This is a genomic window from Rhodococcus sp. G6(2025) (assembly GCF_058628105.1).
Genome location: NZ_CP179750.1, coordinates 6,498,818 through 6,554,729, shown reverse-complemented (window position 1 = coordinate 6,554,729; position 55,912 = coordinate 6,498,818). Strand labels below are relative to the sequence as shown.

General features: G+C 68.2%; 59 protein-coding genes and 1 tRNA gene (2 of these 60 cut by a window edge). 36 read left to right on the top strand and 24 right to left on the bottom strand.

The window, feature by feature from the left end:
• From ACLIVD_RS30405 to ACLIVD_RS30355, 11 genes are all read left to right on the top strand, one after another.
• Positions 1-500: the 3' portion of a DUF2617 family protein gene (locus tag ACLIVD_RS30405; RefSeq protein ID WP_105423342.1), read on the top strand. 4 nt of this gene lie to the left of the window's left edge; 500 of the gene's 504 nt are visible here — the last part of the coding sequence; its start codon lies beyond the left edge, outside the window; its stop codon occupies positions 498-500.
• A complete protein-coding gene (locus ACLIVD_RS30400) occupies positions 488-910 on the top strand; it encodes a DUF4247 domain-containing protein (protein WP_105423344.1) in 423 nt (140 codons plus the stop codon). The genes ACLIVD_RS30405 and ACLIVD_RS30400 overlap by 13 nt, the downstream gene beginning before the upstream one ends.
• Before the next feature lie 28 nt (positions 911-938).
• The gene (locus ACLIVD_RS30395) at positions 939-1,409 is read left to right on the top strand and encodes a DUF350 domain-containing protein (RefSeq protein ID WP_005251488.1); all 471 of its coding nucleotides are present in this window, start codon (positions 939-941) and stop codon (positions 1,407-1,409) included.
• Positions 1,410-1,413: 4 nt separating this feature from the next.
• Entirely contained in the window at positions 1,414-2,985 is a 1,572-nt protein-coding gene (locus tag ACLIVD_RS30390) for a polyamine aminopropyltransferase (RefSeq protein WP_477954229.1), read from the top strand.
• 133 nt (positions 2,986-3,118) lie between these two features.
• Complete coding sequence (locus ACLIVD_RS30385; RefSeq protein WP_280780400.1) at positions 3,119-3,673, top strand: MarR family winged helix-turn-helix transcriptional regulator; 555 nt, start codon at positions 3,119-3,121, stop codon at positions 3,671-3,673.
• A gap of 99 nt (positions 3,674-3,772) precedes the next feature.
• Positions 3,773-4,972, top strand: a complete 1,200-nt coding sequence (locus ACLIVD_RS30380; RefSeq protein WP_491931121.1) for a homogentisate 1,2-dioxygenase — start codon at positions 3,773-3,775, stop codon at positions 4,970-4,972.
• Entirely contained in the window at positions 4,969-5,826 is an 858-nt protein-coding gene (locus ACLIVD_RS30375; RefSeq protein WP_283353310.1) for a hypothetical protein, read from the top strand. The genes ACLIVD_RS30380 and ACLIVD_RS30375 overlap by 4 nt, the downstream gene beginning before the upstream one ends.
• Positions 5,823-7,004 carry a fumarylacetoacetase gene (fahA, locus tag ACLIVD_RS30370; protein WP_280780398.1) on the top strand — a complete coding sequence of 394 codons (1,182 nt, stop codon included), beginning with the start codon at positions 5,823-5,825 and terminating at the stop codon, positions 7,002-7,004. The genes ACLIVD_RS30375 and fahA overlap by 4 nt, the downstream gene beginning before the upstream one ends.
• Positions 7,005-7,047: 43 nt before the next feature.
• Positions 7,048-7,830, top strand: a complete 783-nt coding sequence (locus ACLIVD_RS30365; protein ID WP_491931119.1) for an enoyl-CoA hydratase — start codon at positions 7,048-7,050, stop codon at positions 7,828-7,830.
• A gap of 162 nt (positions 7,831-7,992) precedes the next feature.
• Complete coding sequence (locus tag ACLIVD_RS30360; protein ID WP_005251516.1) at positions 7,993-8,601, top strand: hypothetical protein; 609 nt, start codon at positions 7,993-7,995, stop codon at positions 8,599-8,601.
• 45 nt (positions 8,602-8,646) lie between these two features.
• A complete protein-coding gene (locus ACLIVD_RS30355) occupies positions 8,647-10,170 on the top strand; it encodes an acyl-CoA synthetase (RefSeq protein ID WP_491931118.1) in 1,524 nt (507 codons plus the stop codon).
• Here ACLIVD_RS30355 and ACLIVD_RS30350 read toward each other — a convergent pair whose 3' ends face one another.
• Positions 10,171-11,205: a LacI family DNA-binding transcriptional regulator gene (locus ACLIVD_RS30350; RefSeq protein ID WP_283336287.1), complete on the bottom strand. Its 1,035-nt coding sequence runs from the start codon at positions 11,203-11,205 to the stop codon at positions 10,171-10,173. It abuts the gene before it with no gap.
• Between the two features lie 146 nt (positions 11,206-11,351).
• Between ACLIVD_RS30350 and ACLIVD_RS30345 the strand changes: the two genes are divergently transcribed.
• From ACLIVD_RS30345 to ACLIVD_RS30320, 6 genes are all read left to right on the top strand, one after another.
• The gene (locus tag ACLIVD_RS30345) at positions 11,352-12,524 is read left to right on the top strand and encodes an acyl-CoA dehydrogenase family protein (RefSeq protein ID WP_491931117.1); all 1,173 of its coding nucleotides are present in this window, start codon (positions 11,352-11,354) and stop codon (positions 12,522-12,524) included.
• Positions 12,521-13,654, top strand: a complete 1,134-nt coding sequence (locus tag ACLIVD_RS30340; protein WP_491931116.1) for a CaiB/BaiF CoA transferase family protein — start codon at positions 12,521-12,523, stop codon at positions 13,652-13,654. Before ACLIVD_RS30345 ends, ACLIVD_RS30340 begins: the two co-directional genes overlap by 4 nt.
• 138 nt (positions 13,655-13,792) lie before the next feature.
• Complete coding sequence (locus tag ACLIVD_RS30335; protein WP_283336290.1) at positions 13,793-15,160, top strand: MFS transporter; 1,368 nt, start codon at positions 13,793-13,795, stop codon at positions 15,158-15,160.
• A 15-nt stretch (positions 15,161-15,175) separates the two neighbouring features.
• On the top strand, positions 15,176-15,835 hold the full coding sequence (locus ACLIVD_RS30330; protein ID WP_491931115.1) for a response regulator transcription factor: 660 nt from the start codon (positions 15,176-15,178) through the stop codon (positions 15,833-15,835).
• Between the two features lies 1 nt (position 15,836).
• On the top strand, positions 15,837-17,252 hold the full coding sequence (locus ACLIVD_RS30325; RefSeq protein ID WP_283336292.1) for a sensor histidine kinase: 1,416 nt from the start codon (positions 15,837-15,839) through the stop codon (positions 17,250-17,252).
• Complete coding sequence (locus ACLIVD_RS30320; RefSeq protein ID WP_418339653.1) at positions 17,249-18,190, top strand: TAXI family TRAP transporter solute-binding subunit; 942 nt, start codon at positions 17,249-17,251, stop codon at positions 18,188-18,190. The genes ACLIVD_RS30325 and ACLIVD_RS30320 overlap by 4 nt, the downstream gene beginning before the upstream one ends.
• Before the next feature lie 9 nt (positions 18,191-18,199).
• Here ACLIVD_RS30320 and ACLIVD_RS30315 read toward each other — a convergent pair whose 3' ends face one another.
• Positions 18,200-18,964, bottom strand: a complete 765-nt coding sequence (locus ACLIVD_RS30315) for a trans-aconitate 2-methyltransferase (protein WP_491931114.1) — start codon at positions 18,962-18,964, stop codon at positions 18,200-18,202.
• A gap of 49 nt (positions 18,965-19,013) precedes the next feature.
• Positions 19,014-20,171: an acyl-CoA dehydrogenase family protein gene (locus ACLIVD_RS30310; protein ID WP_280780387.1), complete on the bottom strand. Its 1,158-nt coding sequence runs from the start codon at positions 20,169-20,171 to the stop codon at positions 19,014-19,016.
• 330 nt (positions 20,172-20,501) lie between these two features.
• Here ACLIVD_RS30310 and ACLIVD_RS30305 point away from each other — a divergent pair, with 330 nt between their 5' ends.
• From ACLIVD_RS30305 to ACLIVD_RS30280, 6 genes are all read left to right on the top strand, one after another.
• Positions 20,502-21,830 carry an MFS transporter gene (locus tag ACLIVD_RS30305; protein ID WP_283353260.1) on the top strand — a complete coding sequence of 443 codons (1,329 nt, stop codon included), beginning with the start codon at positions 20,502-20,504 and terminating at the stop codon, positions 21,828-21,830.
• Between the two features lie 84 nt (positions 21,831-21,914).
• Positions 21,915-23,048 (top strand): thiolase family protein, encoded by a 1,134-nt coding sequence (locus ACLIVD_RS30300; RefSeq protein WP_280780386.1) that lies wholly within the window; start codon positions 21,915-21,917, stop codon positions 23,046-23,048.
• A gap of 34 nt (positions 23,049-23,082) precedes the next feature.
• Positions 23,083-23,847 carry an SDR family NAD(P)-dependent oxidoreductase gene (locus ACLIVD_RS30295; protein WP_005261389.1) on the top strand — a complete coding sequence of 255 codons (765 nt, stop codon included), beginning with the start codon at positions 23,083-23,085 and terminating at the stop codon, positions 23,845-23,847.
• 17 nt (positions 23,848-23,864) lie between these two features.
• A complete protein-coding gene (locus tag ACLIVD_RS30290) occupies positions 23,865-25,514 on the top strand; it encodes a class I adenylate-forming enzyme family protein (RefSeq protein ID WP_491931113.1) in 1,650 nt (549 codons plus the stop codon).
• Between the two features lie 87 nt (positions 25,515-25,601).
• Positions 25,602-25,955, top strand: coding sequence for a hypothetical protein (locus ACLIVD_RS30285; protein WP_491931112.1), 354 nt, complete (start codon positions 25,602-25,604; stop codon positions 25,953-25,955).
• A 1-nt stretch (position 25,956) separates the two neighbouring features.
• The gene (locus ACLIVD_RS30280; protein ID WP_317568280.1) at positions 25,957-26,607 is read left to right on the top strand and encodes a Dabb family protein; all 651 of its coding nucleotides are present in this window, start codon (positions 25,957-25,959) and stop codon (positions 26,605-26,607) included.
• Here ACLIVD_RS30280 and ACLIVD_RS30275 read toward each other — a convergent pair.
• Positions 26,576-27,400, bottom strand: a complete 825-nt coding sequence (locus ACLIVD_RS30275) for an enoyl-CoA hydratase/isomerase family protein (RefSeq protein ID WP_491931111.1) — start codon at positions 27,398-27,400, stop codon at positions 26,576-26,578. The genes ACLIVD_RS30280 and ACLIVD_RS30275 overlap by 32 nt on opposite strands.
• 269 nt (positions 27,401-27,669) lie before the next feature.
• Between ACLIVD_RS30275 and ACLIVD_RS30270 the strand changes: the two genes are divergently transcribed.
• Positions 27,670-28,632 (top strand): NAD(P)H-dependent flavin oxidoreductase, encoded by a 963-nt coding sequence (locus ACLIVD_RS30270; protein WP_491931110.1) that lies wholly within the window; start codon positions 27,670-27,672, stop codon positions 28,630-28,632.
• Here ACLIVD_RS30270 and ACLIVD_RS30265 read toward each other — a convergent pair.
• From ACLIVD_RS30265 to ACLIVD_RS30245, 5 genes are read right to left on the bottom strand one after another with little or no spacing between them, the layout of a single operon-like run.
• The gene (locus tag ACLIVD_RS30265; RefSeq protein WP_491931109.1) at positions 28,614-29,498 is read right to left on the bottom strand and encodes a LysR family transcriptional regulator; all 885 of its coding nucleotides are present in this window, start codon (positions 29,496-29,498) and stop codon (positions 28,614-28,616) included. The two genes, ACLIVD_RS30270 and ACLIVD_RS30265, sit on opposite strands and share 19 nt — an antisense overlap.
• A gap of 12 nt (positions 29,499-29,510) precedes the next feature.
• Complete coding sequence (locus tag ACLIVD_RS30260; protein WP_283336300.1) at positions 29,511-30,389, bottom strand: LysR family transcriptional regulator; 879 nt, start codon at positions 30,387-30,389, stop codon at positions 29,511-29,513.
• A gap of 47 nt (positions 30,390-30,436) precedes the next feature.
• Complete coding sequence (locus ACLIVD_RS30255; RefSeq protein WP_280780378.1) at positions 30,437-31,198, bottom strand: crotonase/enoyl-CoA hydratase family protein; 762 nt, start codon at positions 31,196-31,198, stop codon at positions 30,437-30,439.
• 12 nt (positions 31,199-31,210) lie between these two features.
• Positions 31,211-32,254 carry an MBL fold metallo-hydrolase gene (locus ACLIVD_RS30250; protein ID WP_283336301.1) on the bottom strand — a complete coding sequence of 348 codons (1,044 nt, stop codon included), beginning with the start codon at positions 32,252-32,254 and terminating at the stop codon, positions 31,211-31,213.
• Positions 32,251-33,819 carry a long-chain-fatty-acid--CoA ligase gene (locus ACLIVD_RS30245; RefSeq protein WP_491931108.1) on the bottom strand — a complete coding sequence of 523 codons (1,569 nt, stop codon included), beginning with the start codon at positions 33,817-33,819 and terminating at the stop codon, positions 32,251-32,253. Before ACLIVD_RS30245 ends, ACLIVD_RS30250 begins: the two co-directional genes overlap by 4 nt.
• 168 nt (positions 33,820-33,987) lie before the next feature.
• Here ACLIVD_RS30245 and ACLIVD_RS30240 point away from each other — a divergent pair, with 168 nt between their 5' ends.
• Together ACLIVD_RS30240 and ACLIVD_RS30235 are read left to right on the top strand one after the other, a co-directional pair.
• The gene (locus ACLIVD_RS30240; protein ID WP_283336303.1) at positions 33,988-34,353 is read left to right on the top strand and encodes an ArsR/SmtB family transcription factor; all 366 of its coding nucleotides are present in this window, start codon (positions 33,988-33,990) and stop codon (positions 34,351-34,353) included.
• Between the two features lie 8 nt (positions 34,354-34,361).
• The gene (locus ACLIVD_RS30235; RefSeq protein WP_283336304.1) at positions 34,362-35,558 is read left to right on the top strand and encodes a CaiB/BaiF CoA transferase family protein; all 1,197 of its coding nucleotides are present in this window, start codon (positions 34,362-34,364) and stop codon (positions 35,556-35,558) included.
• Positions 35,559-35,612: 54 nt separating this feature from the next.
• Here the strand turns inward: ACLIVD_RS30235 and ACLIVD_RS30230 are convergent, their stop codons facing one another.
• The 8 genes from ACLIVD_RS30230 to ACLIVD_RS30195 form a co-directional block, all read right to left on the bottom strand.
• The gene (locus tag ACLIVD_RS30230) at positions 35,613-36,041 is read right to left on the bottom strand and encodes a hypothetical protein (protein WP_037231028.1); all 429 of its coding nucleotides are present in this window, start codon (positions 36,039-36,041) and stop codon (positions 35,613-35,615) included.
• Positions 36,042-36,232: 191 nt separating this feature from the next.
• Positions 36,233-36,835 (bottom strand): DUF8020 domain-containing protein, encoded by a 603-nt coding sequence (locus ACLIVD_RS30225; protein ID WP_317568287.1) that lies wholly within the window; start codon positions 36,833-36,835, stop codon positions 36,233-36,235.
• Positions 36,836-37,017: 182 nt separating this feature from the next.
• Positions 37,018-38,088 carry a class I SAM-dependent methyltransferase gene (locus ACLIVD_RS30220; protein WP_283336306.1) on the bottom strand — a complete coding sequence of 357 codons (1,071 nt, stop codon included), beginning with the start codon at positions 38,086-38,088 and terminating at the stop codon, positions 37,018-37,020.
• Positions 38,089-38,138: 50 nt separating this feature from the next.
• Positions 38,139-38,933 (bottom strand): energy-coupling factor ABC transporter ATP-binding protein, encoded by a 795-nt coding sequence (locus ACLIVD_RS30215; RefSeq protein ID WP_283336307.1) that lies wholly within the window; start codon positions 38,931-38,933, stop codon positions 38,139-38,141.
• Positions 38,930-39,694, bottom strand: coding sequence for a cobalt ECF transporter T component CbiQ (gene cbiQ / locus ACLIVD_RS30210; RefSeq protein WP_105415374.1), 765 nt, complete (start codon positions 39,692-39,694; stop codon positions 38,930-38,932). The genes ACLIVD_RS30215 and cbiQ overlap by 4 nt, the downstream gene beginning before the upstream one ends.
• A gap of 2 nt (positions 39,695-39,696) precedes the next feature.
• The gene (locus ACLIVD_RS30205; protein ID WP_105415372.1) at positions 39,697-40,059 is read right to left on the bottom strand and encodes a PDGLE domain-containing protein; all 363 of its coding nucleotides are present in this window, start codon (positions 40,057-40,059) and stop codon (positions 39,697-39,699) included.
• On the bottom strand, positions 40,056-40,751 hold the full coding sequence (locus tag ACLIVD_RS30200) for an energy-coupling factor ABC transporter permease (RefSeq protein WP_283336350.1): 696 nt from the start codon (positions 40,749-40,751) through the stop codon (positions 40,056-40,058). Before ACLIVD_RS30200 ends, ACLIVD_RS30205 begins: the two co-directional genes overlap by 4 nt.
• Before the next feature lie 128 nt (positions 40,752-40,879).
• Positions 40,880-41,806 carry a DNA-3-methyladenine glycosylase family protein gene (locus ACLIVD_RS30195; protein ID WP_283336308.1) on the bottom strand — a complete coding sequence of 309 codons (927 nt, stop codon included), beginning with the start codon at positions 41,804-41,806 and terminating at the stop codon, positions 40,880-40,882.
• A 72-nt stretch (positions 41,807-41,878) separates the two neighbouring features.
• Between ACLIVD_RS30195 and ACLIVD_RS30190 the strand changes: the two genes are divergently transcribed.
• Positions 41,879-42,412: a ribonuclease H family protein gene (locus tag ACLIVD_RS30190; protein ID WP_283336309.1), complete on the top strand. Its 534-nt coding sequence runs from the start codon at positions 41,879-41,881 to the stop codon at positions 42,410-42,412.
• Between the two features lie 59 nt (positions 42,413-42,471).
• Positions 42,472-43,347: an amidohydrolase family protein gene (locus tag ACLIVD_RS30185; protein ID WP_283336311.1), complete on the top strand. Its 876-nt coding sequence runs from the start codon at positions 42,472-42,474 to the stop codon at positions 43,345-43,347.
• Positions 43,348-43,389: 42 nt separating this feature from the next.
• Here the strand turns inward: ACLIVD_RS30185 and ACLIVD_RS30180 are convergent, their stop codons facing one another.
• Together ACLIVD_RS30180 and ACLIVD_RS30175 are read right to left on the bottom strand one after the other, a co-directional pair.
• On the bottom strand, positions 43,390-43,833 hold the full coding sequence (locus ACLIVD_RS30180) for a VOC family protein (RefSeq protein ID WP_283336313.1): 444 nt from the start codon (positions 43,831-43,833) through the stop codon (positions 43,390-43,392).
• A 410-nt stretch (positions 43,834-44,243) separates the two neighbouring features.
• A tRNA-Arg gene (locus tag ACLIVD_RS30175) sits at positions 44,244-44,316 on the bottom strand.
• Positions 44,317-44,387: 71 nt separating this feature from the next.
• On the opposite strand from ACLIVD_RS30175, the gene ACLIVD_RS30170 reads away from it, so the two are divergent.
• Positions 44,388-45,158 (top strand): dienelactone hydrolase family protein, encoded by a 771-nt coding sequence (locus tag ACLIVD_RS30170; RefSeq protein ID WP_283336315.1) that lies wholly within the window; start codon positions 44,388-44,390, stop codon positions 45,156-45,158.
• Here the strand turns inward: ACLIVD_RS30170 and ACLIVD_RS30165 are convergent, their stop codons facing one another.
• The gene (locus tag ACLIVD_RS30165; protein WP_105415257.1) at positions 45,159-45,416 is read right to left on the bottom strand and encodes a hypothetical protein; all 258 of its coding nucleotides are present in this window, start codon (positions 45,414-45,416) and stop codon (positions 45,159-45,161) included. It lies immediately after the preceding gene.
• 176 nt (positions 45,417-45,592) lie between these two features.
• Here ACLIVD_RS30165 and cycA point away from each other — a divergent pair, with 176 nt between their 5' ends.
• Both cycA and ACLIVD_RS30155 read left to right on the top strand, forming a co-directional pair.
• Positions 45,593-47,071, top strand: coding sequence for a D-serine/D-alanine/glycine transporter (gene cycA / locus ACLIVD_RS30160; RefSeq protein WP_283336318.1), 1,479 nt, complete (start codon positions 45,593-45,595; stop codon positions 47,069-47,071).
• A gap of 113 nt (positions 47,072-47,184) precedes the next feature.
• Positions 47,185-47,973, top strand: a complete 789-nt coding sequence (locus ACLIVD_RS30155; RefSeq protein WP_283336319.1) for a M23 family metallopeptidase — start codon at positions 47,185-47,187, stop codon at positions 47,971-47,973.
• 4 nt (positions 47,974-47,977) lie between these two features.
• On the opposite strand, the gene ACLIVD_RS30150 is transcribed toward ACLIVD_RS30155, so the two are convergent.
• On the bottom strand, positions 47,978-48,238 hold the full coding sequence (locus ACLIVD_RS30150) for a hypothetical protein (RefSeq protein ID WP_005251602.1): 261 nt from the start codon (positions 48,236-48,238) through the stop codon (positions 47,978-47,980).
• A 118-nt stretch (positions 48,239-48,356) separates the two neighbouring features.
• On the opposite strand from ACLIVD_RS30150, the gene ACLIVD_RS30145 reads away from it, so the two are divergent.
• On the top strand, positions 48,357-49,865 hold the full coding sequence (locus ACLIVD_RS30145) for a glutamate-cysteine ligase family protein (protein ID WP_005254223.1): 1,509 nt from the start codon (positions 48,357-48,359) through the stop codon (positions 49,863-49,865).
• Positions 49,866-49,883: 18 nt separating this feature from the next.
• Here the strand turns inward: ACLIVD_RS30145 and ACLIVD_RS30140 are convergent, their stop codons facing one another.
• Both ACLIVD_RS30140 and ACLIVD_RS30135 read right to left on the bottom strand, forming a co-directional pair.
• Positions 49,884-51,065, bottom strand: coding sequence for a globin domain-containing protein (locus ACLIVD_RS30140; protein WP_283336320.1), 1,182 nt, complete (start codon positions 51,063-51,065; stop codon positions 49,884-49,886).
• A gap of 1 nt (position 51,066) precedes the next feature.
• The gene (locus tag ACLIVD_RS30135) at positions 51,067-51,543 is read right to left on the bottom strand and encodes an RrF2 family transcriptional regulator (protein ID WP_280780360.1); all 477 of its coding nucleotides are present in this window, start codon (positions 51,541-51,543) and stop codon (positions 51,067-51,069) included.
• A 249-nt stretch (positions 51,544-51,792) separates the two neighbouring features.
• On the opposite strand from ACLIVD_RS30135, the gene ACLIVD_RS30130 reads away from it, so the two are divergent.
• From ACLIVD_RS30130 to ACLIVD_RS30115, 4 genes are all read left to right on the top strand, one after another.
• Entirely contained in the window at positions 51,793-52,677 is an 885-nt protein-coding gene (locus tag ACLIVD_RS30130) for a universal stress protein (protein ID WP_271212723.1), read from the top strand.
• Positions 52,678-52,749: 72 nt separating this feature from the next.
• Positions 52,750-53,790 carry an LLM class F420-dependent oxidoreductase gene (locus tag ACLIVD_RS30125; protein ID WP_491931107.1) on the top strand — a complete coding sequence of 347 codons (1,041 nt, stop codon included), beginning with the start codon at positions 52,750-52,752 and terminating at the stop codon, positions 53,788-53,790.
• A gap of 49 nt (positions 53,791-53,839) precedes the next feature.
• The gene (locus ACLIVD_RS30120; RefSeq protein WP_283336324.1) at positions 53,840-54,730 is read left to right on the top strand and encodes a universal stress protein; all 891 of its coding nucleotides are present in this window, start codon (positions 53,840-53,842) and stop codon (positions 54,728-54,730) included.
• Between the two features lie 59 nt (positions 54,731-54,789).
• On the top strand, positions 54,790-55,875 hold the full coding sequence (locus ACLIVD_RS30115; RefSeq protein ID WP_477951520.1) for an alpha/beta hydrolase family protein: 1,086 nt from the start codon (positions 54,790-54,792) through the stop codon (positions 55,873-55,875).
• Here the strand turns inward: ACLIVD_RS30115 and ACLIVD_RS30110 are convergent.
• On the bottom strand, positions 55,872-55,912 hold the 3' portion of the coding sequence (locus tag ACLIVD_RS30110; protein WP_283353282.1) for a nitroreductase family protein. 868 nt of this gene lie beyond the right edge of the window; the window shows 41 of its 909 coding nt (coding positions 869-909); its start codon lies off the right edge, out of view; the stop codon is at positions 55,872-55,874. The genes ACLIVD_RS30115 and ACLIVD_RS30110 overlap by 4 nt on opposite strands.

Genomic DNA, 55,912 nt, shown 5'->3' with positions numbered 1-55,912 from the left:
CACTGCACGTCCTCGACATCGAGTCGCGTGATGTGACGGCAGAGGCACTCGGTCTCGTCGTTAATGCCGAAACACCGCTTCCGCTGGCCGAACTCACCATCACGCACGGTGACGACCGAGTGACGCTCGCAGTTCTCGGGGCGTCGCACGCGGTGACGGCGTCCGCGGCGGGCAGCCGAATCACCGAACAGGTCTCGTGCGACGCGGTACAGGCAGGCGGCAGGCCGTTGCCCGTATCCGACAGCGCGAGCGGGTACCGGTTCGACTCGACCACCGACACCGTCGACCGCACCCACCTCGAGCAGACCGCCGACTGGCTGCGGCGCCAGGCCACCGAGGTGGACGGGTGGATCTGCGGGGCGTTCCCCGGTGACCACACCGCGCTGACCGCGCTCACGGCGGCCAAAGATTCGGGCGGATGGGTCTGGCAGACCTGGCATCTGTACCCAGGAGACAAAGGCGGGGTGATCGTGAAAACTCGAAGCAGGTGGCAGCCGTGAGCCGGTTCAGTGCGCGCGTGCGGCTCGTCCCGATGCTGCTCCTGGTGTTGGCCGCGACCGCGTGCGGCGGCGGCGTCCGCGACTACATCGCCGACACCTACGCCCTGCAGAACACCGCGGGCGACGCGAAGACGTACACGTCGAACGACCCCGTGGGGACGACCGTCTCGAACATCGTCGCCGAAGAGGACCCGGCGGCGCGGAAGGCCGACGGCGGCAGCGAATACCTGCGCTACGACGACGACATCGTCACGGTCAGCGCCGGACCGGGTGGCGGCAGCCTCGTCCGCGTCGAAGACATCGACGGCCGGTACAGGAGTGGCGGGTTCGCCTATCTGGGGCCCGGTTTCAACCCCGGTTCACCGGCAGGCGGCGCCAGCGGCAGCGGCGGATCCGGAAGCGCGAAATGACAGAGAACACTCGACTGGGGAGAAGCGCGTGAACACCACCTACACGGCGGCAGCAACGGAAATCGGCAGCGTCGACGTCGGGCTGCTCGCCGTCGGCATGCTCGGCACCCTGGCGTACTTCGTCATCGGCATCGCCGTCCTCGGAGTCGGCTTCGCGGTACTCGACCTCGCCACCCCCGGCAATCTCCGGCACCAGGTGTACGTCGACAAGAACCCCAACGCGGCAATCCTGCTGGCGTCGAACCATCTCGCCCTCGCCGTCGTCGTGGTCACGGCGATCCTCACCAGCTCCGACGGATTCGCGCAGGGACTCGCCGACTCCGCGGTCTACGGCCTCTTCGGTGTGCTGCTGCAGGTCATCGCGCTGCGCCTGATGAATCTGCTGCTGCCGGGACAACTCGTCGGTCTGGTCGGGAACCCGCAGATGTGCGGTGCCGCATGGGCGGTCGGTGCGAGCCTCTTCGCCATCGGCCTCGTGAACGCCGCCGCACTCACCTGATCTCGTGACGACCACCGCGGCAGAGCCGAATACCTCCACCACCCGCGCGCTCGGTGGGCGGGCCAGGGCGTTCCTGCTCGCCGCGGTGGCAGCCTGTGCGGCGTGCGGGCTGATCTACGAACTGGCACTGCTGACACTGTCGGTCAGTCTGACCGGCGGCGGGATCACCCAGACGTCGCTGATCGTTGCGGGTTTCGTGGCCGCACTCGGAGTGGGGGCCCTCGCCGCCAAGCCGCTGCTCTCCACCGCGGCCGCGTCGTTCGTGGTCGTCGAGATCGTCCTCGGACTCGTCGGCGGGTTCAGCGCGGTGACGCTGTACGTCACCTTTACGTTCTTCGGTTCCAGCGCAATCGTTCTGGTGCTCGCCACCGCACTGATCGGTGTGCTGGTGGGCGCCGAGGTGCCGCTGCTGATGACGCTGCTGCAGTCCGGGCGAAGCGACACCGACGCCGAGAGTACCGGAAAAGTGCTGGCAAACCTCAACGCCGCCGACTACGCAGGCGCCCTGGTCGGTGGCCTGCTCTGGCCGTTCGTCCTGCTGCCGACAGCCGGGATGATCCGCGGCGCCGCCATCACCGGCATCATCAACCTCGTTGCCGCCGCGGTGGTGGCGCTGATCCTGCTGCGGTGGCAGCTGAGCCTGCGCACCCGGTTGCTCGCCGTCGTGGCAATGCTCGTCGCCGCCGCATGCATCGCGGTGCTGCTGGTGCGCGCCGACGGCATCGAGACCACGTCGCGGCAACGGCTCTACACCGACCCGGTGGTCGCCGCGGAAAGGTCGCAGTACCAGGAGATCGTGGTCACCGAGCGCGGGGGAGACGTGCGCCTCTTCCTCGACGGCGACCTCCAGTTCTCCAGCATCGACGAACATCGGTACACCGAATCGCTGGTGTACCCCGCGATGGCCGCCGACCCGAAACGGGTGCTGATCCTCGGCGGGGGCGACGGCCTCGCCGCCCGGGAGGTTCTGCGACTGCCCGGGGTCGAGGAGATCGTGCAGGTGGAACTCGACCCTGCGGTCGTCGAACTCGCGAACACCCGGCTGTCCGGGCTGAATCAGGGAGCACTGCAGGACCCGCGCGTGCACGTCGTCCTCGACGACGCGTTCCGGTGGCTACGCGACGCACCCGATTCGGGTTTCGACGCCGTCATCGTGGACCTCCCTGACCCGGACACCCCGGCGCTCGGACGCCTGTATTCCACCGAGTTCTACGGTCTCGCCGCCGCCGCCCTGAATCCCGGCGGACTGATGGTGGTGCAGTCGGGAAGCCCCTATTCGACGCCGGACGCGTACTGGCGCACCACGTCGACGGTCGCGTCCGCGGGTCTGGCCGTCACGCCGTACCACGTGCTGGTGCCGAGTTTCGGGGACTGGGGTTACGTCCTCGCCCGGCGGGGACCCGAACCGCCGGCCCTGCGCCTACCCCGCGACGTCCCCGAACTGCGCTTCCTCGACGAGCCGACCCTCGCCGCGTCCGCGATCTTCCCGCGCGACCGTCCCCGCCGCGAACTCGAGCCCTCCACCCTCGACCGCCCGCGCATCGTCGACGACATGCGGAAGGGCTACGAGCGCTGACGCGCCCGTGAGTACTTATTAACCGCCGGGCGTTAATAAGTACTCACAGGCCGAAGGCATATAGTTCATAGATATACTAAATGCGGAGGTGGCGGGCACTGGGCCCGCCACCAGCTCGCGATAGGGTTCCCCCATGACCGATGACGCAGCGCCGGTGCCCGTCGAGGTACCGGACAGCCTCGACTTCTGGTCGTTCATCGAACTGGCGAACCGGCGCCTGAGCACGGAATACGGCTCGACGCACGAACTCGCCACCCAAGTCCTCCTGACGTTGAACCGCGCGTCGAACGTGGTGACGTACGACCTGGAGTCGTCGATTCACCGCCCGCGCGGCCTGTCATGGTCGGCGTTCCGGCTGATGTTCGTGACATGGCTGGCCGGACCCGTCGAGTCGAAGACGGCGGCCAAGCTCACCGGTATGAGTAGGGCTGCCGTCTCGAATCTGACGAAGACGCTGGTCGGTGGTGGTCTGATGGAACGGACCCCGGACGAGCGGGACGGCCGGTCCGTCCAGTTGTCGCTCACCGAGAAGGGCCGGAGCGAGATCGGTGAGATCTACCGTGAGCAGAACGAGCGGGAACACGCCTGGGCGAGTGTTCTCACCGAACCGGAGCAGCGCATTCTCGTCATGCTGCTGGACAAGCTGATCACCAACCGCAGCCAGTTCGACGTCCGCGGGCGTAACTGACCCCTGCTGTGCCTCCCGGGAAATCTGTGCTTGCCATCACGCCCGTAATTTAGTTAATGTGTTTACTACTACGGACACGCACTTCTAGGGAGGCCGGTCATGGCGTTCTATCGGCACGCGGGCAACATCCCGCCCAAGCGGCACACCCAGCACCGTGACGACAACGGTCAGCTCTACTTCGAGGAATTGATGGGAGAAGAGGGGTTCTCCTCCGACTCCTCACTGCTCTACCACCGCCACATCCCGTCGGCGATCGTCGATGCCACCGTGTGGGAGGTGCCCGACCAGAGCACGACACCCAATCATCCGCTCAAGCCGCGCCACCTCAAGTTGCACGACCTGTTCCCGGACACGGTCTGGGCCGACACCGACGTGGTCACCGGACGCCGGTTGATCCTCGGCAACGCGGACGTCCGCATCTCCTACGTGGTCGCCGCCAAGGAGTCGCCGCTGTACCGCAACGCGATCGGCGACGAGATGGTCTACGTCGAATCCGGTGCCGCCACCGTCGAAACCGTGTTCGGCGCGCTCGAGGCGAAGCAGGGCGACTACGTTCTCATTCCGATGTCGACCACCCACCGCTGGATCCCGCAGGGACCGGAACCGTTGCGTGCCTACGCGATGGAGGCCAACAGTCACATCGTCCCGCCGAAGCGTTACCTGTCCCGGTTCGGTCAGCTGCTCGAGAACGCGCCCTACTGCGAGCGCGACCTGCACGGGCCGTCCGACACGCTGCAGGTCGAGGGCACCGACGTGGAGGTGCTCGTCAAGCATCGGACGTCGCACGGGATCGTCGGCACGCGAATGGTGTACCCGCACCATCCCTTCGACGTCGTGGGCTGGGACGGGTGCCTCTACCCCTACACGTTCAACATCTCCGACTACGAGCCCATCACCGGGCGCGTGCACCAGCCGCCGCCGGCGCACCAGGCGTTCGAGGGCAACAACTTCGTCATCTGCAATTTTGTGCCCCGCAAGGTCGACTACCACCCGCTGTCGATTCCGGTGCCGTACTACCACTCGAACGTCGACTCCGACGAGATCATGTTCTACGTCGGCGGAGACTACGAGGCGCGCAAGGGTTCCGGCATCGGCCAGGGCTCGATCTCGATTCATCCCGGCGGCCATGCGCACGGTCCGCAGCCCGGCGCGTACGAACGCAGCATCGGGGCCGAGTTCTTCGACGAACTCGCCGTCATGGTCGACACGTTCCGCCCGCTCGAACTCGGCGAGGGTGCCGTGGCGTGCGAGGACTCGGGCTACGCGTGGACGTGGGCAGGGCGGGGGCCGACGCCGTGATCTCCGCCCTCTTCGCCGGTCTCTGCGACGACGCCGCCCTCTTCCCGCCCGGAAACGCACCCCTGCCCGACGCCCTGCCCGCGCACGCCGGACATTTGTCGGCGCCGTACGCGGATCTGGTCGGTCCCTTCGTCTTTCCGGTCGCCCGGCTGGGCGAATTGACCCCCGGTGCGCTCGAACTGAGCCTGACGCTGCCCGGCGGTCCGGCCACGCTCGAACCCGCACTCGACCGCCTCGCGCAGATCGACGGTGCCACCGCGGTGGCACTCGAGATCGCGGTGCCCGCAGACCAGACGGCCGCGGAGTTTTTCGCTGCGATGGACGCCGTCGAGGCGCTGACCGCCGGGCTCGACGTGTTCGTGGAGGTGCCGCGTGGCGAGCGCCGGCCCGACTTCCTCGCCGCACTGACCGGCGGCCCGTTCGCGGCGAAGTTCCGCACGGGTGGCGTGGTCGCCGAGGCCTACCCGGACGAGACCGAACTCGCCGCTGCGCTGCACACCGTCATCGCGTCGGGAATCCCGTTCAAGGCCACCGCCGGACTGCACCACGCCGTCCGCAACACCGATCCGCACACGGGATTCGAACAGCACGGTTTCCTCAACGTGCTGCTCGCCACCCGGCACGCACTCGGCGGCGCCGGCGTCGACGAGGTGGCCGCCACCCTCGCCGGACGTGACGGCACACCGCTCGCCCGCGAGCTGCGCGACCTCCCGGCCGACGTCGTCGGCGCCGTTCGCACCGCCTTCCGATCCTTCGGCACGTGCAGCATCCTCGAACCCCTCGAGGATCTCGTCGCACTGCACCTCGTGCCGTCTTCCGTCCTCGCCTCCGCAGATCAAGGAGCCCACGCATGACCGTCCTCGACATCCCCGCAGATTCCCTCTTCGGAATCGAGAACCTGCCGTACGGCGTATTCTCGACCGCCGACTCGACCCCACGGGTCGGAGTGCGGGTGGGAGATTCCGTCGTGGATCTCGCCGCCGCACTGGGTGACGACGTCTTCGCACAGCCCACCCTCAACGCCTTCATGGCGCAGGGCCGGGCCCGCTGGACCGAGGTCCGCAGGCAGATCACCGAACTCGTGCAGGGCGACGTCGCCGACACCGCGGTGTTCGCCGTTGAGGACGTGACGATGCACCTGCCGGTGGCCGTCGCCGACTACGTCGACTTCTACGCCTCCGAGTACCACGCCACGAATCTCGGGCGACTGTTCCGCCCCGACTCCGAGCCGTTGATGCCCAACTGGAAGCACCTGCCGGTTGGATACCACGGGCGGTCGAGCACCGTCATCGTGTCCGGCACGGACGTCATCCGGCCCTGCGGGCAGCGCAAGACCCCGGCTCAGGACGCCCCCGACTTCGGGCCGTCCCGCCGCCTCGACATCGAGGCCGAGATGGGCTTCCTCGTCGGTGTCCCGACGAAGCTGGGGGAGACGATCACCCCGGATCAGTTCGCGGAGTATGTGTTCGGGGCGGTCGTCGTGAACGACTGGTCCGCCCGCGACATCCAGGCCTGGGAGTACGTGCCGCTCGGCCCGTTCCTCGGGAAGAGCTTCGCGACGTCGATTTCCCCGTGGGTGGTTCCGCTCGACGCGCTCGAGGCGGCCCGCATCGACACCCCGACGCAGGATCCGCAGCCGCTGCCGTACCTGCGCGGCGAGGAGAAGTGGGGCCTGGACATCGACCTGGCCGTCGAATGGAACGGACACGTCGTGTCGCGTCCGCCGTATGCGCAGATGTACTGGTCGCCGGCGCAGATGCTCGCACACACCACGATCAACGGCGCCGCTGCCAGCACGGGCGACCTGTTTGCGTCGGGCACCATCTCCGGACCCGAGAAGGATCAGCGTGGTGCGTTCATCGAACTGACCTGGGGTGGACAGGAACCTGTCGTCGTCGGGGACGAGAAGCGCACGTTCCTCGAGGACGGCGACGAGATCGCCATCTCCGCCACCGCACCGGGCCCGAACGGCACCCGCATCGGCTTCGGTGAGGTGCGGGCCCGCATTGCTCCGCCCGTGAGTACTTGTTAACCGCGGGCGGTTGATAAGTACTCACGGGTGGTAGGCAGTAGTCATGACCGAGAACTTCGTTGAGACCACTGCCGAGCCGGACACCGGCGTCGCGTTCCTCACCCTGAACCGCCCCGAACAGCGCAATCCGCTGTCGTCCGAGGCCATGCGGGACGTCACCGCGGCGCTCCGGAAGCTGGGCGACGACGACACCACCCGCGTCGTCGTCATCAGGGCTGCAGGACCGGTGTTCTCCGCAGGCCACGACCTGAAGGAGATGATCGGCCGCACCCTCGAGGAGGAGCAGGCCATCTTCGACACCTGCGTCGAGATGATGCAGACCGTGCAGGACATTCCCCAACCGGTCATCGCGTCCGTCCAGGGCGCGGCCGTCGCGGCGGGCTGTCAGCTCGCCGCGTCGTGCGACCTGGTCGTCGCGTCGTCGAACGCCGTGTTCGGGACGCCGGGGGTGAAGATCGGCCTGTTCTGCTCCACCCCGATGGTGGCCCTCAGTCGTGCGATCGGACGTAAGCGTGCCCTGCAGATGCTGCTCACCGGGGAGACGATCGGGGCGGAGACCGCCGCGGACTGGGGGCTGGTGAACCTGGTCGTGGCACCCGAGGAACTCGACGCGCAGACCCGGACTCTCGCCGCGAAGATCACGAAGGCCAGCCCGCTCCCGGTGAAGATCGGCAAGCAGGCGTTCTACCGGCAGATCGAGCTCCCTCAGGGCGAGGCCTACGCGGCGATGGCGGAGACGATGGCCACCAACGCGATCACGTGCGACGCCCAGGAGGGCATGCAGGCGTTCGTCGAGAAGCGCACACCGCAGTGGCAGGGAAAATAGCGCGCGCTGTCTGCATTGCGCGGTCCGGCGAACCGGCGAAGGATCAAGTGTGCAGTGGCTGCGGCCGCGGGCCGTCGGTGCCCGCTGACGGTGGACCGCGACGGGTCGGTCACCGAGATCGTTCTCACTGCGGGGCGACCGTCCCGCGGGAGGTGACTATCGATGTTCATCCAGGTTATTCAAGGAAAGGTGTCCGACGAGGCCGGCCTACGCCGGTGCATGGACCGCTGGACGGAGGACGTGCGACCGGGAGCGACGGGCTTCCTGGGCTGCACCCAGGGATTGTGCGACGACGGAACGTTCATCGCACTCGCGCGGTTCGAATCGGCCGAAGCGGCCCGGCGTAACAGCGAGCGTCCTGAGCAGGGCGCGTGGTGGGCAGAGACCGAGAGGTGCTTCGAGGGTGCCGTGTCGTTCATGGACTGCCCGGACGTGATGGAGTGGATGGGTGGCGGCTCGGACGACGCGACATTCGTTCAGGTCATGGAGGGGCACACCACCGACGCGAGCCGGATGCGGGAGCTGCTGGAACAGGCCGAACCCCAGGTTCATCAGCTGCGCCCGGAGATCCTCGGCGGAACGTTGTGCACGTACGGCGACGGCGGGTATGTCGAGGCGGTGTACTTCACCTCGGAATCGGAGGCCCGCGAGCACGAGAAGGTCGAGATCCCGGACGACCTGAGGTCGTTGTTCGAGGAAGAGGGGCGGTTGATGGGCGACGTGTCGTACTACGACATGCACGAGCCGATGCTGGTGCCTGCAGGGCGGTAGCCGAAACCTCCGGCAAGGTACTTGGACGTCCTATAACCTTCGTGCATGAGTCTGGATGCGCGTACCGATACCGTCGACGGAGTGCTGCGGCGCTCGGCCGCCAAGTTCCCCGACCGCCGGGCACTGACGTTCGAGGACCGCACGTGGACGTACCGTGAACTCGACGACGCGGTCAGCCGGGCGGCCGCCTACCTGCAGTCGCTCGGACTGTCGGCCGGTGAGCGGGTGGCCGCGTACGGCACGAACTCGGACGCGTACACGATCGGGTTCCTGGCCTGCGCGCGTGCGGGTCTCGTGCACGTCCCCGTCAACTATGCGCTCGAGGGTGACGAGCTGACCTATCTGGTGTCGCAGTCCGAGAGCGCTGCCGTGCTGGTCGATCCGGCGCTGAGGGGCACGCTCGACTCGGTCCGCGGCGTCCTCGATCTGCGCCACGTGATTCCCCTGCGCGACGCCGAAGACTCGCTGCTCGCCCACAGCGGCTCCGGCGAGGTCCCCGTGCTCGCGGTGCCGGTCGCGGCCACCGATCTGGCGCAGTTGCTGTACACGTCCGGGACGACGTCGAAGCCGAAGGGCGCCATGATGACTCACGGCGGGCTCGTGCACGAGTATGTGTCTTCCGTGATCGCCCTCGCGCTGAGCGACGGCGACAATCCGCTGATCTGCATGCCGCTGTACCACTCGGCGGGCATGCACGTCTTCCTGATGCCGTACCTGTCGGTGGGCGCCTCGGTGAATCTGATGCAGACCCCGGACATTCCGGAGATCCTGCGGCGCATCGAGGCGGATCGCATCGGCTCGCTGTTCCTGGCGCCGACGGTGTGGGTGCCGCTCGCCGGACATCCGGATCTCGGGACCCGCGACCTGTCGTCGCTGAAGAAGGCGCAGTACGGCGCGTCGATCATGCCGGTGACGGTGCTGAACAAGCTGCGTGAACGCTACCCCGACCTCGGCTTCTACAACTGCTTCGGACAGTCCGAGATCGGGCCGCTCGCCACGGTGCTGCAGCCCGAGGAACACGAGGAGCGGCCGTCGTCGTGCGGCAAGGCCGTGTTCTTCGTCGAAACGCGGGTGGTGGATCCGGACGGCAACGACGTTCCGGACGGCACCCCCGGTGAGGTGCTCTACCGTTCACCCCAGTTGTGTCTGGGGTACTGGGACAACCCCGACGCCACCGCGGAGGCGTTCCGCGACGGCTGGTTCCATTCGGGGGATCTGGTGACGCGGGACCCGGAGGGGTACATCACCGTCGTCGACCGCATCAAGGACGTCATCAACACCGGCGGCATCCTGGTGGCGTCGCGGGAGGTCGAGGATGCGGTCTACACGCATCCGGACGTGGCCGAGGTCGCGGTCATCGGGACGCCGGACGACAAGTGGATCGAGGCGATCACCGCGGTCGTGGTGTTGCGGGAGAACGCGGCCGGCGTGACGCCGGACGGGTTGATCGCCCACGTCAAGGAGCGCATCGCGCCGTTCAAGGTGCCCAAGCAGGTGGTGTTCGTGGACGAACTGCCCCGCAACCAGAGCGGGAAGCTTCTCAAACGCGAACTGCGGGCGACGCTCTGACTACTTCCTGGTCGACGCCCGCTCGATCAGCTCGACCGGGAGTTTCACCGATTCCACGTCGTTGCCCGCGATGATCGACAGGAGATGACGCACACCCGTCGCGCCGATCAGGCGCGCGGGTGAGCGGACGGTCGTCAGCGGCACCGGCAGCTGGGCGACCACCGGAATGTCGTTGTACCCGACGAGCGCGAGGTCGTCGGGGATCCGCAGCCCGAGGTCGCGGGCGACGCCGAGGACGCCGATCGCGATGGTGTCGCTGACGGTGAAGATCGCCTCGGGGCGCGAATCCGACTCGAGGAGAACGGTGGCCGCGGCGACACCGCCGGACACGTCGAAGTCGGAGCGGACGACGCGATCCGGGCGGAGTTCGATGCCGTTCTCGGCCAGTGCGGCGCGGAATCCGGCGAGGCGGTCGCGGGAGGTGCTCGCATGGTCGGGGCCTGTGATGACGGCGACCTCGGTGAAGCCGCGGTCGAGGAGATGGCGTCCGGCGAGGTAGCCGCCCCGGTGGTCGTCGCCGGACACGAACGGCAGACCGACGTCGGCGTGCCGGTTGAGCTGCAGCATCGGCAAAGCCCCCACCGACAGCGAGTCGACGAATTCGCGGCCGGGACTGTGCAGGCTGCTGAGCAGCAGGCCGTCCACCTGCCTGCTGACGAGGAACTCGATGGCGCGGCGCTGGGCGTCGAGGTCGTCCGGCGGGCTCGACAGCAGCACCGAGTAGCCGGCCTGCGTGGCCGTCTCCTCGATGCCCTGGAACATCGTCGCGACCACGCCGTCGGTGAGTCGCGGCATGACGACGCCGAGGGTGGTGGTCTTGCGTGTCCGAAGGCTCGCGGCCCACAGGTTGGGCTGGTAGCCGAGTTCCACCGCCACCTCTCGCACCCGCAGCGCGGCTTCGGACCAGCCGTCGGCGGGTTCGGGCTGGCGGAGCACCCGGGATGCCGTCGACACGTGGACGCCGGCGCGTTCGGCGATCTCGCGGAGGGTAGGCGGACGCCCGGAGGTGCGTGTCGGGCGGTCCGGCTGGTTCACGGGCAATCCTCGCGCTCGGGGACGGGGGCCGGTGGTGTCGTGGTTGACGGCCGCCGGAATGCGCCTTAGTCTACGTGACGAAATCGTTCGTGCAATCGTTCTCGCGAACGTTTGCACACCAGCCCCACCGGCCCCGTGGAGGAACAATGTCCGACTCGCAGTCCCTGTCCCAGCTGTTCGCCCTCGACTCGCTGCTCGACACCGAGGAGATCGCGATCCGCGACACCGTGCGCCGATTCTCGGACGAGAAGATCCGGCCCCACATCGGCGAATGGTTCGAAGCAGCGGCACTGCCGGTGCGTGAGCTGGCGGAAGGGCTGGGCGAACTCGGCGTGCTCGGCATGCACCTCGAGGGATACGGCTGCGCCGGCATGAGCGCCACCGCCTACGGCCTGGCTTGCCTCGAACTCGAGGCCGTCGACTCCGGAATCCGCAGCCTCGTGTCCGTCCAGGGCTCGCTGGCCATGTACGCGATCCACCATTACGGCAGCGAAGACCAGAAGCAGGAATGGCTGCCCCGGATGGCCGCGGGCAAGGCGATCGGCTGCTTCGGACTGACCGAGCCCGACTTCGGCTCCAACCCCGCAGGCATGCGCACGGGCGCCAAGCGGGACGGTGACGACTGGATCCTCAACGGCACCAAGATGTGGATCACCAACGGATCCGTCGCCGACGTTGCCGTCGTGTGGGCGCGCACCGACGACGGCATCCGCGGATTCGTCGTGCCCACCGACACCCCCGGCTTCTCGGCGCCCGAGATCAAGCACAAGATGTCGCTGCGGGCGTCCGTCACCTCGGAGCTCGTGCTCGAGGACGTCCGGCTGCCCGAATCCGCGATGCTGCCGGAGGCCAAGGGACTGTCCGGTCCGCTGGGCTGCCTCAACGAGGCCCGGTTCGGCATCATCTTCGGTGCGATGGGCGCCGCCCGCGACTGCCTCGAATCGGCCATCTCCTACGCGCAGGACCGTCAGGTCTTCGACAAGTCGCTCGCCGCCTACCAGATCACGCAGGTCAAGATCGCCGACATGGCCCTCGAGGTCGGCAAGGGCCACCTGCTGGCGTACCACCTCGGACGTCTCAAGGATCGCGGCGTGGCACGTCCCGAGCAGGTCAGCACGGGCAAGCTGAACAACGTCCGCGAGGCCATCGCCATCGCCCGCGAGTGCCGCACCATCCTCGGCGCCAACGGAATCACGCTGGAATACCCCGTGATCCGCCACGCCAACAACCTCGAGTCCGTGCTCACCTACGAGGGAACGTCCGAGGTCCACCAGCTCGTGATCGGCAAGGCGCTGACGGGCGAGGCAGCGTTCCGGTGAGAAGTGCATCCCTGGATGGCCTGCTGATCGCCGACTTCGGGCGGGTGCTCGCCGGGCCGTACGCCACGATGCTGCTCGCCGACCTCGGTGCCGACGTCGTCAAGATCGAGCGCGCAGGCGTCGGGGACGACACCCGGCAGTGGGGGCCGCCGTGGGTGGGCGACGAATCCACCTACTTCCAGTCCGTCAACCGCAACAAGCGGTCCTTCGCCTGGGATCTGCGCGACCCCGCCGACCTGCAGCAGGCGCGGGAACTGGCCGCCCGGGCGGACGTGGTGGTGGAGAACTTCCTTCCCGGCACGATGGACCGGCTCGGGCTCGGCTACGACGCCGTGCGGGAGATCAATCCCGACGTGGTCTACTGCTCCGTCACCGGGTTCGGCGGCGAGAACAACCTGCCCGGGTACGACCTGCTCATCCAGGCCGTCGGCGGGTTGATGAGCATCACCGGTCCTGAACCTGGCGTTCCGACGAAGGTCGGGGTGGCCGTCGTCGACATCATCACCGGACTGCACGCCGCGGTCGGGATCCTGGCGGCGCTGCGCCACCGCGATCGCACCGGGGAGGGGCAGCGGGTCGAGGTGAACCTGCTGTCGTCGCTGCTGTCCGCCCTCGCGAACCAGACGTCGGGGTACGTGGGCGCCGGTGTCGTCCCGCAGGCGATGGGCAACCGGCACCCCAGTATCGCGCCGTACGAGGTCTTCCGGACCGGCGACCGTCCGCTGGTGCTGGCGGTGGGGAACAACCGTCAGTTCGCCTCTCTCGTCGAGGTTCTCGGTGTGCCCGAACTCGCCGACGACGAACGGTACGCGACCAACACGCAACGGGTGGCGCACCGCGAGCAACTGGTCCGGGACATCACCGCGGCGCTGTCCGCGGGCTCGGCGGACGAGTGGTTCGAGAAGCTGACGGCGCAGGGTGTCCCGTGCGGCCCGCTCAACGACATCGCCGACGCAGTGGCGCTCGCCGAGCGGCTCGGGCTGAATCCGGTGGTCGAGATCGACGACCCCCGCAGGGCCCGGCCCGTACGTCAGGTGGCGAACCCGATCCGGCTCAGCGCCACCCCGGCGAGCTACCGCAGCGCGCCGCCGCGGCTCGGCGAGGACACCCCAGCCGTGAGTACTTGTTAACCGCCCGCGGTTAACAAGTACTCACGGGGGCTCTTCCCTAAGGGAGTGTTAGGAAGGCTCCGCGGCCCTTCCGTATCGATGTGACGTGACCCACTGTGGTGTGAACGCAGAGATCCAGGGCATCGAGAGGAGTCCCGCGTGAGCACCACATCGACGGGTGAGCGCCGAGTTATCGGCAATGTTTTGAAAGGTTCGGTCGGCAACCTGATCGAATGGTACGACTGGTACGTCTACGCGGCGTTCAGTGTGTACTTCGCGAAGGAGTTCTTCCCGGAAGGCGACACCACCGCGCAGCTGCTTTCCACGGCAGCCGTTTTCGCGGTCGGATTCCTGATGCGGCCGATCGGCGGCTGGATCATGGGACGGTACGCCGACCGGCACGGACGCCGCTCGGCGCTCACCCTGTCGGTGACCGTGATGGCGGCGGGTTCGCTCGTCATCGCCGTCACGCCGTCCTACGCGAGCATCGGGCTCGTGGCACCGGTCCTTCTGGTGATCGCCCGGATGCTGCAGGGACTGTCGGTCGGCGGCGAGTACGCCACCAGCGCCACGTACCTGGCCGAGGTCGCGTCGCCCGGCAGGCGCGGGTTCTACTCGAGCTTCCAGTACGTCACGCTCGTCGCCGGGCAGCTGATCGCACTGGGTGTGCAGATCATCCTGCAACTGACGTTGCCTGCGGAGGCCATGCAGTCGTGGGGCTGGCGGATCCCGTTCCTGATCGGCGCCGCCGGTGCCGTCGCGGTGATGTGGCTCCGTCGCACGATGGACGAGTCGGAGGCGTTCACCGACGAGGTGGAGGCGAAGCGTGACGCAGACTCCTCGGACGGTGGGCCGAAGGAAGGTTCGCTTCGGATGCTGCTGCAGTACCCCCGCGAGTGCCTGCTGGTGTGCGCCCTGACGCTCGGTGGTTGCGTGGCGTTCTACACGTACACCACGTACATGCAGAAGTACATGATCAATACGTCCGGCATCTCCAAGGACACGGTGGCGTGGATCAACTTCGCGGCCCTGCTGGTGTTCATCGTGTTGCAGCCGATCGGCGGCGCACTGTCCGACCGCATCGGTCGCCGGAAGTTGCTCATCTTCTTCGGGATCGGCGGAACCGTGCTCACCGTGCCCCTGATGACGGTGCTCGGGACCACGACGAACCCCCTGGTCGCGTTCGGCCTGATGATGCTGGGGCTGATCGTCGTCACCGGGTACACGTCGGTGAACGCGATCGTGAAGACCGAGCTGTTCCCGACGAAGGTTCGCGCGCTCGGGGTCGGGCTGCCGTACGCGCTCACGCTGGCGATCTTCGGCGGAACGGTCGAGACCGTCGCCCTCGCCCTGAAGCGGGCCGGCCACGAATCGCTATTCTTCTACTACGTGACCGGGTGCATCGCGATCTCGCTCGTCGTCTACTTCTTCATGCGTGAGACTTCGGATGGTTCGCCGCTCGACCGGACGACCAGCCGGGAGGACACCCCGGACGACGACGTCGAGCTGGTCGACTCGCGGAGCTGATCGAAGGGAAGAGAAGTGCAGATCGCGGTGGTCGAGGACGACGACGGAGTCGGCGACGCACTCGTGGAAGCACTGGCCACCCACGGCCACGAGGCGGTGCGCATGCGGCGCGGCTCCGATCTCCTTCTCGGCCATCGCGGTATGGACGCGGTGATACTCGATCTCGGTCTCCCCGACGCGGACGGCCTGCAGGTGCTCCGGCGGCTGCGGGCCGTCAGCGACGTTCCGGTGGTGATCCTCACCGCCCGCGACGACGAACGGTCGGTGGTGCGGGGACTGCGGGGCGGGGCGGACGACTACCTCGTCAAGCCGGCGCGGCTCGCGGAATTGCTCGCGCGGCTCGACGTCGTGACCCAGCGTCGCCGCGCGACCGCGGCCTCGGCCGCGCAGACGGTTACCGAGGGTGATGTGGTGGTCGATCTGGCGGCACGCGAGGTCGAGGTCGGCGGCGCTCCGGTCGCGTTGACGGCCAAGGAGTTCGAGCTTCTCGAGGTGCTGGTCACCCGTCCCGGCGCCGCCGTGAGTCGTCAGCAACTGATGGATGCGGTGTGGGGCGACGCGTACGTGGCCATCTCACGCACCCTCGACGTGCACATGACCGGGTTGCGCGCGAAACTGGGCCGGCCCGGGCTCATCTCGACCATCCGCGGGTACGGCTACCGCTGGGGCACCTGACGTGCGCCGCCGTGTGCTCGCCGTCCTGCTGGTGTTCGCGGCCGTCGCGGTGGTGGCATTCGCCGTCCCGCTGGCGCTGGCCACCAGCGCCGGGAGAACCCAGGCCCTGCGGCTGAGCAGGGAGGCGGACGCGACGCATTTCGCCAGCCTCGCCGGACAGACCCAGGCCCCCGGAAGTACCACGCTGCTGCGGGAGGAGGTGGCCCGCTACCACGAGTTGTACGGCGAGGGCGTCCTCATCGTCGACGCGCGAGGCAACCTCCGCGCGGGCGCCGGACTGTCGCCGGACGACGCCGACGTCGCCGCGGCGGTCACGGCGGGACTGCGCAACCAGAAGCAGGGGATCAGCGGTTCGCTGACACCGTGGTCGGCGGACCGTGTCCTGTCGGCCGTGCCCGTCGGAACGGGCGCGCAGGTGGACGGTGCCGTCGTCCTGGACGTGTCCACCCGCGCCGCACGGGAGTCCATCCGGACGTCGTGGGTGGTGATCGTCGCAGGGGCGCTCGTCGCGCTGGCGGCGGTCACCGCGGTCGCGATCGCGCTGTCCCGGTGGACCGTTCGTCCGCTCGGGGCGCTCACCGCCAGGGTCGGCGCCCTCACCGACGCCGTCCCGTCGCCGCGTCCGCGGGCGCGGCGCAGCACGGGGCAGCCGTCCGGCAGCTACACCGGGCCACCCGAGGTTCAGGAACTCGCGAAGGCGTTCGACACCATGTCGGGCGCCGTCCAGGCGTCCGGTCAGGCGCAGCGGCAGCTGATCGCCGACACCGCCCATCAGCTCCGAAACCCCCTCGCGGCCCTGCACATCCGGTTGGATTCCCTCGGCCCGCACGTCGCCGAGGCCGGGGCCGAGACGTACCGTCGCACGGGGATGGAGGTCGATCGGCTCGGCGGGATCCTCGACGGACTGCTGGCGCTGGCCGTCGCCGAATCGCCCACGGACTCCGCCGACGACGAGACCGCGCACGGCGGATGCGACGTCGGTGCCGTCCTCGCGGACCGTGCCGACGCCTGGACGGAGGCCCTCGCGGAGTCGGGGATGGACCTCGTGCTCCGGGAACCGGCCGAACCGCTGGTCGCCGACTTCCGGTCGAGTCACCTGGCGCAGGTCCTGGACGTCCTGCTCAGCAACGCGCACGCGTACGCCGGTCGAGGTTCGACGGTCCGGATCGACACGGGACGGTCGGCCGCGGGAATCGAGATCCGGGTGAGCGACGACGGGGCCGGGGTGAGCGAGGACGAGATCGGCAAACTGTCGTCACGCTTCTTCCGCGGGTCCGGCGCGGCGCAGCAGGGCACCGGGCTCGGGTTGTCCATCGCGACCGCGCTCGTCGAGGGCGGCGGTGGGGCGCTGACGATCGCCGCGGAGCAGCCACACGGACTCCGGGTGACGCTGACACTGCCGGCGGTGGCGCCGTGATCACCCGACGTGCACTTCTACGCGGCGTCGTCGCCGCGGGTGCGACCGCGGCCACGGGTTCGCTGCTCGCCGCGTGCTCGGACAGCGGCCGCGATCCGCTGCGACTCGCAGCCGGAGAGGAGGGCGGATTCTTCTGGGAGTTCGCCCAATTGACGGCCCAGGCCGCGGAGCGTGCCGCACTGCCGGTGAGCATCGTCCCGGTCCGCACCGCGGGGTCGATGGACAATCTGGCGGCGCTGGCATCCGGAGACGCGGAACTCGCCCTGAGCCTCGCCGACGCCGCCGTGGCGGCTCTCGAGGCCGGCGCCGGGTTCACCGCCATCGGCAAGGTGTACGAGAACTACATGCAACTCGCGGTGCGCGCCGATTCCGGGATCTCGGACACCTCGCAACTGAGAGGTACCCGAATCAGCCTGGGTGCCACAGGCTCCGGCGCGGAACTGACGGGCGAACGGATCCTCGAGGTGCTCGGTCTGGCGGGTCCGGGAGACGTGACGCGTCTGCACCTGTCGATGACCGACGCGGGGCAGGCCCTGCGTGACGGCACCGTCGACGCGGTTCTGTGGGCCGGCGGAGTGCCCACGCCGTCGTTCGCGAATCTCGGGATCCCGCTGCGTCTACTCGACCTGTCCGCCGAACTGGAATTGCTGCGGGAGCAGTTCGGCCCGCGCTACGAGCCGGTGCTGATTCCGCCCGGAACGTACGGACAGCAGGCGTCGGTCGCGACGATCGGTCTCGCGAACCTGCTGCTCGCCGACCCGGCCGTCTCGGACAGCGCCGCCGGCGCCATCGTCGAGGTGCTCATCGACCACGCGGCGGAACTGGTGCCGGATCAGGCGACCGGCAGCCAGTTCCTGGACCGGCAGTCGCTGATCGTCACCGCGGGGGTTCCACTGCACCCCGGCGCGGCCGCGGCGTACCGCAGACACCACGGCTGAGCCGGTCTATCACTGCACCTGGGCGACGACGAAGATGCGCCGGAACGGGAAGAACGTGCTGCCGTCCGGTCGCCGGGGGTACGCCTCGTCGAGGAGCGGGACGAGTTCTTCGCGGAACCGGTCCCACTCCGGTGTCGAGAGGGCGTCCTTGACCGGGCGGAGCGCGGTGCCGGTGATCCACTCCAGAACCGGGTTCTCCCCGGTCAGCCGCTGCACGTACGTGGTCTCCCAGGCATCGACGGCGCACCCGGCGTCGGCGAGTAGACCGGCGTAGTCGGTGGGATCGTCGACGACCTTGCTTTCCCGGAACGGCGCGTCCGGCAGCAACCGGGACCATCGGTCGCTCGAAGCGAGGTCCCGGACGACTGCGTGCGAGGGCGCGTCGAAGTTGCCGGGAACCTGCACTGCGATCCACGCCCCCGACGGCAGCTGAGCCGGCCAGCGACGCAACAACTCCCGGTGTTCGGGCACCCACTGCAGGGCGGCGTTGGAGACGACGACGTCCGTGTCGGGCTTCGGCGTCCAGTCGCGCACGTCCTGCCTGCCGGCGTCGAGGCCGCGTTCACGCGCGGCCTCGACCATCTCGGGTGAGCTGTCGGAGGCCTCGAGGACGGCGTCCGGCCAACGTTCGGCCAGGCTGACGGTCAGGTTTCCCGGGCCGCAGCCGAGGTCGACGACGCGGCGCGGTGACCGCGCGTCGACTCGCGACAGCAACTCGTAGAACGGGCGCCCGCGATGGTCCGCGAAGGCGAGGTACTTGTTCGGATCCCACATATAGTCCTCCTCGCCTGAAACAGTACGCCCATACTGTTGGCGTGTGGGGTCAGAGGCCGAGATCCTTCGCGATGATCGTCTTCATGACCTCGCTCGTGCCGCCGTAGATGCGGGAGACGCGGGTGTCCGCGTACAGGCGCGCGATGGGGTACTCGAGGATGTAGCCGTATCCGCCGTGCAGTTGCAGGCACTTGTCGATGACCCGGCCCGCGGCCTCGGTGCAGAACAGCTTCGCCTTCGCGGCATCCGCCACCGTGAGTTCGCCGGCGTCGTGCAGTTCGAGCGCCCGGTCGGCCATCAGCTGGATCGCCTCGACCTCGGTGGCGCACTCGGCGAGCACGAACTTGGTGTTCTGGAACGCCGCGACGGGCTTGCCGAACACCTTGCGCTCCTTCACGTACGCGATCGCGTGCTGCAACGCCGCGGCCGCGGTCGCCGACCCGCCGAGCGCGATGGAGAGGCGTTCCTGGGCGAGGTTGTGGGTGAGGTAGCTGAAACCGGCACCTTCGTCGCCGAGTCGGTCCGCCACGGGCACCTTGACGTCGGTGAAGGACAGTTCGGCGGTGTCCGAGGCCTTCAGGCCGATCTTCTCGATCTTGCGACCCACCGCGAAACCCTCGGACGTGGTGTCGACGACGAGGATGGTGAGACCGGCCCGGCGGTCCTCGGGGGTGCTGGGCGCGGTGCGGCACACCACGAGGATCCGGTCGGCGAGCGCGCCACCGGTGATGAACGTCTTCGCGCCGTTCAGGACGTAGTGCGACCCGTCGTCGGACAGCTTGGCCGACGTCGCGATGTTCGCGAGGTCCGAACCGGTTCCCGGCTCGGTCATCGCGATGGCGAACATGATGTCGCCGGACGCGAATCCGGGGAGCCACCGCTGCTTCTGCTCGTCGTTCGCGTACTCGAGCAGGTACGGCAGGATCAGGTTGGTGTGCACCGAGTAGCTGCCGAACGTGACTCCGGCGGCCGCCGTCTCCTCGCCGACCACCGCCGCGAACTTGAAACTCTTCTCACCGCCGCCGCCGAACTCCTCCGGCACCTGGATGCCGAGTACCCCGAGCTCCCCGAGACGACGGTAGAAGTCGCGCGGGGGATGCCCTTCGCCCTCCCACTCGTGGTGGACGGGGGCGACTTCCTTGGCGATGAAGTCGCGGATCGTCTTCCGGAACGCGTCGTGATCTTCGTTGAACACCGTACGCTGCACGGGCTTTCTCCTTCGAATTACATTGCGTAACTGCGTAGTACGACCTTGCCGATGCTTATCTTCCGAACCTCGGAGTGTTCGTCGGATCGAAAGTCTGGGCGAGGCGGCTCATGGGATGAGAATGCCCGATCCGCGGGGGCCCGGCTAGGGGCGTTCGGCTATCGGTCGGATAGCGCAGTCCAATGCACGCGTGGCTCCTCGACTCTGCCGACACATAGGCAGACGTAGCCGGTGCCTTCGCCGAGTGCGTATTGATCACGGGCACCCCGGTACGTTGAATGAACCGTGACACTGTGACCCACGCCACCCCGCTTCCGAAGGGATCACCACGTGACCCGCTCCACTGCCATCCTCGACCGGACCGTCGCCATCGGTTCCGAGTCCCGCAGCCGCGCTTGGGGCCTGACCGGGCTCCTCGTGCTGCTCTACGTCGTCAACTACGCCGACAAGGCCGTCCTCGGCATCATCGCCCAACCCCTCGCCCACGAGCTGGGACTGAGTGCCTCGCAGATCGGGCTGGTGGGAAGCCTCTTCTTCCTGACCTTCACCGTCGGCGGATTCTTCGCCGGCGCGCTGAATCGCTGGATGTCGCTACGGTGGGCGCTGCTGCTGCTCGCGATCGCCTGGTCCGTCGCGATACTCCCGCTCGTGGTCGTCGCGTCTTTCGCGGTGCTGCTGGTCAGCCGCCTGCTGCTCGGGCTCGCGGAGGGGCCGAGTTCCGCGCTGCTCCACACTGCGGCGTACTCGTGGCATGCACCCGCCAAGCGCGGACTGCCGAGCGCTCTGCTCGCCGGTGCCGCGTCCATCGCCAAGATCGCCGTCGCGCCTGCTCTCGCATTCGTGACCGTCACGTTCGGGTGGCGCTACGCGCTCGTCGCGCTGGCGGTCATCGGGGTCCTGTGGTGCGTCGTGTGGCTGACCGTCTGGAGCGAGGGCCCGTACATTCGCAGCGGCAAGGGCGCCGATTCCGCGGCCGCCGGTGACGCGGGCGAACCGGCGGTGCCGTGGGGTCGCATCTTCCGGACCCGGACGTTCATCAGCGGCGCGCTTCTCGTCATGAGCGTGTACGCGCTGGTCGCCGTGGTTCTGACGTGGCTGCCCTCGTACTTCGAGGTGGGCCTCGGATACAGCCGCCTCCAGGCCGGCTCCATGTTCGCGTTCCCGAGCATCGCCGGGCTGATCCTGATGCTGCTCTCGTCCGTGATCGGCGACCGTCTGCTCGCACGCGGCTCGACGTCCCGCGTCGTCCGCGTCATCGTCCCCGCAGTCGGGGTGCTGATCTGCGGAGCGATCCTGCTTGCACTCCCGTCCATCACCGCACCCGCCATCGCCGTCCTCGTCGTCTCCGTCGGCTACGGCTTCGCCGCGTCGGTGTTCCCGCTGCTCAACGCGGCGATCTCGGAGATCTGCCCGCCCCGTCAGACCGCGGGCACCCTCGGCGTCTTCCTCGCCGTCATGGCGATCGGCGGCCTCGTCGCCCCCTACGCGACGGGTCTGATCGTCGACGCGGCTGCCTCGCCCGCCGAGGGCTACGCCACCGCGTTCCAGTCGCTCGGACTCGTCGCCGCCGTCTGCGCCGTCGGCGCCCTGGTCTTCGCGAACCCCGAGCGCGACAAGACACTCGTCCGGGGTGACGCTGCGGACATAGGCACGAACTAACCCTCTGATCGGCCGAAAGTCGTTGTGCCGACGACATCGCCCGTGATTGATTCGAGTGACCCCCTCAGATCGAAGGAACACACCATGCGCGATGCAGTGATCGTCGACGCCGTCCGCACGCCCATCGGGCGGCGTGGCGGTTCCCTGTCCGGAATCCACCCCGCAAACCTGTCGGCGCACGTCCTCGAGGCCCTCGTGGCGCGCACCAATCTCTCCCCGGAGGAGATCGGCGACGTCGTCTGGGGCTGTGTCAGCCAGGTGGGGGAGCAGGCAGGCAACGTCGCCCGCACCGCCGTCCTCGCCGCCGGCTGGCCGGAGACGGTCCCGGGCACCACGCTCACCCGGGCGTGCGGATCGAGCCAGCAGGCCGTGAGCTTCGCCGCCGCCGCCGTGATCGCCGGCCACGAGGACGTCGTCGTCGCCGGTGGTGTGGAGTCCATGAGCCGGGTTCCTATGGGCAGCGCCAGCAAGAACGGCGAGCACTTCCCGGCGGCCGTCCTCGACCGGTACGGCGTCGACGGGTTCAGCCAGGGCACCGGCGCCGAGATGATGGCCGCGAAGTGGGGGCTCTCCCGTCAGGTGCTCGACGAATACGCGCTGCGATCCCACGAACTCGCCGCGCACGCCGCGGACCGGGGCTCATTCGACGGGCAACTCGCACCGCTCTCCGACGTCCTCGCCGGGGACGAGGGGATCCGCCGCGGCGGCACGCTAGAGTCTCTCGGCAAGCTGAAGACCGTGTTCAAGGAGGACGGCGTGATCCACGCCGGCAACTCCTCGCAGATCTCCGACGGCGCCGGTGCGCTGCTCGTCACGACGAGCGAGAAGGCCGCGCAACTCGGTCTGACCCCGATGGCCCGCATCCACACCTGTGCCGTTGCCGGCGACGACCCGGTGATCATGCTGACCGGACCCATCGCCGCGACGGAGAAGGCACTGTCCCGGTCCGGACTGAAGATCGACGACATCGGCGCATTCGAGGTGAACGAGGCCTTCGCTCCCGTCCCGCTGGCGTGGCAGGCGGAGACCGGCGCCGCGACGGACCGGCTGAACCCGCTCGGTGGCGCCATCGCCGTCGGTCACCCGCTCGGCGGTTCCGGCGCGATCCTCATGACCCGACTCGTCCACCACATGCGGGACAACGGCATCCGGTACGGACTGCAGACCATGTGTGAGGCGGGCGGCCTCGCCAACGCCACCATCCTCGAACTTCTCTGATCCGACAACACTTTTCGAAGGGAACACCCGCACGATGGAACTCAAGGGAATCTCGACCGCGGTCACCGGCGGCGCGTCCGGTCTCGGACTCGCGACGGCACGCCGCCTCGTCGACGCAGGCGCTCAGGTCACGCTCATCGACCTCCCGAACTCCGACGGGGAGGCGGCGGCGAAGGAACTGGGCAGCGCCGCCCAGTTCGCTCCCGCCGACGTCACCGATTCCGAGCAGTTCGCGGCCGCACTCGACGTCGCCGACGATCGTGGTGGCCTGCGCGGCATCGTGCACTGCGCCGGGGCGGGACGCCGGATGCGCATCCTCGACTCCGACGGCAAGGCAGGCTCCGTCGAGGACTTCGAGTTCGTGATCCGGCTCAACCTCGTGGGTTCGTTCAACGCCCTGCGCCTCGGCGCGGAACGGATCGCGCGGCAGGAGGAGATCGACGGCGAGCGCGGCGCGGTTGTGCTGACGGCGTCCGTCGCCGCCTTCGAGGGTCAGATCGGCCAGATCAACTACACCGCATCGAAGGCCGGCATCGTGGGCATGACGGTCACCGCAGCCCGTGACCTCGCCAGCCGCAACATCCGGGTGTGCACCATTGCGCCGGGAATCATGGACACCCCGCTCCTCGCCCGGCTGCGCGACGACGTGCGCGCGTCGCTGGAGAAGTCCGTGCCGGGCCCGTCACGTCTGGGCAAGCCCAGTGAGTTCGGGCAGCTCGCCTGCCAGATCCTCGAGAACGGTTACCTCAACGGCGAGACCATCCGCCTGGACGGTGCCATCCGCATGGCACCTCGCTGACGAGTAAGGGACCGAACGTGAATTCTGCTGCACCGGTACTGCATTACCCCGACCTGACGTTGGCGGCGTTTCCGTCCGCCATGGCGGACCTGTACGGAGACAAGGCCGCAGTGGTCGACGGCGACACGGTGTGCACCTACCGCGAGCTCGACCAGCGGTCGGGCGCGTTCGCCGCCGCCCTGCGGGACGCGGGGGTGACCGAACGCGACGTGGTGCTCCTGCACCTCGGCAACTGCATCGAATTCGTCGTGGCCTACTACGGCGCACTGCGGGCCGGCGCGACCGTCACCCTGGTCAACCCGCTGCAACCCGGCCCCGGCCTGCGCTCGCAGATCGTCGACACGGCGGCGGTCGCCGCCGTCACCCAGCCCGGACAACTGGACACTCTCACCGAGGCGGCGAGCGGCACCACCGTCCGCACCATCGTCGTGGCCGGCCTCCCCGCGGGCGTCGGTCGCGGTCAGTTCGGGTTCGAGGAGTTCGTCCGCGGGTACGCCACCGCACCGTTCACCCCGAAGGTGTCCGGGGACGACGTCGCCCACCTCGCCTACACGGGCGGCACCACCGGGTTGTCCAAAGGTGTGCGGGTGCTGCACCGCAACGTTCTCGCCAACGTGACCCAGATGATCGCCTGGCGCGCGGGTCACGAGGTGCGCGCCACCGCCGACGGCGGGATCGAACTGCGCCCCGTCGAGAGTCTCGGGGACCGCGGGGTGGTGCCCGGCGCCGGAGCGACCGTCGTCGTGTCGCCGCTGTTCCACGCGCACGCGCTGATCAACATGTCGTTCCTCCTGCTGTGCGGGGCGACCCAGGTGTTCGCCGGGCGGTTCGAGCCGGGCCGCATGCTGGAGTTGATCGAGACGCACCGCGCCACGTACATCACCGGCAGTCCGGCGATGTGGCATGCCGTCGCCACCCACCCCGACGCCGTCGTTCGAGACACCGACTCGGTGCGGGTCGTGTCGTCGGGTGCGGCGCCGATCGATCATGTGACGCTCGAGGCGCTGGTCCGGGCGTTCCCGTCGGCGAGCGTGGTCGAGGGGTACGGGCTGACGGAGGGCACCTGCCTGGTCGCCTCCGCACCGTTGACCGGCTCTATCGCGTACAAGCTCGGCAGCGTGGGGCTGCCGGTGTTCGACACGGAGGTGCAGATCCGTGCCCAGGACGACTCCGGCGCCGTGCTGGAGGCCGGCACCCGCGGCAAGTTGTGGGTCCGCGGCCCGCAGGTCACGGACGGCTACCTGAACCATCCGGAGATCACGGCGCAGCAGTACGTCGACGGCTGGCTCGACACCGGTGACATCGCCTACCTGGACGAGGACGGGTACCTGTTCATCTGCGACCGCACCAAGGACATGCTGATCTACAAGGGCTACAACGTGTATCCGCGTGAGCTCGAGGAGATTCTGGTCTCGCATCCGGACGTGTCCTCGGCTGCCGTCGTCGGCAGGGAGGCCGGCAGCGTCGGTCAGGAGCCGGTGGCGTTCGTGGTGCCGATGCCGGACGTGACGATCGATCCGGATGCGGTGTCCGCGTTCGTCGCCGAGCGGGTGCTGCCGTACAAGAAGGTACGCGACGTGGTGGTGGTCGAGCAGCTGCCGACGTCGGCGGCCGGGAAGATCCTCAAGACGAAGCTGCGTGAGCAACTCGCCGCCGCGACGACCTAGCGTTTTTCTCCCGCTGGGTGGAAGCAACCCTGTGGAGCGCTTCCTACTTCCCCCTACCGTCCTGGTGGGGGGAAGAAGGGAGCGCCGATGGCATCGGCCGAGTCGATCGTGTACATCGTCGACGAGATGGTGGCCGAGCCCGGGCAGGCTCGCGCGTTTCTCGCCGACTACCTGGAGCGCTATGTGCCCGGCGCGATTGCGCGTGGCCTGACGCTCGATCGCGTGCTCGTCTCCCCGCCGGTATGGCTGGAGGACCAGTCGAACACCCTGGCCGTCAGCTGGACTCTGCGGGGCGCTCGCGCGTGGTGGCGGCAGAGTCTTCTCGCACGCCACGATGCGGAGGTGCTCAACTGGTGGGCCGACGCCGACGAGTTCCTCACCACCCGCCGACGCACCGTCTCCTGCTCGCCCGCGGATGTGGAGGCGATGACCGATGTTTAAGGTGACCAAGCTCGTTCACCTCGTCGCCGACGCGGATGCCTCCACCGGTGCGGCGTTGGCCGGCCGGCTGCGCGAGGTCGCTGCGCCCACGGCCCGGCGCGTTCTCGTGACTCCGACCCTGCCCGGCGGAATCAACGGGGGCGACGTGATCGCGCACCTCCACTTCGACGACGAATCCCACTGGCGCGCTGTCGAACCAGGCATCATCGCACAGCTACGCATCCCCGAGATCGGGCACATCGACAGCGTCGGCTACACGGGCGTGCCCACTCCCGCCCCAGGTCATTTCGAACCGACCGTCTACCGGACGCTGTTTGTCTCAGTGGACGATTCGGTCGACCCGGCGGTGGTGGAGCGCTTCGAATCCGAGACGCGGGCGATGCCGACCCACATCCGCACGATCGGGACCTCGCAGATGAGCCGGGTGCAGGAATCGGCCGGTTCCGCGCGGTGGACCCACGTCTGGGAGCAGGAGTACGCGAACCTGGACGGGCTGCTCGGGCCGTATATGACACACCCCTATCACTGGGCGCACATAGATCGGTGGTTCGATCCCGAACGCGGGCCGCGGATCGTCACTCGGCTGTGCCACAGCTTCTGTGCGATCGACGGCCCGACCATCACGGTTGCTGCACCTGCCACTCGCCGCTGAACGCAGGGGGACGCTTCTCGATGAATGCGCGAAGTGCGGCCGGAGCGTCAGTCGCGAAGTTGACCGCTTGCGAACGCGCCTCGTTCTCGAGTGCGTCCCGCAGCGACGACGTCGTGCCGTCCTCGATCAGGCGCGTCGACTGCATGACGGCCACCGTCGGCGCTGCCGCGAGACGGGACACGAACCGGGCGACCGTGGCATCCAATTCGTTCGGCTCGACGAGCTCGCTGACCAGTCCCAGCGCATCCGCCTGCTCGGCGTCGATCATCTCGGCGAGCATGACCAGACGTTTCGCGCGGTGTAGTCCCACCATGCGCGGCAGGAGCCACGAGCCGCCGAAATCCACCGACAGGCCGCGCTTGGCGAAGATCTGGCTGAACTGCGCGTCGCGCGAGGCGATGAGCAGGTCGCACAGCAGCGCCAGGTTCCAGCCGGCTCCCACGGCGTAGCCGCGAACCTTCGCGATCAGCGGCTTGGGGAACTCGGCGACCGCCAGCGCCGTCGCGTTGATCTGGCGCATGCGGTTCAGCGGGTGCATGGGGGTGCGCTTGTCGAGGTCTGCGCCGGTGCAGAAGTCGTCGCCCGCGCCGGTGAGGACCACGACACGGATGGCGTCGTCGAGGGCGAGTTCGCCGAGCGCCTCGCGCAGCGCGATCCACGAGTCGAGGGTCATGGCGTTGCGCCGTGCGGGCCGGTTCAGGGTGATCGTCGCGACCGCGCCGTCCCGGCTGATCAGAACGTCGCGTTCGGCGGATTCGGTGCCTGTGGTCGAGGTGACGGTTTCGATGCTCATACGCGGCTCCAGACGTCGGCGCGGTTCTCGGCGTACGCCGGAGTGGTCGACGCCGTGCCGCCCAGCCAGTCGATCACCGGGGACGTTCCGCCGCAATGTCGTTCTGGGATACACCGGATGAGGTGAAACCTATGGTTACCGCCGAGCGCCATAGGTTCCGATTAACCGGACCATCAGCGATGTGTCTTTGTCCACGCCCGGACTGCGTGCTGAACTGGTCGGACCTGGAAGTGCTTGCATCAGAAGACTCCCCCTCATCAGGAGAACCGATGTCTCTACCCTCCGTGCTGTCCGATCGCCTGCGCCTGCCGGCTGTGGCCTCCCCGATGTTCATCGTCTCGGGTCCCGAGTTGGTGATCGCCCAGTGCACGTCGGGCATCGTCGGCTCCTTCCCCTCGCTCAACGCCCGCCCGCAGCCCGTCCTGCGTGAATGGCTCACCCGCATCACCGAGACCCTTGCCAAGCACGACGCCAACAACCCGGAGACACCGTCCGCGCCGTACGCGGTCAACCTGATCGTCCACAAGAGCAACGACCGCCTCGACGAGGACCTCGCGACCATCGTCGAGTTCGAGGTCCCGATCGTCATCACGTCCCTCGGCGCCCGCGCCGAAGTCAACGAGGCCATCCACAGCTACGGCGGCATCGTCCTCCACGACGTCATCAACAACAAGTTCGCGAAGAAGGCCGTGGAGAAGGGCGCCGACGGCCTCATCGCCGTCGCGGCCGGCGCCGGCGGACATGCGGGCACCCTGTCGCCGTTCGCGTTGATTCAGGAGATCCGCGAATGGTTCGACGGGCCGCTCTTGCTGTCGGGCTCCATCGCTCACGGCCGCTCGGTTCTCGCCGCGCAGGCCGCCGGCGCCGACCTCGCCTACATCGGCTCCGCGTTCATCGCCACCGCAGAGGCCGACGCGGACCAGGGCTACAAGCAGATGATCGTCGACTCCACCGCGTCCGACATCGTCTACTCCAACCTGTTCACCGGGGTGCACGGCAACTACCTGCGCGGCAGCATCGAGGCCGCCGGACTCGACCCGAACAATCTCGCCCACTCCGACCCGTCCGCCATGAGCTTCAGCGGTGGAACCGCCAAAATGAAGGCATGGCGCGATATCTGGGGGTCCGGACAGGGGATCGGCACCGTGCACTCGGTGCAACCGACGGCGGAACTCGTCGACCGGCTCGTCTCCGAGTACGCCGCGGCCAAGAGCTACCTGCTCGCGCTGTAACCTTCCGCCCGCACGAGTTCGACGAACGCGTGCCCGACCGGGGAGAGCATGTCGGGATCGAATGCGATCCCGAAGGTGCGGGCAATCGTCGGCTCCGTGCGGCGGACCACCGCGCGGTCCTGGGCCGCCTCCGCGATCGACCGTTCCAGCAGGGTCCCGCCTATTCCCGCGAGTACCAGGGGAAGTCGCGCCTCGCGGTGATCGGACAGCGCCGCGAGAGTGGGGCGTGCGCCGGCGCGACGGATCGATTCCTCGATCTCATTGGCGACGGAGTGGCCGCGGGGGACGAAGACCATCGGGATGTCGGGAAGCGCGGCGAGCGGAACGGGACCGTCCGGGAGGTCGGTGCCCGGTGGGTACACGAGCCAGTACTCCTGTTCGCCGAGTTCGACGACGTCCAGGCGGGCGTCGTCCAGCGGTAGGTGGGCCACCACGAATTCGCAGTGGCCATCCTCGATCAGCGACCCGGCCTGTGCCTCGTCTTTCAATTCACCCAACCGGACCATCACATTCGGGTGGGTTCGCCGGAATTCGGTGACGAGGTCGACGAGGGGTCCGATCGCCAACGCCGGAAACGCCATGATGTCCAGTCGGCCGGCGAGTGCCCCGTCGGAGGTGGCGAGGAGGTCTTCGACGGCGGTGACGTCGCGCAGGATCTGCCTGCTCGGCCCGACCATGCTGCGCCCTGCGGCGCTGAGCACCATGCCCCGGCCGATGCGGTGGAACAGCTGCACACCCAGTTCCCGCTCGAGCCCGCGCAATGCCTGCGAGATGGTGGGCTGTGCGACACCGAGCGACGCGGCGGCCCCGTTGATGCCTTCGTGTTCCACGACGGCGAGAAAGTACTCGACCTGACGCAACTCCATGTGCTCAGTTCCTCACTCGGGTGCCGGTGTTCGGGTGGCCTGCGCGATCGCGACGAACGCCGAGGCCGCCGGTGATCCCGGCCCGGACCGCTGCACGAGACCGACGGGACGGGTCAGCTTCGGCGTCATCGACCGGATCGAGACCCCGCGCAACTGTTCCTCGGCGACGAGGCGGGGGAGGACGGTGGCCCCCGCGCCGCGCATCACCAGCTCCCACGTGGCGCCCGGGTGCGTGCAGTCGATGACGACGTTCGCGGGCTCGCCGACGAGCTCGGTGATCAGCGCCGCGTCGCTCTTGTCGCCGAGATCCTGAACGAGCGGAATGTCGCGGACGGCCGAGCGGGGCACCGGATCGGGGAGGGTCGCGGCGAGTGCATCGGGCAGGGCGAGTACCAGCTCCTGGTCGCCGATGGGGACCGAGCGCAGTGCGCTGTGGTCGACGGACAGGTCGATCACCCCGAGTTCGGCCTCGCCGCGGCGCAGGGCGCCGAGGACGCCGGTGGGGCCGTCGGCGTCGATGATGCGGACCGTCACGCGGGGGTACTGCTCACGGAACCGGCGTACCAGGCCGACGATCGGATCGATCGAGAACGCCGCGTAGGTGACGACGTCGACGCGGCCGGACACGAGTTCGCGCACAGCGGCGACCTTCGCCTTGGCCCGTTCGACGTCGGCGAGGATGCGGCGGGCGGCGACGTCGAGGGTGCGGCCGTCCTCGGTCAGCTCGAGACGCCGCCCGGTGCGGTCGAACAGGGTGACACCGAGGCGGCGTTCGAGTGTGCGGATTGCCTGCGAGAGCGACGGTTGCGAGATGTAGAGGGACTGCGCGGCCCTGGTGATCCCGCCGTGATCGACTACCGCGACGAAGTAGGTGACGAGATGCAGGTCCACGCGGTCATCGTACGGAAGCCGTGATGCGGGCTGTGCCGATCATGCGGCTAGCGGCCACGCCACACCGGCGGGCGCTTCTCCGCGAAGGCGCGTGCACCCTCCTGCGCGTCCTCGGAAGCGAACACCGGATCGAGGAAGCGGCGTTGCCCGATGAACGCGTCGGGGTCGGTGTAGTTGGCGGACATCGCGACGACCTGCTTGGTGGCGCGCACGGCGAGGGGACCGTTGGCGGCGACCCGTGCCGCCAGTTCGCGTGCGGTGTCGAGGGCCTGTCCGGGCTCGGTGAGCCGGTTGACGAGTCCGTGCGCGTGCGCCACCTCGGCGGTGAGGGGGTCGCCGGTGATCGCCATCTCCATCGCGATCGGGTACGGCAGCACCTTCGGCAGTCGCAGCAGGCCGCCGCCGGCGGCGGCGAGCCCCCGCTTGACCTCGGGGATGCCGAACTTGGCGTCGCGGGCGGCGACGATCAGATCGGCCGACAGTGCCAATTCGCAGCCGCCGGCCAGCGCCCAGCCCTCGACCGCGGCGATCAGCGGCTTCGTCGGCGGGGCCTCCGTGATTCCGCCGAAGCCGCGTCCGGGCAGCGACGGCCGCTCCCCGCGGGTGAACGCCTTCAGATCCATGCCCGCGCAGAACGTTCCCCCGGCGCCGGTGAGGATCGCGATCGTCAGGTCGGGCCGCGCCTCGAACTCGTCGATCGCGGCGGCAAGCGCCTTGGCGACCTCGAGGTCGACGGCGTTCTTCGCCTCCGGCCGGTTCAGGGTGATGACGGCGACGCCGTCGGAGAATTCGGTGAGAACCACGCTCATGGGGTGTCTTCCTTACGGTGTCGGGGTCCAGCGTTCGGGGTGCCCGCCGTGTGAGCGGATGCTCCCGCGGTCGGCCAGAACGAGCAGGTGGGCATGGGTTTCGCGGACCGCGAGGCGGAGCAGGCGGTCGGACATGGATTCGAACGGCCGCGACCACGAGATGTGCTGCGAGATCTCCCACGCCGTCGATTCGGGGCGCACCCCCAGGGCGTCGACGATCTCCGCGAGGCGTTCCTCGTGATGACCCATCAGCTGCCGGGCGCGGTCGGCGATGCCCCGGAAGCGGTACTCGTGGGCCGGCAGCACCTCGCCGTCGGGCATGGAGGTGGTGGCGTGCAGCGACAGCAGGTAGCGGTGCAGCGGGTTCTCCAGCTCGCCGGGGACCGTGGAGATGTTGGGACTGATGCGGGGCAGCATGTGGTCGCCGCTGAACATCAGCCCGTGGGTGTCGTCGACGAAGGTCAGATGACCGGGAGTGTGCCCCGGGGTCCAGACCGCCCGCAGATCCCAGCCCGGAAGGTCCAGGGGAGTGCCGTCATCGAGCACGACGTCCATGGATTCGCCCGCTCCCAGGCGAACGAGGTCGACGCGGGCGGCCGCGAGGATGTCGGTGGGGGCCCCGAGTTGGGCGAGCTGGGTGTTCCACAGCTGTTCGTCGGCGGTGGCGTCCTCGGGCGAATGGTGGCCGAGGAGTGCGGCATCCGCGCCGTGCATCGCGAGCGCGGCCCCACTGACCTCCCGCAGCCGCGGCGCGAGACCGAAGTGGTCGGGATGCAGGTGGGTGACGGCGGCGTACCGGACGTCGGTGACGTGGTGCCCGGTCTCGGTGATGCCGTCGACGAGGGCCCGCCACGACTCCTCGGAATCCCAGCCGACGTCGATCAGGGCGAGGCCGTCGGGCAGCGCGAGCGCGTAGATCAGAACGTAGCGCAACGGGTTTCGCGGCATCGGCACCGGGATCGACCACAATCCGGGTCGTACCTGCTCGACCGGTGGCAGGACGCCGCGGGCCCACGCCTCGCGCTGGACGGTACCGACGTCTTCGGTGACGATCACGACGGCACCTCCGTGGCGCGGAGCCCTTCGCGCAGGGTGCGTTTGAGGATCTTGCCGCTCGCTCCGCGCGGAAGTTCGGCGACGTAGACGATCTCCCGCGGCTTCTTGTACGACGCGAGCCGGGCGGCGGTGAACGCGATCAGGTCCTGCTCGTCCGGTTGGTTCGCCGGATCGACGAGCCGGACGACCGCCGTCACGGACTCACCCCACGTCCGGTGCGGCACGCCGACCACCGCCACCTCGGCGACCGCCGGATGCTCGGCGAGCACCGATTCGACCTCGATCGGGTACACGTTCTCGCCTCCCGTGATGATCATGTCCTTCACCCGGTCGGTGACGAACAGATAGCCCTCCTCGTCGATGTGCCCGGCGTCGCCGGTGCGCAGAAAACCGTCGTGGGTGAGCAGTTGCGCGGTCTCGTCGGGCCGCCGCCAGTAACCCGTGACGTTGTTGCGTGAGCGGCACACGATCTCCCCGGACTCGCCCAGCGGAAGCCGGGCGCCGGTCACCACGTCCCGGATCTCGACCTCGACACCGGGCATGGGTTTGCCGGCGGAACGCAGCAGGTGCGCGCGGTGCCCGGACGGGTCGTGGTCCTCGACGGCGAGGGCGGTGACCGAGCCCGTCGTCTCGGTCATGCCGTAGCGCTGCACGAATCCACAGCCGAGGCGATCGATCGCGCGCCGGAGCAGAGTGGTGGTGATCGGCGCCGAACCGTAGGCCACCAGTTCGAGGCTCGACACGTCGTAGCGGTCGAGGTCGGGCACGTCGAGGAGCATCTGAATGGTCGACGGAACCAGGAAGGCGTGGGTGATCCGATGCCGTTCGACGAGTTCGGCGACCTGTCGGGCGTCGAACGCGCCGAGCAGCACCACGTGGACGCCGGCCGACAGGCACGTGCTCAACCAGCCGGCACCCGCGATGTGGAACAGCGGCATGGCGTCGAGTGCCACCGAGCCGGGCTTCCAGCGATAGATCAGCAGGCCCTGCGGCTCGTTGTGCAGGTTGCGATGCGTCGCGACGACGCCCTTCGGGAAGCCCGTGGTGCCCGATGTGTAGAGCTGCAGCACCTCGGCGTCGGGGTCGTCCCCGAGACCCGGATCGGTGGCGGTGCCGGACGTGACCAGCCGGTCCCACGTCCAGGTGCCGGGCCGAAGAACGTCGCCGTCGGCGGCGTCGACGACCACCACGACCACACTCGGGAGCGCGTCGCGGACGGCGTCCGCGGCGGCGGCGAATTCGGATTCGACGATCAGTACCTGGAGCTGGGCATCGACCGCGATCGCGGCGGCCTCGGCGGGCGGGAGTCGCCAGTTGAGCGGGACGAACACCAGCCCCGACTTGGCGGCGGCCACGAACGTCTCGACCCCCTCGGTGCGCATCCGCAGCAGTGCCCCGACCCGGCCGCCGCCGGATGTCAACGCCGACAGCGCGGTTGCGATCCGATTGGTCCGCCAGTCGAGCTCCGCATACGTCAGCGTGGTGTCACCACACGTCACGGCCGGTGCTCCGGGCCGTTCTGCGGCATGGCGCCGCACGCGCTGGGGAAGATGCAGACCGCTCACATCACGCTCCTCGATGACTCGTCGACGCCGCCGGGGAACCGGGTGACGCGTGCTGCCAGTCGACCACCCGTGTGAGGCCGGAAACAAAGTCACAGAGCCGAACGGACAGTGAGGAATCGCCTATGGATGCCCGGCCGAGCGGCCTCGCGGCGTTTGTAGACTGGCGTGATGGCCGCCACCCCCGCCCTGAACCCCGAGGATGTTCAGCGTGCTGCGGCGGCACTGCACACCCCCGACATCGGCGGGTGGGCCAACCGGTTCGAACTGCTGTCCGACGGCAACCGCCTCCGACTGCTGTTGTGTCTGCACCACGCCCCCGACATCTGCGTCGGCGACCTGGCGGCGGCACTCGACATGACCGGCACCGCCGTCTCGCACGCGCTGCGACTGCTCCGCAACCAGGGGTGGGTGTCGGCGACGCGGGACGGTCGATCGATGCGGTACCGGCTCACCGACGACACCGTGCACGAACTGCTGCACACGATCGGGGCCACGCACTATCACAATCACCCGGGTGCCGAAGAGGAAAGGTGAATCCCGACATGGAGAACGACCCCGGACTGCTGCCGCTCGACGGCATCACCGTCGTGGCACTCGAGCAGGCCGTGGCCGCTCCGCTCGCCACCCGCCATCTCGCGGACATGGGCGCGCGGGTCATCAAGATCGAGCGCGTCGGTGAGGGAGACTTCGCCCGCAACTACGACGACGCGGTGTTCGGGCAGGCCTCGCATTTCGTGTGGCTGAATCGGTCGAAGGAGTCGCTCGGCGTCGACCTGAAGTCCGAGGTGGGTCGGGACACCGTCGCGAAGCTGATCGCGAAGGCCGACGTCTTCGTCCAGAATCTCGCCCCCGACGCCGCCGACCGTCTGGGGTTCGGCGCCGACGAGTTGCGCGCCGACCACGAGGAACTGATCGTCGTGAACATGTCGGGCTACGGATCGGCGGGGCCGCGGCGCGAACGCAAGGCCTACGACATGCTGGTCCAGGCCGAAACGGGGATGATCTCGGTGACCGGCACCCCCGACACCGCAACCAAGACGGGTGTTCCGGTCTCCGACATCGCGGCGGGAATGTACGCGATGACGTCAGTCCTCGGAGCCCTGTTCCGGCGGTCACGAACCGGGGTGGGGGCGCGGATCGACGTGTCGATGTTCGACGCGACCGCCGAGTGGCTGGGCCACCCGATGTACATGAAGATGTACGCCGACAAGCAGATCCCGCGCGTCGGGCTCGGTCATGCGGCGATCGTCCCGTACGACTCGTACCCCACCCTCGACGGGCAGATCCTCATCGGTGTCCAGAACGACCGCGGGTGGCGGCAACTGGTGACCGACGTGTTCAAACGCCCCGAACTCGCCGACCACCCCCGGTTCGCGACCAACATGCTGCGCGTGCAGCACCGCGCCGAGGTGGACGCCCTCGTCGCCGAGGAGACTCAACGCTTCACGAGCGCGGCTCTCGACCAGGCGCTCGCGGACTCCGGGATCCCGGCGGCGGAGCTCAACGACATGGGCGGGTTGATCGAGCATCCGCAGCTGGATCAGCGCGACCGCTGGCGTGACATCGGCACCGAGGCCGGGCCGATCAGGGCGATGCTGCCCCCGATGACGTTCTCCGACGTGGAGATGCGGATGGGCGACGTGCCCGCGCTCGGCGCGCACACCGATCGGATCCTCGGTGAACTGGGCTGGTCGGCGCAAGATATCGCGACGATGCGCGACCAGGGCGTCGTCGGCTGACGACGCGCCGCAGCCCCGGCCCGAGTGAGGCCGGGGCTGCAGCTCGCTCTTCGCTCAGGGTGTGGCGAAGAACTGCTCTACGGCCGGCTGTGCGTTGGGATTACCCACACCGATGCCGATGACGGCGCCGGCGATGGTGCCGACCACTGCGCCGACGATGCAGCCGGCAATGAAGTTGGGGAAGATCGACACGCACCCGATGGCCATGCCCACGTTGGAACCGATCGCCATGCCCTGCAGGCCCGCGTTGTTCCAGCCGGTATTGATCTCGTTGGTCATCTTGTCGAAGGCGTCCTGCTTCACTTCGTTCTCCGGGAAGAACTGTTCGGCCACCTGGCTGCTGCCGCCGTCGGCTGCCGGGGTCATCAGCGGCTGCGACCAGTCGATTCCCTGAGGTGCGGGATCGGCATACGCAGTGCCCGCCCCGACGGCCATCGCGGAGATGACGAATATGGACAATGCCAGAGTTTTCAAGAGTTTCATGGAAATTCCCACCATGTCGTAGGACGAACACGGTCCCCACCTGAGTGCACCGAACATCGTTGTGCGTGGACCATATTCGCTGGAAAACCGGAACGGCTACATGCATATGTGGGTGCGCGGTGATGCTCCCCGTGTGCGAACTAACCCATAGCCCTCCCGAAATCGTCTTCGGAGTCGGACGGAAAGCCCCGCTACGGGGTTCCGAGGAATTCGTAAACCGCTGGTGGCGCAGCGGGGTTCGCGTTGCTGATACCCGTGACCGCGCCGATCGCTGCGCCCACCGCGGCACCGGGGAGGCACCCGCCGAGGATGAGGAAGACGCACCCGACGACGAATCCGATGCCTGCGCCGATCGCGGTCGCGGTCCCGCCGCCGTTGTCCCAGCCGATCTGCAGTTGCTCGACCATGTTGTTGTACGCCGAATCCCTGTCGACCGGGGTGAGGGCGAGGGTTCCCGCGACAGGGGTCGTCGTGGGTGTCAGGTTCAGGAACCGGCCGGCGTCGGTGATGACCGGATCGATCGCGAATTGCACACCGGCGATCGAATAGCGCAGGGGGATCATGCCCACCGGGGTGCCCGAATCGTTGACGATGTCGACGGCGGCGGCCGTCCGCGACAGGGTGAAGTGCCCGGCGTCGAGTGCCGTGCCGACCGATCGGCCGTCGGCGCTCAGGCTGGTGTGCGAGATGACGGCCTGGTCGGCGGGAGTGGGGGCGGCATACGCGGTACCCATTCCGACACACAGGGTGGCGATCAGCAGCGCTGCCGGTGCTGTCACTCTATGCAGTTTCATGGTGTTTCCCATGCGTAGTAGCGGATGACAAACGACAAATCTGGTTCGACCTGGCGCTTCACAGTTGCCCCGACCGGCGAAAGCGTCCGTAACCTGCCTACTGCAGACATCTTCCCCCTTCGGATGCCCCAGTTTTCGGCCTTTCCGCAAAATACGTGCGTATCGGGGTGTCGGTGCAGGGATTACACCGTGAGCCGGTAGAACCGGAAGAACGCGAAATCCTCGATCGGCAGGACGTCCATGGTGCCGAAACCTGCCGCCTCGGCGTAGCCGCGCAATGTGCTCGGGCGCATGACCGTTCCGGTGCCCGCGCTGGGTGTGTGGTTCATGCCGTCGGGAAGACACACGGTGAGGCTGAATCCGTACATCAGACGCTCGATGTCGCTTCCCGGGGCGGAGAACTCGTCGTCCACCGCCTCGTCCATCACGATCATCGCGCCACCGGGAACCAGTGCGTTGCGGACCGCGGACAGCACGTCGACGGGCGCGGGCATGTCGTGGATGCACTCGAACGCGAACGCGGCGGTGTAGCTGCTCTCGGGGATCCCGGCCGCATCCGATTCGGTGATCGTGATCCGATCGGCGACGTCCGGCCGCTCGCGCACATTGGACCTCGCGAGTTCGACGGTCGCGGTGTCGATGTCGTAGCCGTGGAGCCGGGCATCCGGGTAGGCGCGCGCGAGTGCGATCGTGGACCAGGCGCCGCCGCATCCGACGTCGGCGATGGTGGCACCGGGCGTCCGGAGCAATGCATCCACCTCGGGAACCGATGCCAGTGCACCGGGAAGAACCTGCTCGTACCACGGCCGATTCATGTCGGCCTGCGACTCACGGGCATCCGTGCCGTACTGCGCCCAGCCCACACCGCCGCCCGTGCGGTACGCCTCCAGCAACGCGGGCATCTGCGTGGTCGCGGCGACGAAGATCCGCGCCAGCGGTGCAAGATAGTTGAGACTCTGCTCGTCGGTGAGTACTTCGGCGGCGCCGGCCGGAAGCGTGAACGTCCGTGGCTCCGAATCGTCGACCGTGAGAAGTCCCGACACGGCCTGCTGTTCGAGCCATTCCCGCGCGTACCGCGGGTGGGTGGCGGTGCGTTCCGCCAGTTGGTCCGCGGTCGCCGGACCGTCCGACGCGAGACTGCGGTACCAGCCGAGACGGTCGCCCAGATGGACGGCAAGGAGGTCGATCGCCCCGAGCGATGCGTCGAAAATGCGCTGGGACACGGCCCCGGCGTCGGCTTCGGGTATGGACATCGCTGACCTCCGGTGGGAGTGCGGGCGAAGCTTCGTCTCCCCATCGTGGGCTACCTGGTCGGCGGTGTCACGGATCGTTCGCCGGGCGAATGAGGGTCGGTCGCGGGAAGCCGGAAACCCCAGGGCAACTCGAGACGATGCTGGGCGAGCAGCGCGGGATCGCAGAGCAGTTCCAGGATCGGACCGTCGGCCACCAGGTGTCCCTCGTCGAGGATCACGGCGCGCGTGCACAACTGGGCGGCGTACGGCAGGTCGTGCGTGACGAGCAGCTGCGTGGTGTCGATACCCAGGAGGACGTCGGCCAGTTCGCGTCGGGCGACGGGGTCGAGATTGCTCGACGGCTCGTCCAGCACGAGCACGTCCGGGGCGCACGCGAGGACCGTCGCCAGCGCGACGCGGCGGCGCTGCCCCACGGAGAGGTGCGCGGGATTGCGGTCCGAATGTGCCGTCATGTCCACGGCCGTCAGCGCGTCGTGCACCCGCTCGTCGAGCGCGGTCCCGGTGACCCCGAAGTTGACCGGACCGAACGCGACGTCCTGCGCGACGGTCGGCATGAACAACTGGTCGTCGGGGTCCTGGAAGACGATGCCGACGCGGCGCCGGACCTCCCGCACCGTGTCCCGGGACGCCCCCCGCGACAGCTCCAGCCCGCCCACGGTGACACTGCCCTCGGTGGCCGTCAGAATGCCGTTGAGGTGCAACATCAGTGTGGTCTTCCCGGCCCCGTTCGGACCGAGGACGGCCACCCGCTCGCCGGGTTCCACCGTGAGGTCGATCCGGTGCAGCGCGGCCCTGCCGTCCGGATACGCGAACGAGACGCCCTCGAGATGCACGGCCGCGGTCATCGGAGCACCCACACGGTGACACAGATCCCCACCGCGCACACGGCGGGCACGAGCCCCGCCCGCCACATCGCAGCGGTCGCCGGGGGCGCGCCGATCGTGGGAACGGAACCCGTGAAACCCCGCGACAGCATGGCCAGGTGGACGCGCTCGCCGCGCTCGTAGGACCGCACGAACAAGCCGCCGACGCCCCGGGCGGTGGCACCGATCTGCCGGAACGTCCGGGGGTCGTCGCCGCGGGAGAGCCGGGCGGTGCGCATCCGCTCGACCTCGGCGGTCAGCAGGTCGAGGTAGCGCAGCATCAGCACCACGATCGTGGTGAGCATCGCGGGCACGCGCAGCCGCGCCAGACCCAACGGCAGGTCCCGGGCCGGCGTCGTCGCGGCGAGTGTCAGCGAGACAAGGACGCCGAGCGTGCCCTTCACGAGAATGCCCCAGGCGGCGTAGAGGCCCGCGACGGACAGCGACAGTCCGAGGACGGTGACGCGTGCACCGCCCTCGGCGAACGGCAGGAGGAGCGCGAGCGTCACGAATGGCAACTCGATCAGCATCCGCGGTCCGATCCACGTGAGCGCAATGCCGGCGATCCGCCAGATCACGATCAGGATCGCGAGATACCCGGCGAACGCCCAGAACGCCTCGCGTGGCGTCGCGACCACCGCGAAAACGAAGACGACGGCGCAGACGATCCCGACCTCGGCCGGCAGTCGGTGCACGGGGGACGTGCCGTCGAGGTAGAGCGGATGGGCGTGGCCGGCTCCCACGGTCAGGGGCTCGTTCGGTTGCGCCGCACGCGGGCGAGCAGCCAGAACAGGCCACCCGCGACGACGAACGTGGCGGTCGCGCCGATCACGCCCGCGACCCCGGTGAGATGCGACCGGCCGCCCACCGTGTAGTCGGCGAGCGGCGAGTCCGACAACGGGTGGGCGGACGCGTTCTGGGCGATGCAGTCACCCTCGAGCGTCTCCCCGGTATCGGTTTCCACGGTTTCGCACCCGCGAGTGGTCGCGGAATCCAGACCGTCAGGACTCGAGCTGGCGAGGTACGAGACCGCGCCGGCGACGAGCAACGCCACCAGCGCGAAGCCGATGAGGAATCGGCGCAGCGAGACCGGCGACGACGTGCTCATGCCCGCACCTCGACTCGGCGGGGCGCCGTCCGCAGCAGGTACACGAGGTCGGGGCGCGCCTTCGCCACGGCCGTCGCCGTGACGGCGGTGATGAGGCCTTCGCCGATGCCGATCAGCACGTGCGCCCCGAGCATGTACACCGCCACCGCGCCCAGCGACGTCGAATCTCCGGACGTCGCATGACCGCCGATCGCGTATTCGAGGACGAAGCCCATCGACGCCGCCACCGTTCCGCACAGTGCCGCGGCGAAGGCGAGCGCACCGAGGATGCGGAAGCGCAGTCGCTGCTGTCGCACCACGAGTGGACGCAGGGCCACCGCGACGCCGTAGCCGACGACCACCCCGATGATCGCCATGTTGGTGATGTTCGCTCCGAGCGCCGTCAGCCCACCGTCGGCGAACAGCAGCGCCTGCACGATCAGCACGATCGAAACGCAGAGCATGCCGGTGTAGGGGCCGACGAGGATGGCGGCGAGCGCGCCGCCGAGGAGGTGCCCGCTCACACCGGGAAGGATCGGGAAGTTGACCATCTGGACCGCGAAGATGAAGGCCGCCACGAGACCGGCCATCGGGGCGGTGCGTTCGTCGAGTTCGGAGCGCGCGCGCCACGCGGCGATCGACAGTCCCGCCACCGCGACGACGACGAACAGCAGGGAGGTCGGCGCATTGATCAGGCCGTCGCTCATGTGCATTGCCACGGGTTCCACGGCGTCTCCTCCGGCCGGCAGCTGATCCTTCGAAGTCTAGTTTCTCGTATGAACACTTGAACAGGTGTTCATGGGTGCCGGTGAGCGCGTGTGTGGTCTCCGCGGATCCCGGGTCAGTGCCAGGTGTGGTCGACGAGCGCCGTCCGGGGCCCGAACTTGGGTTTGACGGCCTGTCCGCTCACCTCCAGCAGGCGTACCGCGCGATAGCGGTGCGGCTGCAGCGGAGCCAGGTACTCCACCATCTCGGCGTCGTCGAGGGGCTTGCCGAGCAGCGACCACCCCACCACCGCGGCGAGGTGATAATCGCCGACCGACAGGGCGTCGGGATCGCCGAGCGCACGCTGCGACACCTCGGCCGCCGTCCAGATCCCGACGCCGGGGACGGACATCAGCCGGCGATTCGCTTCCTTGCGGGGGAGGTCGACGATCTTCTCGAGCCGGTCGGCGACCTGCGCGCAGCGGACGATCGTCCGGGACCGGCTGGGGTCGACGTTGGCCCGGTGGAATTCCCACGACGGAACCCGCCGCCACACGTCCGCGGTCGGCGGTAGTCGCATCCCGTCGGGGGCGGGACCGGGCGCGGGTTCGCCGAACTTCCACACGAGCCGCCGCCACGACGCGAACGCGGCGAGGCCGTGCACACGCTGCTCGAGGATGGCGGGAACGAGGGCCTCCATCACCCGGTCGGTGCGGCCGAGGCGCAGGTGCGGGAATCGGCGGTGGGCCTCGACGAGGATCGGATGGTCGGGGGCGAAGTCCGCGCAGTCGTCGTGGTCGCCGACGAGGCGGCCCAGGCCCTCGGACAACTCGTGGGCGCCCGCACCCCACGCCTGACAGCGCACCGAGTGGCGGTCGATCTGGGTGAGGCGATACGTGACCGGCCCCGACTTCTGCACCGACGTCCGCCAGATCGAGCCGTCGGCCGTCCGGCGGTGGCAGGGGTCGCCCTTGCCGCGTTGCAGCGGCTGCAACGACATGGCGACGTCCAGGGGACGCCGCGCGGTCACGGTGGTCTCGACCACCTCCAGCGAAACCGTCATCGAATGCAGCGTATCCACTCCGAAGGCGACCGCTACCGGCGGATGTCGGAGCGCGCACGTAAAGTCCCAGCCATGATCATCGTGAGTACCGACGGATCCTGTCTCCGCAACCCCGGTGGGGCGATCGGCTGGGCATGGGTCAATCACGAGGGTCCCAGCCAATCGGGTGGCGAACCCTCCGGGACCAATCAGATCGCCGAGCTGCGGGCCTTGCTCGAAGCGATCACCGCGCATCCCGGGGAAGATCCGCTGCTGATCGAGTCCGATTCCCAGTACGCCATCAAGTGCGCGTCGGAGTGGCTGCCCGGTTGGAAGCGCAAAGGCTGGAAGACGGCGGGTGGCGCCCCCGTCAAGAACCTCGCACTGGTGCAGTCCATCGACCGGGCCATCAGCGAACGGCCCGGGCCCGTGCGTTTCCGCTGGGTTCGCGGCCACGTCGGCAATCACTACAACGAGATGGCCGACGTTCTCGCGGGCGAGGCGGCCCGCGCCGTCGCGTCCGGTGCGCTCGCGCCGGCGCCGGTCTCTGCCCCTGCCCCCGCGCCTGCACCGGCAGTCGTCGCGCCGTCCACCCCCGAGGCCGAGGACGCGTTCACGCTGTTCTGAGTCGGCCCCGTTCTGATCTGCCGGGGTCTGCGTCCGGCACTGCGTCGAGGAGAAGACTGTTGTCCGAGGATCTGCGAGTGCAGGAGTTCTGGCGTGCGCTGGGGCTGCCCGGCATCATCGACGTTCACACCCACTTCATGCCTGCGAACGTGATGGAGAAGGTGTGGGGTTACTTCGACGCAGTCGGTCCCCTCACCGGACGTGAGTGGCCCATCCACTACCGGCACGAAGAGGACGTCCGCGTCGAACACCTCCGTGGGTTCGGTGTCAGGCGGTTCACGTCAATGATCTACCCGCACAAGCCGGAGATGGCCGCGTGGCTGAACCAGTGGTCGGTCGAGTTCGCCCAACAGACCCCCGACTGTCTGCGGACCTCGACGTTCTACCCGGAGGAGTCCGCGGCCACGTATGTCGCCGAGGCGGTCGAGTCGGGGACGCGCGTCTTCAAGTCCCACATCCAGGTGGGCGATTACTCGCCGAACGATCCGCTCCTCGACCCCGTGTGGGGTGTGCTGCAGGAGTCGGGTGTCCCGGTGGTCATCCATTGCGGGTCGGGGCCGGCGCCCGGCACCTACACGGGCCCCGGCCCGATCGCCGAGTTGCTGTCGCGGTACCCGAGGCTGCACCTGATCATCGCCCACATGGGTCTGCCGGAGTACCGGGAATTCCTGGACTTGGCCGACCAGTACGGCAACGTGTATCTCGACACGACGATGACGTTCACGGACTACACCGAAGCGGCCACACCGTTTCCGCGCGATCAGGTGCACCGGCTGGCGGATCTGCAGGAACGCATCGTGTTCGGCAGCGACTTCCCCAACATCCCGTATCCCTACCTCGACGCACTCGAGGGACTCACCCGATTCGACCTGGGCGAGCCGTGGCTGCGAGCGGTGTGCCACGACAACGCGGCCCGGCTCTTCGCGATCGTCTGACGACGGGGTGCGGTGCCGCGTCGATCCGGTTCCGTGTCACCGTCATTCACACTCCGACCAGTCAGCACTGCTCTCGCCCGGGCGCAGGGTGCCGAACGGCCACTCGAATCCCTCGAGGTCGAGGACCCGGCACCGGTAGTTGCCCCATGGGGTGTTCGCGGGTTCCCAGACCGAGGTGGCGCCGGCCTCGATCGCCGTGGCGTAGAGCTCGTCGACTTCGCTGTCGCTGCCGACGCTGAGATACGTACCGTGCCCGACGGTCTCGCCGCGGAGCGCAGGCCGGTCGTAGTTGCCGTCGTCGCTGAAGACCATGATGGCGGCGTCGCCTCGTCGCAATTCGGAATGCATGATCCCGCCGTTGTCGTCCGGGAATTCGAGGGTGGTCTCGAAACCGAACGCGCGCTCCAGCCAGCGCAGAGCTGCCGGGGCGTCACGGTAGGCGAAGTACGAGTGCAGGGCGGCCGGGCGGTTCTCGGTGGTGGTCATGGGGCGACGATACGAACGATCGAGGTCAGCCACGGTCCGCAATATCCGTAGCCCCGGAATGTCGACGCGGGCGCGGACCCCGCTGACCGAGCTGCCCTGCGCTAGAAAGGATTCCACCAGTTGATGAACGCGATATAGAGATTGGTCGGGAAGAAGAACTCCCAGTCCAATCCCATGTACGGCAGGTCGGGCAATATGCCGATCATGATCCCGTCCCATTGTTCGTCAGGGCGGCCAACAGGTGCAGCAGGTTGGCAATCAGCGGCGGGAAGATGTCGATGTCCACCCAGTTCATGAGACTCTCCTCGGGTCGTCCCGACCTGCCTGGCGTATCGCCTGCGGCGTGACCTGCGTTACCACGTCCAAGCTGCGGGAGCGGAGCGCAGTGAGGACTACCGCAGGCAGGAGAGTGCCCTCGGCAGGATTCGAACCTGCGACCTACCCTTTAGGAGAGGGTTGCTCTATCCCCTGAGCTACGAAGGCGCGGTGCACGCGCGGGGCGCACACCGAGGTGAGTGTAGCGGGAATGGTGGTGCGCTCGCGATGGGGAGGGCATGGTTGTCGCAGATGTTCTGGAAGTGACGACGGAACGGGAGACGCACATGTCCGAGATCGACTTGACCGACCTCGCTGCGCGGCACGACGGTTCGCTGAACTTGCACGGTTATCTGGCGAGGCCGTCCGGTGAGGGTCCGTGGCCGGGTGTAGTGATGGTGCACGAGGCGTTCGGCTTGGACGACGTGATGCGCCGGCAGGCGGACAGGCTGGCGGCGGCGGGGTTTCTGACGGTTGCGCCGGATCTGTTCAGTGCGGGTGGTGCGCGACGCTGTCTGGTGTCGACGATGCGGGCGATGCTCTCGGGGAAGGGCCGGGCGTACGGCGACATCGAGGCTGCCCGTCAGTGGTTGTCCGGCTCGTCGGACTGCACGGGGAAGATCGGTGTCATCGGATTCTGCATGGGCGGCGGGTTCGCCCTGATGTCCCTGCGCACGGGGTTCGATGCGGCGGCCCCGAACTACGGGGTCCTGCCGCGCGACCTCGACGCGGCCGTGGCGGGTGCGTGCCCGGTGGTCGCCAGTTACGGCGGCAAGGACTTCGCTCTGCGGAATGCGGCGGCCAAGTTGGAGGCGGCGCTGACGAAGGCCGGCGTGGCTCACGATGTGAAGGAGTACCCCACTGCCGGTCATACGTTCCTGAACGATGAACTGGCCGGACCGAAGGTGCTGCGTCCCCTGGCGAAGGTCACGGGGATGGTGCCCGACCCGGAAGCCGCCGCCGACGCGTGGAAGAGGATCGACGGTTTCTTCGGGGAGCACTTGAGTTGATCAGTGGATGTACTGGCGGGCGCTCGACGTGGCGTGCCGGTAGTCGAGTCCGCATGCCCGGACGACCTGCCCGAGACTGAGGTAGCCCTCGACGCTGGTGGCCTTCGCGAATTTGCCGTCGGCCCGCACCGTGACCGTGACGCTGGACGCGACCGAATCGACCCGTGCGAGTTCGTACTCGTCGACGCCGTCGGCGGCCTGAGCCACGCAGGTGACTGCGCCCTGGGCGTACGCGATCTCGATCAGGTCCTCGATCATGTGCAGGCTCCTCGCCTCGAAGTAACGAACTGAGGTTAGCCTTAGCTACTCGGCCTCTGTCAAGTCCCTCGATGCGGAATGCCGTCCTCGACCGTGGTGCGCGAACGGTCCCGGCGTAACGTGACCCACGCTTTCGGACGGTGACAGCAAGGACTGAGAAGGGTTGCAGGTGTTCCATGGCTGACCGCACTTCCTCGACGGGCTCGATCGGATCGGAACCGGGTGATGGCTCAGGGACGGGACCGGCCGGTGAGCCGCATCTCTCCAGGCAGCTCGCCAACCGGCACATCCAGCTGATCGCGATCGGCGGAGCAATCGGCACGGGTCTCTTCATGGGATCCGGGAAGACGATCTCGCTGGCCGGACCGTCGGTGATCTTCGTCTACATGATCATCGGCTTCATGCTGTTCTTCGTGATGCGGGCGATGGGCGAGCTGCTGCTCTCCAACCTGCATTACAAGTCGTTCTCCGACTTCACCGCCGACCTGCTCGGCCCCTGGGCCGGGTTCTTCACCGGGTGGACGTACTGGTTCTGCTGGATCGTCACCGGCATCGCCGACATCGTCGCGATCTCCGGTTACGTGCAGTACTGGTGGCCCGACCTCCAGTTGTGGATCCCGGCGCTGGTCGCCATCGCGGCGCTGCTGCTGCTGAACCTGCCGACCGTGCGGGCGTTCGGTGAGACCGAGTTCTGGTTCGCGCTGATCAAGATCATCGCCATCGTCAGCCTCATCGTCGTCGGACTCGTGATGGTGTTCACGCACTTCACGTCGCCCAACGGTTCGGAGGCCGGCTTCGACAACCTGTGGAACGACGGCGGCATGTTCCCGACCGGGGCGATGGGCTTCGTGGCCGGATTCCAGATCGCGGTCTTTGCGTTCGTCGGTATCGAGCTCGTCGGCACCACCGCGGCCGAGGCGAAGGACCCGGAGAAGAACCTGCCGAAGGCCATCAACTCCATCCCCATCCGCATCCTGCTGTTCTACGTGGTCTCGCTGATCGTGATCATCTCGGTCACGCCATGGCGTGAGGTCGTCCCCGGCGAGAGCCCGTTCACGGCGATGTTCACCCTCGCCGGTCTGGGGATCGCGGCCGGAGTCATCCAGTTCGTGGTGCTGACGTCCGCGGCGTCCTCGGCGAACTCGGGAATCTATTCGACGTCCCGGATGGTCTACGGCCTCGCGCAGGAGGGTGACGCGCCGGGCCGGCTCGGCAGGCTCTCCTCCCGCAAGGTCCCGGCCAATGCGCTGATGTTCTCGTGCGCCTTCCTGCTGTCGGCGATCGCGCTGCTGTTCTCCGGCGACTCCGTCATCGAGGCGTTCACGACTGTGACGACAATCTCATCGGTGCTGTTCATGTTCGTGTGGACGATGATCCTGGCCAGCTACATCGTGTACCGGAAGCGGCGGCCCGAACTGCACGAGGCGTCGAAGTTCAAGATGCCCGGCGGTGTGGTGATGTGCTGGGTCGTCCTGGCGTTCTTCGTGTTCCTCATCTGGGCGTTGACCCAGGAGGCGGACACCCTGGAGGCGCTCCTCGTCACCCCGGTATGGTTCGTCGTGCTCGGGATCGCGTGGGCGGTGATCCGCCGGCGCGCCCCGCACCGCGCCCGCTACGCCGCATTCAAGGCAGAACTCGAGGACCGCCGAACATAAACGTTCGGTAACGGTGGCGCGGACCTATATCGTTTTGTTACATTCGTCGCCAGACAGAGGAGCCCACCCCGGACGGGGAGAGCTGCAATCCGACGACTGACGAGGTATTTACTGTGGGTTCCCACCACCGGGCAAACGGGTCTTCCGTTCGCTTCGAGATCGATCCGGACGCGGCGCGCGGACGCCATCGCAACCAGCAGACCGGAGCGGGTGTGGGCATCAAGGCCGCGACTGTTGCGGCCGCCACCGGAGCCATCGTGGTCGGCGCAGCCCAGCTGGGCGCCGGAAACGCTGCTGCCGCCCCCGTCGACTCCCACGAGACGAGCGGCGCGCAGACGCTGCCGGGTGTGCCGTTCGAGATCCCGGCCGGTGTCCTTCCCGCCGGCTTCGAACTGCCCGCAGACCTCGGTGCCGCCGCCCAGAACCTCGGCGGCCCGGACCTCGGCGCTCAGGCGCAGCAGTGGCTGTCGTCCGTCAACCCGGTCAAGCCGCACGCGGTTCAGCCGGTGTCGGGCAAGCTGACCTCCAACTTCGGTTCCCGCTGGGGAGCACACCACGGCGGCATCGACATCGCGGCGCCCATCGGCACCTCGGTGCTCGCGGCGGCCGACGGTCAGGTCATCGACGCCGGCGCGGCGTCCGGTTTCGGACTGTGGGTGCGTCTGCTGCACGACGACGGCACCGTCACCGTCTACGGACACGTCAACGACTACACCGTGAGCGTGGGGCAGCGCGTCACCGCCGGGCAGGAGATCGCCCACGTCGGTAACCGCGGTCAGTCCACCGGACCGCACCTGCACTTCGAGGTACACGACGCGAGCGGTAACAAGGTCGATCCGGGGCGCTGGCTGCAGGACCGCGGCGTGGCCGTCACCTGGGGCGACGCAGGCGCCAACGCGTAAGGGCCTATTCCGGCTCGAGGTCGTCGTCGTTGCGGAACACGAGTGGTCCGCTGTCGAGGGCGATCGCCCAGCGGCGTGAGACGGCCCAGTCGCGGCCGTACGAATCGTTGCTGATGTCCTGGACGCCGGCGAAATCGTCGACGATGACGCCGGCCTCCAGGGGCCACTTCTTCTCGGCCAGTTCGTGATCGGCCGAATGCCGCGTTTTCACGCGCGTGCCCACGGAGAACTCTGGTTTCTTCTTGGAGTCGGTATCAGGCGTCATCTCAAGTCCTTCCGCTCACCAGCGTCTGGTTCGAGGTTAGCCCGCCATCCCGCCTTCGCGCGGGATGAACGGATATGCTCCCCCGTGAGCGCAGTTCGACGCGCAGTTGGGGAGTGGTATGGGTCGCGAAGTGACGTCTCGGACATTCACCCGAGAAGACCGGCGCCTGTTCCGGCAGAAGGTGCTCATGTGCGTCGACGCGCTCGAGAGGATGCTGCGGGAGGGAGCGTTCGTCGACGAGGTCGACCCGCCGAGGCCCATGCTGGGCATGGAGATCGAGTTCAATCTCGTCCATGCCGACATGACGCCGGCGATGTCCAATCTCGCAGTCCTCGAGTCGATCGACGACGACGCCGTGTTCCAGACCGAACTCGGTCAGTTCAACGTCGAGATGAACGTCCGGCCGGGTCCCCTGATCGGTGAGGGGACGTTCGAGCTCGAACGCACCCTGCGGGCATCGCTGCACGTCGCCGACGCGCGGATCCACGGGCACGACGCCCAGCTGGTGATGGTGGGAATGCTCCCGACGCTGCAACTCGAGCACCTCGGCCGCGAGTGGATCACCGCGAATCCCCGCTACGAGCAGCTCAACGATCAGATCTTCGCCGCGCGCGGGGAGGACATCGAACTCGACCTCGAGGGTGTGCCGCTCGAGGGCCGGCTCGCCGAACAGCTGAAGGTGGACGCCAATTCGGTGCTCCCGGAAGCCGCGTGCACGTCGCTGCAGCTGCACCTGCGCGTCGCGCCGGACGAATTCGCCGCGCACTGGAACGCCGCGCAGTGCCTGGCCGGTGCCCAGGTGGCCCTCGCCGCGAATGCACCGTTCATGGCAGGCAAGGCGCTGTGGCACGAATCGCGCATCCCGATCTTCGAGCAGGCCACCGACACGCGGCCGCTGGAGCTGAAGAACCAGGGCGTGCGGCCGCGTGTGTGGTTCGGCGAACGATGGATCACGTCGGTCTTCGACCTGTTCGAGGAGAACTCCCGATACTTCCCGGCGCTGCTGCCGGAGGTCTCCGACGTCGACCCGTCGGCCGAACTCGACGCGGGCCGGGTACCGGACCTCAGCGAACTGCAGATGCACAACGGCACCATCTACCGATGGAACCGCCCGGTGTACGACAGCGACGACGGCAAGCCGCACCTGCGGATCGAGAACCGGGTGCTGCCCGCGGGCCCGACGGTGCTCGACACGATGGCGAACGCCGCGTTCTACTACGGCGCGCTGCGCGGGCTCGTCGAATCGGACCGGCCCGTCTGGTCGCAGATGTCGTTCAACGCGGCCGAGGAGAACCTGCACGCGGGCGCGAAGTACGGTATGGACGCCGAGTTGTACTGGCCCGGTGTGGGGTTCGCGGGCGCCGACGAGCTCGTCCTGCGGCGGCTGCTGCCGATCGCCGACGAGGGGCTCGCCGCGTTCGGGCTGTCCGCGAAGGCCCGCGATCGCTACCTCAGCGTCATCGAGGGCCGGTGCGTCACCCGGCAGACGGGGGCGTCGTGGCAGCGTGCGCAGGTGGTCCGGCACGAGAACGCCGGTCTGAGCCGCCCGGAAGCCCTGGCCGCCATGTTGCGTCAGTACGTGGAGAACATGCGTGAGGGCAGCCCCGTCCACACCTGGCCGGTGTGAACGAAGCCGCCGTGGCTCTCACACGGTGGCCGACCAACTGTCGGGGCCGAACACCTCGTAGTGGATGTTCTCGGCGGGCACGTCCTTCGCGAGGAGCGCCTCCCGCATTCCGAGCATGAACGGCAACGGACCGCACAGGTAGGCGCGAGTGCCGGGCGCGATCGCGACCTCGCCGAGGTCCGCGCGGCCCTCCCGCAGGCTGCCCTCGGGCCGGCGGGCGCCCAGGTCTTCGTACCAGCGGTGCATCACCGCGAACGGCAGACGTTCCACCAGTTCGGTCAGTTCCGCGCGGTGCGCGTGACTGCTGGCGGACCGGTCGGCGTGGAGCACCGAGATCGGTCGGCTGTCCTCGGTGTCGGCGAGGTGGCTGAGCATCCCGATCATCGGCGTGCACCCGATGCCCGCGGACACGAGCAGCAGCGGCGCGTCGTCGTCCTGCAGGACGAGATCGCCGAACGGCGTCGACACCGTCACGATGTCGTCTTCGAAGACGTTCTGGTACAGGAAGTTCGACACCTCGCCCGCTCGCTTCACCGAGATCCTCCAGTCACCGCGCGACGGGGCCGACGACAGGCTGTACTGGCGGATCTGGCGCGCGCCGTCCGGCAGGTGCACCGCCACGGACAGGTACTGCCCCGGAGCGAACGACGGAAGCGGCGAGCCGTCGAGGGACGTCAGCACGAACGACACCGTGTCGGCGGACTCGTGGCGGCGCTCGCGGACCCGCACGTCCCGCCACACGTCGCCGACCGTCACTCCCGCCGAGGCGTAGAGGCCGGCCTCCATCGCGATCAGCGTCTCCGCCATCAGCCAGTACACCTCGTCCCAGGCCGCAGCGACCTCGGGAGTGACGGCGTCACCGAGGACCTCGACGATGGCCGCGAACAGGTGGGTGTGCACGATCGCGTACTGCGCGGGCTCGATCCCCAGTGAGGCGTGCTTGTTCGCGATCCTCGACAGGATGAGGTCGACGCGCGCCTGATCGGGCTCGAGTTGGAGGGCCGCGAACGCGGCGATGGCCCCGGCCAGCGCTTTCTGCTGTTCGCCCTGCTTCTGATTTCCGCGGTTGAACAGGTCACGTTCGAGTTCGGGGTGCGCGTCGAACAGCTTGCGGTAGAACAGCGTCGTAATGTCCGAGATCGCGGCGCCGACCACGGGCAGGGTGGCGCGGATGACGTCCGTCGAGGTGGGCGAGAGCATGTCATTCTCCGATCGTTCGAGAAATCTGGGAAGTTGTGGCGGCGGCTACGCGTGGGAGGGTGAGCAGCACGGTTCCGGTGGGGGACCGGGTGAGGTCTTCGATGGTGAGGGCGTCCAGCGACTCGAAGAACGCGTTCTGCGCGCGTCGCAGCGCCGACCGCAGCAGGCAGCCCGATCGCAGCGGGCACGGTTGGGCGCCGTCGCAGTCGACGACCTCCGCATCGCCTTCGAGTCGGCGGGCGAGCCAGCCGACGGAGGCGGTGCGCCCGAGTTCGGTGATGGCCAGACCGCCCGCGCGTCCCCGGCGTGCGTCCACGATGCCGAGTTCACCCAGCCGGGTAATGACCTTGGCGGCGTGGGTGTACGACACCGACAGTTCCTCGGCGATCGCCCGGCTTCCCGGTCGTTCGCCCTCCCCGGCGACGGCCAGTCGCATGACCACCCGCAGTCCGAGGTCGGTGAACTGTGTGAGTTGCATGACCCGAACGTACTTTAATTCGCATTCCGAATACCAAATTTGTGACCGACGTCGCTCCAGCGGAATCTGCTCGGAAAGTGCAGTGGCCCAGCAAAATTCGAATAGGGCACAGGACCCCACCTTCTCATCATCGTCGAAGTCGGGGCCCGCGGCTACGGGCGGAGAGCCCGAGTTGGTGGGGACTTAAGTCCCTCGTCGAAAGGCGAAGGGCGGCAGACGCGAAACGGAGGCCGGGGATAGTGTGAAGTCATGAGCACACGGGACCGCAACAGCGTCGTCGTCGGTGTCGACGGATCGGACACCTCGAAGTCCGCTGTTCGGGTGGCCGCCGAACTGGCCACCGAACGTGGACTGAACCTGAAGATCATCCACGCACTCGACTTCGCCCCGTACGGGTTCGGCGGTCCCTACATGGATTCGGGCGGCGTGTACGAGTGGGTGGAGGCCAGCGGCAAGGCGATTCTCGCCGAAGCGCAGGAGCAGGCGTTCGCGGTCAATCCCATCATCGACGTCCACACCGAACTGTCGATCGGCAGCAGTGCCCAGTGGCTCGTCGACCTGTCCGAGAACGCCCGGATCGTGGTCGTCGGCGCGTCCGGGTCCGGAGCGGCCGCCACCGCACTGCTCGGGAACACGGCGATCAACGTCACCAGCCACGCGCACTGCCCGGTCGTCGTGGTCCGCGGCGACGCCCACGCCGGAGGGCCCGTCGTGGTCGGCGTCGACGGCAGCCCCACCAGTGAGCGGGCGATCTCGGTGGCTTTCCAGGAGGCGTCGCTGCGGAATGCGCCGTTGGTGGCCGTCCACGTCTGGAGTGACCTCGGACCGAAAGCGTTCGAGGACCCGCGGGCCGCGGCCCTGGTGCCGCAGGGACTCGAGGAGGACGAACACGCCGTTCTCGCCGAGAGCCTCGCCGGCTGGCAGGAGAAGTACCCCGACGTGCGGGTCACCCGGGAGGTGTACATCGACAATCCGCGGGCGCGACTGCTCGAGTGGTCGAGGAAGGCGCAACTGCTGGTGGTCGGCAGCCGGGGGCGCGGAGGATTCAAGGGGATGCTGCTCGGATCGACCAGTAACAGCCTGGTCGGTGGTGCGCATTGCCCGGTAGTCGTCGTGAGGCCTGCACGTCCCTGACGCGATTGTTCGCAGTAGTGTCTGGGTTGACGCAGGAACAGGTTGCAGATAACGCCAGGATTGGGGAACGACGTGCGCATAGGTATGGGCTTGAACTACAGCGGCGGTTTCGCCGAGACGGTCGACGAGGTCGCCGACCTGGAGAAAGCCGGGCTCGACATCGCGTTCGTGCCCGAGGCCTACTCGTTCGACGCGGTGAGCCAGATCGGCTATCTCGCCGCCAAGACCACGACACTCGAACTCGCGTCGGGCATCTTCCAGATCTACACCCGCACGCCCAGCCTGACCGCCATGACGGCGGCCGGCCTCGACTTCGTGTCGGACGGACGCTTCGTGATGGGCCTCGGCGCCTCCGGCCCGCAGGTGATCGAGGGCTTTCACGGCGTCAAGTACGACGCCCCGGTCGGGCGCACCCGCGAGGTCGTCGAGATCTGCCGCAAGGTGTGGCGCCGCGAGAAGGTCGAGTTCCAGGGCAAGTACTACCAGATTCCGCTGCCCGCCGAGAAGGGCACCGGGCTGGGCAAGCCGCTGAAGATCATCAACCACCCTGTGCGTGATCGCATCCCGATCGTCATCGCCTCGCTCGGACCGAAGAACGTGGAGCTGACCGCCGAGATCGCCGAAGGCTGGGAACCCATCTTCTACCACCCGGAGAAGGCGGCGAGCGTGTGGGGCGAGCCCCTGGCCAAGGGCAAGGCGAAGCGCGACCCCAGCCTCGGTGAGCTGCAGGTCTTCGCGTCGCCCGCCCTCGCCATCGGCGACGACGTCGAGCACATGCTCGACTGGGTCCGCCCGGGCCTGGCGCTGTACATCGGCGGCATGGGCGCGAAGGGCAAGAATTTCTACAACGACCTCGCGGTCCGGTACGGCTACGAGAAGGAAGCCGAGACCATCCAGGACCTCTACCTGTCGGGCAAGAAGGACGAGGCCGCCGCCGCGGTGCCGGACGATCTGGTGCGGGCCGTGTCGCTGATCGGTCCGGAGAGCTACGTCGCGGAGCGGGTGGCCGCCTTCGCCGAGTCCGGGGTCACCACGCTCACCGTCACCCCGCTCGCCGCGGATCGTGCGGGACGAGTCGCGCTGGTCGAGAAGCTCCGCAAGATCTGCGGGTAGCCCCGCAAACCCCAGCAGTGCCCAGCCGGAAGAATCAGGAAAGGTGACCATGACTGGAATCAAGCCGATCGTCGTGGGTGTGGACGGATCCGAGGCGGCCTCGGCCGCAGTGGCGTGGGCCGCTCGCGCCGCCGCCGCCCTGTCGCTCCCGCTGCACATCGTGACAGTGGTGCACATTCCTGCCTTCTATTACACCGAGCCGTACCTGGCCGAGAGTTTCAAGGAAGAACTCGAGGACACGGCGAAGGCCCGGCTGGGCAGTGCGCGGGTGCATGCCAAGCAGACGGTGGACGAGCCGCTCGACATCACCACCGAACAGCACGAGGGCAAGGTGAGTCAGACACTCATCGAGCTCTCCGCGAACGCGCACATGGTGGTGCTCGGTTCGCGGGGGCACGGTGAGTTCACCGGTCTGCTGGTCGGCTCCACCACCTCCGCGGTCGCCGCGCACGGCCATTGCCCGCTGGTGGTCGTGCGGGGGCGCACCATGGACGGGCAGCCGCCCACGGAGGGGCCGATCGTGGTCGGCGTCGACGGCTCGGAAAGCAGCAAGGCGGCGGTGGAAGTGGCGTTCGAGCAGGCCGCCGCCCGCGGAGCGAGCCTGGTCGCGGTCAATGTGTGGAGCGATGTCAGTGTGCAGCCGTCGCTCGGCGCCAGCCCGGAGGACGCGCTGTGGAGCAGCATCCAGACGGGTGAAGAGGTGGTGCTGTCGGAGCGCCTCGCCGGATACCAGGAGCGGTATCCCGACGTGACGGTCGAACGCATCGTGGCGCGGGACCGTCCGGTGCGGGTGCTCAGCGAGTTCGCCGAGAAGGCGCAGCTGATCGTGGTCGGCAGCCGCGGCCGGGGTGGCTTCAAGGGAATGCTGCTGGGCTCCACCAGCAATGCGTTGCTCCACACCGCGGATTGCCCGGTGATGATCGTCCGGCCGGAAAGCTAGCGCCCCCGATCACGACGACTGTGCGGTAGCCTTCGCGCGACTTCGCAGAGGAGGTTCGAGTGAAGGCAACCCTCATGCTCCGGGGACTGGTCGCCGGCGCAGTGGTTGTCGGCGCAGTGGCCTCGGTCCAGCCGGCGACGGCGAGTGCCGGCACGGGCACGCTGCTGCGCCTGCCTGCGAGCGATTCGAACGTCGGTGTCAGCACACTCGAACTGGTGGATCACGATCGCGACGATCCGTGGTCGCCGGGCCGTGCGCGATCCATTCCGGTGACGGTCACCTATCCTGCCGGATTCGCCGCGGGCGGAACCCGCTCGCTTCCCGTGATCCTCTTCTCGCCGGGCTTCTATGTGCCGCGGACGCTGTACACGATCGCCGCCGAGGATCTCGCGAGCCGCGGCTACGTGGTGATCGGCATGGACCACACGGGTGAGGCCCTCGCGACGGTGTTCCCGGACGGCCGCGTCGTCACGTCGCAGATCACCGACCCGTACTCCGCGGAAACCCAGAAGAAGGCGCTCGACACCCGGGTGGAGGACGCGAGTTTCGTCGTCGACACCGTCGAATCCCTCTCCCGCGGTGACGACCCCGACGGGATCGGCCGGCTGCTGCCGGACGGCCTCTCCGAGGCCGTCGATCCCGAACGGATCGGGATGTTCGGTCACTCGATCGGCGGAGCCACGACCACCCAGGTCCTCCTCGACGATCCGCGGGTGGACGCCGGGGTCAATGTCGACGGAGCGCTCCTGTACGCGAACACGGCGAGCCCGATCGTTTCCCAGGATCCCGGCACCCCACTGCTCAGCGTGCTCAACTCGCGTCACGCCGAGAGCCCCGAAGGCCGGGACAGGTTCTGGGGACAGTATTTTGCGACCCCCCGGTCCTGGAGCAAGGTCTACGCACTCCGGGACACCGGGCACTTCAGCTTCACCGACGCCGAGCACTACGTCCCGCAGGCGATCCCCGATCCTCCCGGAATGGACGTGCCCGCCGGCTTCAGCCTCGGCACGGCTCCCCGCCAGGAGGTGGTCGACACGACCAACGACCTCGTGGCGGGAATGTTCGACCGCTTCCTGAAGGAGGCTCCGGCACCCGAACTCGACGACGCCGCGTCGCGGTACCCGCTGGTCTTCGAGGTGCGTTAGAGGGCCGCGGCGCGTTCGCCGCGGCGGAAGTTGCGCA

Coding starts and splice junctions, on each gene's coding strand:
- ACLIVD_RS30265 (WP_491931109.1), bottom strand. CDS start 29,498: ATGGAGTTGCGTCAGGTCGAGTACTTTCTCGCCGTCGTGGAACACGAA.
- ACLIVD_RS30240 (WP_283336303.1), top strand. CDS start 33,988: ATGGCCGCCACCCCCGCCCTGAACCCCGAGGATGTTCAGCGTGCTGCG.
- ACLIVD_RS30355 (WP_491931118.1), top strand. CDS start 8,647: ATGAGTCTGGATGCGCGTACCGATACCGTCGACGGAGTGCTGCGGCGC.
- ACLIVD_RS30270 (WP_491931110.1), top strand. CDS start 27,670: ATGTCTCTACCCTCCGTGCTGTCCGATCGCCTGCGCCTGCCGGCTGTG.
- ACLIVD_RS30120 (WP_283336324.1), top strand. CDS start 53,840: ATGACTGGAATCAAGCCGATCGTCGTGGGTGTGGACGGATCCGAGGCG.
- ACLIVD_RS30180 (WP_283336313.1), bottom strand. CDS start 43,833: ATGACCACCACCGAGAACCGCCCGGCCGCCCTGCACTCGTACTTCGCC.
- ACLIVD_RS30275 (WP_491931111.1), bottom strand. CDS start 27,400: ATGAGCATCGAAACCGTCACCTCGACCACAGGCACCGAATCCGCCGAA.
- ACLIVD_RS30170 (WP_283336315.1), top strand. CDS start 44,388: ATGGTTGTCGCAGATGTTCTGGAAGTGACGACGGAACGGGAGACGCAC.
- ACLIVD_RS30215 (WP_283336307.1), bottom strand. CDS start 38,933: ATGACCGCGGCCGTGCATCTCGAGGGCGTCTCGTTCGCGTATCCGGAC.
- ACLIVD_RS30200 (WP_283336350.1), bottom strand. CDS start 40,751: ATGCACATGAGCGACGGCCTGATCAATGCGCCGACCTCCCTGCTGTTC.
- ACLIVD_RS30345 (WP_491931117.1), top strand. CDS start 11,352: ATGTCCGACTCGCAGTCCCTGTCCCAGCTGTTCGCCCTCGACTCGCTG.
- ACLIVD_RS30230 (WP_037231028.1), bottom strand. CDS start 36,041: ATGAAACTCTTGAAAACTCTGGCATTGTCCATATTCGTCATCTCCGCG.
- ACLIVD_RS30205 (WP_105415372.1), bottom strand. CDS start 40,059: ATGAGCACGTCGTCGCCGGTCTCGCTGCGCCGATTCCTCATCGGCTTC.
- ACLIVD_RS30315 (WP_491931114.1), bottom strand. CDS start 18,964: ATGTGGGATCCGAACAAGTACCTCGCCTTCGCGGACCATCGCGGGCGC.
- ACLIVD_RS30295 (WP_005261389.1), top strand. CDS start 23,083: ATGGAACTCAAGGGAATCTCGACCGCGGTCACCGGCGGCGCGTCCGGT.
- fahA (WP_280780398.1), top strand. CDS start 5,823: ATGACCGTCCTCGACATCCCCGCAGATTCCCTCTTCGGAATCGAGAAC.
- ACLIVD_RS30360 (WP_005251516.1), top strand. CDS start 7,993: ATGTTCATCCAGGTTATTCAAGGAAAGGTGTCCGACGAGGCCGGCCTA.
- ACLIVD_RS30165 (WP_105415257.1), bottom strand. CDS start 45,416: ATGATCGAGGACCTGATCGAGATCGCGTACGCCCAGGGCGCAGTCACC.
- ACLIVD_RS30385 (WP_280780400.1), top strand. CDS start 3,119: ATGACCGATGACGCAGCGCCGGTGCCCGTCGAGGTACCGGACAGCCTC.
- ACLIVD_RS30220 (WP_283336306.1), bottom strand. CDS start 38,088: ATGTCCATACCCGAAGCCGACGCCGGGGCCGTGTCCCAGCGCATTTTC.
- ACLIVD_RS30255 (WP_280780378.1), bottom strand. CDS start 31,198: ATGAGCGTGGTTCTCACCGAATTCTCCGACGGCGTCGCCGTCATCACC.
- ACLIVD_RS30380 (WP_491931121.1), top strand. CDS start 3,773: ATGGCGTTCTATCGGCACGCGGGCAACATCCCGCCCAAGCGGCACACC.
- ACLIVD_RS30195 (WP_283336308.1), bottom strand. CDS start 41,806: ATGACGGTTTCGCTGGAGGTGGTCGAGACCACCGTGACCGCGCGGCGT.
- ACLIVD_RS30285 (WP_491931112.1), top strand. CDS start 25,602: ATGGCATCGGCCGAGTCGATCGTGTACATCGTCGACGAGATGGTGGCC.
- ACLIVD_RS30235 (WP_283336304.1), top strand. CDS start 34,362: ATGGAGAACGACCCCGGACTGCTGCCGCTCGACGGCATCACCGTCGTG.
- ACLIVD_RS30130 (WP_271212723.1), top strand. CDS start 51,793: ATGAGCACACGGGACCGCAACAGCGTCGTCGTCGGTGTCGACGGATCG.
- cycA (WP_283336318.1), top strand. CDS start 45,593: ATGGCTGACCGCACTTCCTCGACGGGCTCGATCGGATCGGAACCGGGT.
- ACLIVD_RS30145 (WP_005254223.1), top strand. CDS start 48,357: ATGGGTCGCGAAGTGACGTCTCGGACATTCACCCGAGAAGACCGGCGC.
- ACLIVD_RS30365 (WP_491931119.1), top strand. CDS start 7,048: ATGACCGAGAACTTCGTTGAGACCACTGCCGAGCCGGACACCGGCGTC.
- ACLIVD_RS30150 (WP_005251602.1), bottom strand. CDS start 48,238: ATGACGCCTGATACCGACTCCAAGAAGAAACCAGAGTTCTCCGTGGGC.
- ACLIVD_RS30190 (WP_283336309.1), top strand. CDS start 41,879: ATGATCATCGTGAGTACCGACGGATCCTGTCTCCGCAACCCCGGTGGG.
- ACLIVD_RS30225 (WP_317568287.1), bottom strand. CDS start 36,835: ATGAAACTGCATAGAGTGACAGCACCGGCAGCGCTGCTGATCGCCACC.
- ACLIVD_RS30140 (WP_283336320.1), bottom strand. CDS start 51,065: ATGCTCTCGCCCACCTCGACGGACGTCATCCGCGCCACCCTGCCCGTG.
- ACLIVD_RS30300 (WP_280780386.1), top strand. CDS start 21,915: ATGCGCGATGCAGTGATCGTCGACGCCGTCCGCACGCCCATCGGGCGG.
- ACLIVD_RS30135 (WP_280780360.1), bottom strand. CDS start 51,543: ATGCAACTCACACAGTTCACCGACCTCGGACTGCGGGTGGTCATGCGA.